The following is a 57,671-nucleotide window of genomic DNA, read 5'->3' as shown; positions in this document are numbered from 1 at the left end:
CAAGCTGCAAACAGCCTGCTTAAATTTCTGGAAGAGCCTCCCGTTCCAGCGGTGGCCATACTCCTCACGGAGAATGGACAGGCCCTTTTGCCGACCATACAATCCAGGGCACAGATGATTCCCTTCTTCCCGCTCAAGCCGGCGCTTATGCTGCAGCAGCTGGTCGATGAGGGCTTTCCTCCGGTGCTTGCCCGCTGTGCGGTTCAGCTATCCTCAGGTTTGGATGGATGCCGGGAATTACTTGCGCAGAATTGGTTTGCAGAAATTAGAAACGTAATGTTACAATTAGGGAAGGAATCGCTGGGACGAGGCAGCTCCGCTCTGGTGACCGCAGGGCAGAAGGTGTTTAAGTCCGGTCTTTCCGATCATCTGGATTACCTGTTAAGCTTGTTTCATTTGTGGTTCAAAGATATGCTTCACGTCCAATACGGAAGGCACGAAAGTATCGTTTTTATAGATCAGTTGGAGTTCTTATCCACACATGCTTCATCCCGCAGCACGGCACAATGGGTCTCCTATATGGATTTGGCCGCAGAGTGCAGGAAGAAATTGCGCTACAATGTGAACGGCCAACTTTGTCTTGAACAATTTTTGATCGGTTTGGAAGGATAGCTTCAAGGCCAGCCATTTTTCTCTGGCATACAAGGGGGTTAGTTTTTGTACAGTGTAGTGGGTGTCCGTTTTAAAAAGGCGGGCAAAATTTATTACTTCGACCCGCTCGATTTCCCGATTGAGAAGGATAACAGCGTTATCGTCGAAACGGCGCGCGGTATCGAATACGGTAAAGTTGTCGTTGGAAAAAAAGAGGTGCAGGAAGCTGATGTGGTGCTGCCTTTGAAAAAGGTCATCCGCATAGCCGGCGACTCTGACGCACGTGTTGTGGAAGAGAACAAGCAGGCTGCAAAGGATGCTTTTACCACCTGTTTAAATAAAATCCGTGACCATGGTCTCAAAATGAAGCTCGTGGACGTGGAATTTACGTTTGACCGTAACAAGATCATTTTCTACTTTACGGCTGAAGGAAGAGTGGATTTCCGGGAGCTTGTCAAAGATCTGGCCGGTATTTTCCGGACACGGATCGAGCTCAGACAAATCGGGGTTCGGGACGAAGCGAAGATGTTGGGCGGAATTGGCCCATGCGGTCGCATCCTTTGCTGCTCGTCGTGGCTCGGCGATTTTGAACCGGTATCGATCAAGATGGCCAAGGATCAAAGCTTGTCGCTCAATCCGACCAAAATATCCGGATTATGCGGAAGACTCATGTGCTGCCTGAAGTTTGAGCATGATAATTATGAAAGTGTGAAGGAAGAACTGCCATCGGTAGGCAAAATCGTCATCACGTCCTTGGGCGAAGGCAAAGTCGTCGGAATTAATGCCGACACACGTTCTGTCCATGTCCAGCTGTTTGAAGTCGGCAAGGTCAAGGAACTGCAAATGGATGACGTTGTCATTAAGTAGACCATAGGGTTACTTTCGAGGTGGAAACTTGGAAAAGAAAAGTATTTTTGCACACATTCAAGAAATGGAAACACAAATGGGACAGATCCACAGTGATCTGGGTGAAATGAAGCTGATCATGAAGGAATTGTTGGAGGAGAATCATCGTCTGACATTAGAAAATGAACACCTCCGCAAAATCTTGAAGGAAGCTCTGCCAGCGGAAGAAGGGATTCCTTTGCCCACTCCGCCTCATGTTTCGATGAAACCTGAGCACCCGAATGACGTGGTAGGTGAAGGCTATGACAACTTGGCAAGACTCTATCATGAGGGCTTTCACATTTGCAACGTCTATTATGGACATTTGCGCACGGAAGGCGATTGCCTTTTCTGCCTGTCTTTTTTGAATAAATGAGGCCGTAGGAGCGACTCCTACGGTTTTTTTTAAAGGATTCAGAGTGAGACCATCCTGATATCGTAAGAGAACAAGAAAACATCTTAGTTCGGTCTGTCTCCTTTAAAGCATATCGATAAACGTTTTCTGAAGAATTTATCGAGGTCTGTTGTTTGCATGACATGGGCGGCAGGCCTTTTTATACGGGTTGTGGGGTTTCCTCAAGCGTATTTGGATAAGCGTCACAGCGAATGCTCCACTTTGTGGGGTTATTTTACATTGATTACTGGTGAAAACTAGATTATACGGATAAAGGATAAGATAAACGATGAACATGGACAACGGACTTTTGGAGCCTTCGGAACGACTGGATGATCTGCTGACTCATCAATTGCGCATTATCCAGAGCGACGAGGTATTCAGCTTCTCAATGGATGCCGTTCTGTTGGCGCGGTTTGCGGGCGTGCCACCGAGAGGAAAGGTGCTCGATCTATGCACAGGCAATGGCGTGATTCCGCTACTGCTGACGACCCGTACCAAGGCGCAGATTGAAGCCATTGAAATACAACCAAGGCTTGCGGGAATGGCAAGACGAAGTGTGGCACTAAACGGACTGGAGGATCGGATTATGATCCGGGAGGGGGACTTGCGCGAGCTCCATCAAGAAACGGGACATGGAACGTATGATGCAATTACGGTGAACCCGCCCTACATGCCGCTGAATGGCAGCGATATCAAGCTTAATCCGCATCAGGCGATCGCCCGCCACGAAGTCAGCTGTACGCTGGAAGAGGTCATTCAGGCTTGTTTTCGATTAGTTAAGCCCGGCGGTAAGGTGAGCATGGTACATAAACCGCAGCGTATGGCCGACATTATGGCACTGATGCGTCAGTATCGGCTGGAGCCCAAGCGTGTGCGTTTTGTCCATCCGCGTGCGCATTTGGAGGCGAACATGGTGCTCATCGAAGCCATGAGGGACGGCAAGCCCGAGGTGCGCCTGCTTCCCCCGCTGATCGTTTATGATGACCACAATCAATATTGTCCGGAGATCATGGATATTTACTACGGTTCCAAAGAGGGAGAAGTATGACATTAACTCGTCAAAGCAGTTTTCAAGAGTCATCAAACCACGGCATGGGATCACTCTATCTTGTCGGTACGCCGATCGGAAATCTCGAGGATATGACGTTCCGCGCCATTCGGACTTTAAAAGAGTGTGATATTATAGCAGCGGAGGATACACGTCAGACCCGGAAGCTGCTGACGCATTTCGAGATTAGTCCGCAGATGCTGTTCAGTTACCACGAACATAATAAGGCAGCCAGCGGCCCCGAACTGATACGGTATATAATAGAAGGAAAAAATTTGGCACTGGTCAGCGATGCCGGTCTGCCGGCGATTTCCGATCCCGGGGCGGACCTGGTTAAATTGGCGGTGGAACAGGGCATCAGCGTGGTTCCGATTCCTGGGGCGAACGCCGCGTTATCATCCTTGATCGCATCAGGTCTGCCGACAGAGCGTTTCACCTTTATTGGCTTTCTTCCCCGGGAACGTAAAGAGATTGAAGCCGTTCTGCAGTCTTGTCGCGCTTCCCAGGGAACGCTGTTGTTTTATGAATCTCCACACCGGGTAATCAAAACCCTGAATGTCCTGCTGCAAGTGTACGGAAATCGGCAGGTGGCACTGGCCAGGGAACTGACGAAGCGTTATGAAGAATTTGTACGCGGCAGCATTGAGCAATGCTTAGAGTATCTTCAGGAGCATCCGCCACTTGGCGAATACTGCATCGTCGTGCAGGGGACAAGCGTAGAAGAGGAGCAGGAGCAGCTGGCGGCGTGGTGGCAGAGCATGACCCTCGAGGAGCATGTCGCTCATTACGAGGCGGAAGGGCATCCACGTAAAGAGGCGATGAAAAAGACGGCCGGGGACCGCGGAGTTTCGAAGCGGGACGTTTATAACGCATTGATATGACGGTCAAGTTAATCATTGAAAGTAAAAAGGGGAAGAATATCGCTCATCCGCGGGGGATTACCGCATCAACGCACCCCCTTTGATGTGAGCGGACGAAAAAACGGCAAAAAAATGTCTCCCAAGGCCGGGTTCATAGCCTAGGAGACACCAAGGAGATATGAAAAAGGTTAGAATTAACAAATAGAATAATACTATTATATACTATAAAACTTAATTTGTCACAGGTGTTGGGATTTCTGAGATACATTCGTGGCAAACAATTTTACCTTTAAAGTAAGTCACGTTCTCAGCGTTTCCACAGAAGATGCAGGCTGGCTCGTATTTCTTGAGCATGATGCGCTCTCCGTCTACGTAAATTTCCAATGCGTCTTTTTCCCCGATGCCCAATGTGCGGCGCAATTCAATTGGAATAACGACCCGGCCCAGTTCATCTACTTTTCTTACAATACCAGTTGATTTCATCATAACTGATCATTGCTCCTCTCGCCATAGTTTAAAAGTGTCATAATTCGACAACGTTCTCTCTTTTATGATATTAATAATACCAACGATTCCCAAAACAGTCAACCTGGAAATTTGTCACCAAAATCAGTACAGATCGCGTAGTTGCTGGGAAATCACTCATATCAGGATTCTTTTCCCATTATATAACGTTGGTAGGATAATGTCGATTTGGAAATCGCTTTTTCTACCTATATCGACATTGTTCGACAAACATTGTCGAAAAAAATTCAAAATTATTTTAATTTTTAGAGAATGAGTAGAGAGGAGCAGCAAATCATGCATACCCTGAATGAAGAAAAGGTTTTTAAGGATCCGGTACATAATTATATTCATGTGCAGCACTCCACCATTTGGCGACTCATCAATACGACGGAATTTCAACGGCTGCGCCGAATCCGGCAGCTGGGTACTTCCTACTTGACCTTTCACGGGGCAGAGCACAGCCGGTTCTCCCATTCCCTTGGCGTATACGAGATTACCCGCCGCATTATTTCGCAGTTCGAACGGAGCGGCTATACGGATTGGCCGAACGGCGAGAGACTGCTCGCATTATGTGCGGCTTTGCTGCATGATTTGGGGCATGGCCCCTTTTCCCATTCTATAGAAGAAGCATTTCATATGGACCATGAGGATTGGACCCGCCGGATTATTCTGGGGGATACCGAAGTGAATGCAATTCTGACCGAGGTGGCAGCGGATTTTCCAGCTAAAGTCGCATCGGTGATTGCCAAGGACTATGCCAACCCCATCGTCGTGAATCTGGTATCCAGCCCGCTTGATGCGGACCGGATGGACTATTTGCTTCGGGATGCTTATTACACGGGCGTCAACTATGGAACGATCGACATCGACCGGATTCTCCGGATGCTCCGTCCTTATCAAGGCAGAGTTGTGGTGAAAGAATCGGGGATGCATGCGGTGGAAGACTACCTGATGTCCAGATATCAAATGTACTGGCAGGTGTACTTCCATCCCGTAACCCGCAGCTCGGAAATTATATTGCGGCAAATTTTCCGGCGGGCCAAGGAGCTGTACAAGGAAGGATATGCTTTCGGCTTTATGGTGGAGCCGCTGCCGGGACTTTTTGAGGACAGGCTCTCCGTGCAGGACTACCTCAAGCTGGATGAGGCGCTGATTCAAACCGCATTTTTGCAGTGGACCAGTGAAAAGGATGAAGTGCTAAGTGAATTATGCTGCCGATTTATGCATCGGAGGTTGTATAAATATGTAGAGGTTGAATCGGTAGACCTAGAAATGATCGATGAGATCCGCAGGGAATTTAAGCGGGTAGGACTCCATCCGGAATATGACCTGGAGATTGATTTTCCCACCGATCTTCCGTACGATGTATTTCGTCCCGGCGACGAGGCCAGCCAGAAACAGATCCTGCTCCTCGATCGCGAGGAACGACTGCGGGAAATTTCGGAGGTGTCGGATATTGTCCGCTCGATCAGCGGCATCCACCGCGGCAAATATCACTTATATTACCCGGGCTCCAAAGTGAGGGGCGTTATTTCCTTACTACCCGACTCCATATCCCATATTTTCAAACGATAACGACAAATAACTGCGAAACCAAGCATTGGCTTCACGACAGGAAGGGAGATTTACACATGAATCTATTCGACACACATACCCATCTCGACGCGCCGCAGTTCGACGAGGACCGCGAGGAGACGATACAGCGGGCGCTGGATGCCGGCGTCAGCCGGATGATTAACGTGGGCTTTAACCGGGAGACGATACCCTCCACGATGAAGCTTGCCGAGACGTATGATTTTATTTATGCTGCCGTCGGGTGGCATCCGCAGGACGCGATTACGATGCAGGATGGCGATCTGGAGTGGATTGCATCCTTATGCAGTCACGAGAAGGTCGTTGCCATTGGCGAGATCGGTCTCGATTATTACTGGGATACGTCACCGAAGGAGGTCCAGCATCACGTTCTTCGTCAGCAAATCGGACTTGCCCGGGAACTGAACATGCCGATCGTAATTCATAATCGGGATGCACATGAGGATATCGTCAAAATTTTGCGAGAAGAGAAGGCGAGCGAGGTCGGCGGGGTCATGCACTCCTATTCCGGCAGCTGGGAAACCGCAAAACTATGCCTCCATATGGGCTTTCACCTTTCCTTCGGAGGGCCGATTACGTTCAAAAATGCAAGACAGCCAAAAGAGGTGCTCGCACAGGTGCCGATGGACCGGTTATTGATCGAAACGGACTCCCCTTACCTCACTCCGCACCCCTTCCGGGGGAAGCGAAATGAGTCTGCTAACGTGAGGTTGGTCGCCGAGGCGGCAGCCCAAATTAAGGGGCTGGAAGTGGAAGAAATTGCAAAAATAACGTATGCGAACGCGCTGGAACGATTTGGTATTGTGTGAAAACGTGAGAAAAACAACTGAAAAAACGAGCATGAACGATGGATTAAAGAATTTTAACCAATAAATCGAAGAATATTACATTTTTTTAACCATATATTCAAATAAACGTGGTTGATTACCGCTTTACAACATGCATCGAAACAGGATATTATCTTGTCAGTAAGCTTGAGCTGCTGTTAAAGGTTTCCTTTCCGGCAGTTTCTGTGAACCAGTCTCGCTGAGTCTTTCGTACTTCGAAGGAACGGGGGAACCGATACATAGAGTGTCTGGCGTTTTCGCAAGCCGTTATGTATTTGATTTCTTTTCAGGGTCTCTGGGGTGAATTCTGGCATCGTCCGCCATGAGCGGGCTGGTGAAGATAGGGCGTTCTCTTTCGTCCGAACCCGACAGCTAACCCCGTAGGCGCAAATAAGAGAGGTATTCGTGCATATCCTTTTCGGTCGTTCCGACATCTGAGAAGCCACGAAAGAGTCCTCAACAGCTCTTTACCAGGCTTTTTTTGTTTTGAATAAAGAAAAGGGGGTCGTCATACTGTTGTATAACAGGAGGTGACAAAATCATGAAAAAAAGACGGGTTCATGGTGCAAGAGCGCATGATCCTTGTGTGTTCTTGTAAAAAATTGAGTATAGCCCGCGTCAAAGTCATTCATGCATAACTCTAAAATGGCGAGGCTATGAAGGAGGATCGAGAAAGTGGGATTTTTCCAACCAGAAGAGACCCATGATTCCAAAATCTCCAGCATGTCTTACGCATTGCGATGGAAGCATGAGAATTTGCGCCACATCTCTACTGCAGCTATCGTTTCAATCGCGGTTACCATCATGATTCTGCTGCTCGTCAACACACAATCGCGCAAGCAGGTATATCTGGTGGTAGACGGTCAGGTCAAATCGATACAGACCCATAAATCATTGTTAACAGAAATGCTGGAGGAGCAGTCTATCAGTCTTAGACCGGAAGATCAGATTTCCATGCCGCTGAGCGGTTCGCTTCAGGATGGGGATAAAGTGGTCATCGATCGTGCGGTTTCTGTTTCACTGACAGCTGATGGAGCAACAAAGCATTGGAATACAACGGGGAATACCGTCAGCGACGTCCTGAAGGAAATGGGCGTATCGCTGAAAGAAAGCGATAAAGTAACGCCGGCTCTGACCGAGACGGTATCGGGTCAAACCCATATTAAAGTGGTGCGCATCAACAAGCAGGTCGTGGACCGTCACGAAAGTCTGCCGTTCCGCGTCATCAAAACCGCCGATCCCAGCTTGACCGCAGGCGAGGTCAGGATCGTTCAGAAGGGCACGCCGGGTGTCATGGTGCAGCACATCGAGAAGGTGTACCATGATGGTAAAATGGTTTCGATGCGCATGGTAGGCAAAGAAGTACAGGCGAAAACGCTGGATAAAGTCATTGCTGTCGGCACCAAAAAGAAGCCGGTCGAAGTCAAGGCCGCCGTCCAAACGGCTTCCGTGAAATCGGCCAAGAAGGTTCAAACCAAGAAGGCCGTCACCAGCAATAACCGGGTAAGCAAAGCCGGCGTTGATTTCTCATACAAAAAAATGATTCATGTCTCCATGACGGCCTATTCCTCAGGCGAGCCGGGCATCGGCACCCGTACTGCTACAGGAACGCGCGTCACTGAGGGCCGCACCATTGCCGTCGATCCAAGCGTGATTCCGCTCGGCTGGTGGGTGTACATCGAAGGCATAGGCTTCCGCCGTGCAGAAGATACGGGCGGAGCCATCAAGGGCAATAAGATCGACATCTATTACGACTCCGTGAAGCGCGCCAACACCTTTGGCCGCAAGTCCGGTCTCAAGGTATATGTCATCGGTCCGGTCAAGCCGGAGCTGAATTAATTTGGTTTTACTTTGCCATTCTAATGTTATAGTATTATGATCATGAAAATGTCATGCTAAAGAAGAGGAGCATTCCTCTTCTTTTTGTTGTTTGGATGTCCGAAAAACGCTTGGCAAACGGACGGATGAGCTTTTGGGAAAGGAAGATTCAGGTCATGATAAAAGAAGTGATCGTTGTGGAGGGCCGAGACGACACCGTGGCCATTAAGCGGGCGGTCGAGGCTGATACGATCGAAACCGGGGGTTCGGCCATCAACAGCCGGATCCTGCAGCGGATCGCGCTGGCGCAGGAGCGCCGGGGCGTCATCGTGCTGACGGACCCCGACCATGCGGGCGAGCGGATCCGCAAAATCATAGCGAACAAGGTACCGGGATGCAAGCATGCCTTCATCCCTGAAGAGGATGCAACACGCAAAGGCGATATCGGCGTGGAGAACGCCTCGCCGGAGGCTATCCAAAAGGCGCTGTCCCGCGTGCACACGTCTTATGAAGGCGCAGAGAGCCAAATCGATATGGAGGACCTGATGGCCGCCGGTCTGCTGGTGCATCCCGACGCGGCCCACAGACGCATGACGATGGGGAACCTCCTTGGCATCGGATACTGCAACGGCAAGCAGTTTTACAAGCGTCTTGCCGTTTTTCAGATTACGCGGGAGGAATTTGCGGAGGCGCTGGCCCGATTGGAACAGGAAGGGGACAAATAAACCATGAACAAAGATGATATCGCCACACCGAGGCGAACGAAGGAAATTATTCAGCGCCACGGTTTTTCATTCAAGAAGAGCCTGGGGCAGAACTTTCTGATCGACCAAAACATTCTAAATAACATTGTTGAGGCCGCCGGCCTGGATTCGACTAAAGGGGCGCTTGAGATTGGCCCGGGCATCGGTGCTTTGACCGAAAAGCTGGCCCAGCAGGCCGCCACCGTGACGGCAGTAGAGATTGACCAAAGGCTCGTCCCGATCCTTCAGGAAGTACTGGAGGAGTATCCGCATGTTCGCATCCATCATGGAGATGTTCTCAAGACGGATCTTGCGGCTCTCTTTCAGAAGGATTTTGCCGACGTTTCCAAGGTTAGCGTCGTAGCTAATCTGCCCTACTACGTGACGACGCCGATCCTGATGAAGCTGCTGGAAGAGAAGCTTCCGCTTGAGAATATCGTGGTCATGATCCAGAAAGAGGTCGCGGAGCGCATGGCCGCCTCTCCGGGAACGAAGGACTACGGCAGCCTCAGCATCGCCGTGCAGTACTACAGTGTTCCGGAATTGGTCTGCATCGTGCCCAAAACTGTATTCATTCCGCAGCCGAACGTGGAATCGGCGGTAATCCGGTTGACGGTGCGCGAGCAGCCGCCAGTGGATGTCGATGACGAGAGTTTCTTCTTCGAGGTCGTACAAGCCTCCTTCGCGCAGCGTCGCAAAACGATCGCAAACAACCTGAAATCGCGCTTTTTCTCCAAGGAGGGCAGGGAGCGCCTCGAGAGTCTGCTTGCCGAGGCGGGCATTGAGCCTTCTAGACGCGGAGAAACCCTCAGCCTGCAGGAGTTTGCGACGCTCAGCAACGTACTCCTGAGAGCGGGGATCGGACAGTAGAAGGATGCGATTCTCCAGTCGAGGTGTAATCCTGTAACCAGCATCGCAGCTTATTTTGCCAAAAGTGATGAACCAATAGGGGGATTTGCCCATACCATGGGGTAGGGGTGATGTTGTGATGAATGTAGGAGACCTGGTCGTCCGCAAATCATATGGCGGTGATATCGCTTTTCGTGTGGAGGATATGCGGAGCAATCTGGCTGTAATCAAGGGGACCGAGTTTCGGCTGCTGGCTGATTCGCCCCTGGATGACCTTGTGCGGGTGCCATACGCGCCGCTGAACGAAAGGTCCCAGAAGGCCAATATTAAGGCAAACGAGTCATTAAGCAGGCTGAAGCGTCATCGTGAGGAACAGACACAGCGCAACCAGGTGAATCTCAGCGGGAATTGGCCCATGGTGGAGCAGCCGGCTTATTTTGAGGTTCCGGGTAAGGTGCTCCATCTCGATGGAGATTTAAATTACTTAAAGAAAAGCCTCAGCCTGTATCAGCAGCTTCGGGTGCCTGCAGAAGGCCATTACGTGAGCGAGTCAGGCATGGCGGATGCCCTGTATCGCCTGCTGCCGCGGGTACGGCCGGATATTGTGGTCATCACCGGTCATGACGGCGTGCTGAAGCAGCGGCCCAATAATGATCTATACAGCTTGAACAGCTATAAAAACTCACAAAATTTCGTGTCGGCTATTCAGGTTGCAAGGCAGTATGAACGGCACTACGACACCCTGACCGTCGTCGCGGGTGCCTGCCAGTCGCATTTTGAGGCGCTGCTGCAAGCGGGAGCGAATTTCGCCAGCTCGCCGGGGCGCATCCTCATCCATGCGCTGGATCCGGTCTATGTCGCTGCCAAGGCTTCCTTTACCTCGGTAAAGGATACCATCGACATGACGGATGTGCTCCATAATACGATCAGCGGCACTCAAGGCGTCGGTGGGATCGAGACCCGCGGAAGCTACCGTATCGGATTGCCGCGCCTGAATGACCTCTCGCAGCTGAAGGTTACGCCTTCGGTCATGTAATCATCGTTTTGTAAACCTTAATCATGCTTTATGGATTAAGGTTTTTTGTCGTTTACGGCGTGTATGCGGAAAGATTACAAAAATCCGCAAAAAAATCCGTTGACAACTCATTTTTGTTGCTGATATAATTAAAATTTTATTTGACAAAAACCACTAACCGAGTTATAATGGACAAGGAAAGAGGTGGTCGTCGACAATGGCTAAAAATGCGCTGTTGGAAATCAAACGCAATCTCGAAGCCCATGTGGGTCAAAAAATATCGCTTCGGGCAAATGGTGGTCGCCGAAAGACCATCGAACGAACTGGTGTCTTGGAAGAAACGTACCCATCTGTTTTTATCGTAAAGCTGGACCAAGAACAGCAAACCTTTAAACGTGTTTCATACAGCTATGCAGATATTCTGACGGAATCCGTGGAGGTCACGATTTGCGACGATAACACAGACACCCGGATTGAGTTGGAAAAAGCGTAACTTTATCATTCGAAGCAGCCCTCCTTCGCGGAAGGCTGTTTTTTGTTGGCAGAGGCTTTCTCGAATGAGGTTCATTTTCTTGAGTCATAATACATAAAGCATGGCCTTTGTTGATTGCAATGGCAGCATGCGGATCGTTTTGCAGACAAGTACAATGCAAGAGCGCTGAATCATTCTTTCAAAGCTTCATCATGATAAGGAGGACTTCTAATGAGCCGCAGACGTCGCAGTGTCATGTCGGAAGAGCTGAAGAACGAGCTTGCCAAGGATCTGGGCTTTTACGAGACCGTACAGCAGGAAGGCTGGGGCGGAATCAAGGCCAAGGATGCGGGTAATATGGTGAAGCGTGCGATCCAGCTTGCCGAAGAGGCAGCCGCGCGCAAGTCGTAAACGAATACCGGAATTGCGGCGGAGACCTCCCATGCTTTCATGGGGATCTCCGTTTTTCATAACTAAATTCAGGTTCGAAATGACTTGCATGTTCCAGTTTGATATAATGATTTGAAGCTGATAAGAGGGAAACTTGAGGGTGGGTGAACGCCTTGAAAATTTACGAAAAAGCGCCGGCCAAAATTAATTTGATGCTGGACGTATTACATAAACGGCCCGACGGGTTTCACGAGGTCGAAATGGTCATGACCATGGTGGACCTGGCGGATCGATTGGAAATGTCTGAACTGCCGCGCGACACCATTATTATTACGAGCCAGGCGGGGTATATTCCGCTTGATGAGAAGAATCTGGCCTTCCAGGCCGCAAGATTGATTAAAGACCGCTATGATGTCAAAAGCGGCGTGCACATCCATTTGGATAAAAAGATACCGGTAGCCGCCGGGCTGGCCGGAGGAAGCAGCGATGCAGCCGCGGCGCTGCGCGGATTAAACCGGCTTTGGAATTTGAACATACCGGCAGCGGAGCTGCAGGAGCTTGGCGCCGAACTCGGTTCAGATGTTCCGTTCTGCGTAACGGGGGGAACCGCTCTAGCGACGGGGCGGGGCGAGAAGCTGACGCATGTCAGCAATCCGCTTCAGTGCTGGGTTATTTTGGCCAAGCCGCCGATCAATGTATCCACTGCCGAGGTATACGGCAAGTTCAGAGCGGCAGAGGTGAAGCGGCATCCATCCGCGAGCGGAATGATCCAGGCGATTGAAGCGGGCGACTTTGGAGCCGTGTGCGCGGGTCTTGGCAATGTGCTGGAGGATGTGACGCTCAGGCTTCATCCGCAGGTAGGGCAGCTGAAGGAAGCCATGCTGAAGCTTGGCGCCGACGGGGCACTCATGTCGGGCAGCGGGCCAACCGTATTCGGTCTGGTGTATAAGGAATCAAAGGTCGCACGGATCTATAACGGTCTCAGGGGCTTTTGCAAAGAAGTGTATGCGGTGCGCCTGTTGACCTAATACATCCTTCGATTGTACAAATACGTACAAAAATGCTATATTTATACTATAATATTCGGATTTTACACATAGATAGGGATTGAATTGGAAAATGTCTTGGAACGTATCGCTGAATTTCGATTTCAAGGCTGGAATTTAATGAATAATGCGATAGCGAGGAGTCTTTCGTGAAAAAATTAAAGCGAAGCGCGCGTCTGGTTGAGATGACCCAGTATCTGCTGTCCAGACCCCATACATTAATCCCGCTTACCACGTTCGCAGACCGGTACGGGGCGGCCAAGTCCTCCATTAGCGAGGATCTGGTCATTATCAAGGAAGTGTTCGAGGACGAGGGCATCGGAGAACTGCTGACGCTGGCCGGAGCCGCAGGGGGAGTCAAATTCACCCCCAAAATTCCGAAAGAACAGGCTCTGATTTTCGCCGAGGAGCTGTGCAGCCAGCTGCAGCAGAAGGACCGGATTCTCCCGGGAGGATACCTGTACATGTCCGATCTGCTCGGCCAGCCGTCTCTTATGAACGAAGCGGGCAAAATTTTTGCCACCGCCTTTGCCGATCAGGACATCGATGTGGTCATGACGGTGGAAACGAAAGGCATTCCGCTGGCGTATGCGACCGGAGCCCAGCTGAACCTGCCGGTAGTGCTGGTGCGGCGCGATCATCAGGTGACGGAAGGATCCGCGGTAAGCATCAACTACGTATCCGGGTCTCATAAGAGCATCCATACGATGTCGCTGTCCCGGCGGGCACTGAAGGAAAAGTCCAAAGTACTGATCGTGGACGACTTCATGAAGGCGGGGGGAACGATTCAGGGTATGGTCGACCTGTTGGCCGAATTTGATGCCGAAGTCGCAGGCGTAGGCGTTTTGGTCGAGTCCGGATCCGTGGAATCGGAGGAGCGTCTCTTGCATGATTACGTTTCGCTCGCCATTTTAACGGGAGTCGATTCCAAATCCAAGGAGATTGACGTCAGTCCCGGCAACTATTTTAACAAATGATAAGGGTTGATAAAGACTGCAGAATTTGTCGATTAAAATCTTTTATCGGCGAATAGTTCCGAAGTCTGTCGACATTATCAATCTGATAAAAAAATTCCTGAATTTAGGACATTTTGTTAGCCCAAAAAAGAGGATTTCGCTTTGCTGTGTGGAATTATACTACCCAAGTCTCTGATGGAAAAAGGTGGTGAACACACATGCAAATTACGGATGTCAGACTCCGCCGAGTCAACTCTGAGGGGAGAATGAAAGCAATCGCATCCATTACCATTGATAACGAATTTGTGGTTCATGATATTCGGGTCATCGATGGCAACAATGGAATGTTCGTTGCTATGCCGAGCAAGCGCACTCCTGATGGAGAATTCCGCGACATCGCCCATCCGATCTCTTCCGGTACTCGGGAGAAGATCCAAACGGCTGTTCTGGCGGAATATGAACGCGCTGCCAACGAAGAAGAAGTGATTGAGGAAGGCGCTTAAGCTTTACAATTGGGGTTCAAGGAAAAGAGAGCCAGGACTATGGCTCTCTTTTCTTTTTGCGTAGAATACGATATATTCAGTAGTGAGTTCAAGAGTAGGAGGTCAAGACCCTTGAAAAGAATGGCGATTGTTCTTGCCGCAGGGCAGGGTAAACGAATGAAATCGAAACTGTACAAAGTGCTGCACCCCGTCTGTGGAAAGCCTATGGTAGGGCATGTGCTGGATACGGTGAAACAAGTCAACTGTGAGCGCAGCATTGTTATCGTAGGACATGGTGCGGAGGCTGTCCAATCTTATCTGGGTGAGACCGCTGAATATGTACTGCAGGAGCAGCAGCTCGGAACAGGTCATGCCGTGAAGATGGCTAAGGATCTGCTCGGATCTGAACAAGGCTCCACCATTGTCATTTGCGGAGATACACCGCTCGTGACCCCAGAAACGCTCGAGGCTCTGACCGAGCTTCATGAGAGCAACCACGCGGCAGCAACAGTGCTGACAGCGTACACGGAGAATCCTAAGGGCTACGGACGCGTGATCCGCAGCGAGGACGGCAGCGTCCTGCGTATCGTGGAGCAGAAGGACTGCTCACCGGAAGAGGATGCGGTTCGTGAATTTAATACAGGCACATACTGTTTTGATAATGCGAAGCTGTTCGCAGCACTCGATAAGGTTACCAACGAGAACGTACAGCAGGAGTATTACTTGACCGATGTCATCGGTATTCTGGTCAGCCAAGGAGAAACCGTTCTTGGTCATATGACGGAAGACTACGCGGAATCGATCGGCGTGAACGACCGGTTGGCTCTCTCAGAGGCGGAAGGCCTGATGCGTGAGCGCATTAACAAGCGCCACATGCTGAATGGCGTGACGATTATCGATCCGGCCTCCACCTATATCGGCGCTGATGTAACCATTGGCTCGGACACCGTTCTATATCCGGGCACCGTGCTTAAAGGCAGCACCGCAATCGGAGAGGATTGCCATATCGGCCCGCAAAGCGACATTTCGGATTCCATGATTGGCGATGGCGCTGCCATCAAACATTCCGTGCTCGATCAGGCCGAAGTCGGTAGCCGTACCACTGTCGGTCCTTTTGCATATCTGCGCCCGAAAGCAAAGCTTGGTGCAGACGTGAAAATTGGTGACTTTGTGGAAATTAAAAACGCCAAGATCGATGATGGTTCCAAAGTATCGCATCTCAGCTATATCGGTGATGCGAACGTAGGGAAGAACGTCAATGTCGGCTGCGGTGCGATAACAGTCAACTACGATGGGTATAATAAGTTTATAACCGATATCGAAGACGATGCGTTTATCGGCAGCAACGTCAATTTGGTTGCCCCTGTGAAGGTTGGAAAAGGTGCTTACGTGGTCGCTGGTTCGACCATTACGCATTCCGTGCCTGAGAATGATCTGGCTATCGCCAGACAGCGCCAGGAGAACAAGCCGGGCTACGCTGAGAAAATCCGCGCCCGCGCAAAGGCAAAAAAAGACAAGAAGTAGCTTTAACGTCCAAAGGATGATTAAATAGTAATAGGAAATGAACATTGTTCAAACGGCAATGGAGACAGGCATGAATTTCAATGAACCAGCACGGAGGGTTTTTATTCTATGACTTATTGTGATTCGAAATTAAAGATTTTTACTTGTAACTCCAATCCGAAGCTCGCGCAGCAAATTGCCGATTACATCGGAATTCCTATGGGCGATTCCCACACGACCAGCTTCAGCGACGGCGAGATTCAGGTGAAACTGAACGAGAGCGTTCGCGGCTGTCACGTCTACGTGGTGCAGTCGACCTGCGGACCGGTCAACGACAATTTGATGGAGCTGCTCATCATGGTCGATGCCCTGAAGCGCGCTTCAGCGAAAAGCATTAACGTAGTTATTCCTTACTACGGTTATGCGCGTCAGGATCGTAAGGCCCGCTCCCGTGATCCTATTACGGCTAAGCTGGTGGCGAACCTGATTGAAAAAGCCGGTGCGCATCGCGTCATTACGATGGATCTGCATGCGATGCAGATTCAGGGATTCTTCGATATTCCGGTAGACCATTTGCTCGGCGTACCGATTCTGGCGCAATATTTCCGTTCCAAGCAGATTGAGAATCCGGTCGTCGTATCTCCTGACCATGGCGGCGTGGTACGTGCCAGAAAGCTGGCAGACTTCCTGAATGCGCCGCTGGCGATTATCGACAAGCGCCGTCCGGAGCCGAACGTGAGCGAAGTCATGAATATCATCGGTAACATCGAAGGCAAAACCGCGATTCTTATCGACGATATCATCGATACGGCCGGAACGATTGTCCTTGGCGCCAATGCACTGATGGAAGGCGGCGTGAAGGAAGTATACGCCTGCTGTACGCATCCGGTATTCTCCGGCCCTGCGATGGAGCGTCTCGAAAATTCTCCGCTGAGTGAAGTGATTGTGACGGACACGATTCCAATCATGCATCCAGACCCTAGCAACAAAATCAAAGTGCTTTCGGTAGCTCCGCTTATGGGCGAAGCGATTATCCGGGTTCATGAAGAACTGTCGATCAGCAAGCTGTTTGAAATCGAATAGATATATCGCATGAACGAGTCATACTGCTGGTTCATTCGATATAGGAGAGCGCAGAAAGGGTTATGTTTCCCGCCCGGGGAAATATAACCCTTCTCGCCATATCATGGTGCCTGGAGGAATAGAATCAACATGAAATGGATTGTCGGACTCGGGAACCCCGGTTCAAATTATGAAAAAACGCGTCATAACGTTGGTTTTATGATGCTGGATGCCTTGGCCAAGCGCCATGGAATCACCTTTGGTCCCAGCAAGTGCAAAGCGCTGATTGGTGAGGGGTTTATCGGAACGGATAAGGTGGTACTCATCAAACCGATGACCTATATGAATTTGTCAGGCGAAGCCGTGCGCGCGTATATGGATTATTACAAGGTAAAACTGGAAGATATGATTGTCGTCTATGACGACCTGGATACGGAAATCGGGAAAATCCGGCTGCGGTATCAGGGAAGTGCAGGCGGCCATAATGGTATCAAATCGATTATCCAGCATACCGGAACGCAGGTCTTCGACCGCATCCGTATGGGCATCTCCCGTCCGGAGCCGGGTTTTGCGGTAGTCGATTATGTACTGTCCGCTTTCCCCAAAAAGGAGAAGGAGCTGCTGGAGGATATGATTGAGCATGCATGCGATGCCGCAGAATTCAGTCTTAACCATACCTATGAGCAGACCATGGCGAAGTTTAACGGATAGATAGGGTCTGCTGCTTCGGAAAACAGGGCTAAATCAAGTGAATAGCGGGCATAATGAGGGTATAAATCACCTTCAGGAGGCATATAGATGGCTATAAATTATATCTGCCGGCACTGCCGCACGCCGCTAGGAAGCATTGATTCCGCCCAGGTGACCGATATGCAGCTGGGGCTCCATTCCTTGACCCCTGCGGAACGTAGAGATATAATAGCGTATGATTTAAGCGGGGACATGACTGTTAAAGTGATCTGCGATTACTGCAGAGAGGCGCTGGAGCAGAATCCGGAGCTAAGCTTGATCACAAGTCCGCTGCAATGAACATGATGCGATTGGGATACCCTTCTTTGGGGGCCTTGGCAGTTTGCTGAGGCTTCTTTTCGGTATTCCCTGACGGGGCCTAGGATGCGGCAACCGGAAAGCATCGCAACACAAACCATTTTATGGTAAAATCTTTCGGGAAACCCGGCAAGGGTCCAAGAACGAACGGAAGATCAATGAATAAAGATAAGAAAGTCCTTATTAAAAGAGGAACAATCCTAAAAGTAAGCATGAGAGAGGTGCCCCTTTTGTTACAAGCACTAATAGAAGCGTTTTCCAAAGATCCGGATTTGCAATCCGTTGTGGCCGGGGTGAAGGCCGGAATGAAGGAGCAGCTGGTATCCGGTTTGTCGGGATCGTCGCGGCAGATGGTACTGGCAGCGTTGTTTGATGAAATCAAACGGCCGATGCTGATTGTGACCCATAATATGTTCTCAGCCCAAAAAATTGCAGAGGATTTGCAGGAAGCGCTTACACCGGATCAGGTTTTATTATATCCAGCCAATGAGTTGGTAGCCGCGGAATCTGCCGTTTCCAGTCCAGAAACCCTCGCCCAGCGCATCGATGTGCTGATGCGGTGCGCACAGGGATTTTCGGGAGTCGTCGTTGCGCCATTTTCCGGTGTTCGCCGGTTTCTGCCTGCTCCGGAAGTGATGGCAGAGGCCCGGATTCGGATCGAAGACGGGGGAACGCTGGCGGTAGACGAGTTCATGCTGCGCATGATCGAGATGGGCTACGAGCGCGTGGAACGCGTAGAAAACAAAGGCGAGATGAGCCTGCGCGGCGGCATTATCGATTTCTATCCGATGACCTCGCAGCTCGCTTTCCGGGTTGAGCTGTTTGACGATGAGGTGGATTCCATCCGGACCTTCGATCCGGCGGACCAGCGCTCGATCGACAAAGTCAAGGAAGTGACCATTACGCCATGCAAGGAGATTATCGCCGATCAGCACCGGCTGGTACAGGCGGCGGAGGCTGCCGGACATTTGCTGGAGGAGCAGCTTGGCAAAATGACGGACCGCCAGGCCAAGCTGCGCTTAACGGAGGAAATGAACCGGGAAATGGAGCTTTTGCGTGAGCATGTCTATTTTCCTGAAATCTATAAATATATTGCTCTGCTCTATCCGGAGCGCAAAACATTGTATGATTACATGCCGAAGGATACGGTACTCATTCTGGATGAGCCGGCCCGTCTCTTAGAGACGGCGAGACAGCTGGAACGCGACGAGTCGGAGTGGAACCTGCATCTGCTTCAGAACGGTAAAACGTTGCCACAGCTGCATTTGTCGGTGGAGAATGAAACCGTGCTGTATCACCGTCCATTCCAGACGATCTTCATGTCTATTTTTCTGCGCCAGGTGCCGCACACGCAGCCGCAGAATATCCTTAACTTCATCAGTCGCGGATGCAGGATTTCCATGGTCAGATGAACGTGCTGAAATCGGAAATGGAACGCTGGCATAAGTCGGGCGTCAAGGTCATTATGCTGGCGAGCGGCGAGGAGCGGCTTGACCGGATGCGGCGCGTCCTGCAGGACTATAATATCGACGAGCCAGTGATGCTGCAGGGCAATCTGCAGACCGGCTTCGAAATGCCCTCTATTCATCTGGCAGTCATTACGGAGGGCGAGATGTTCTCGCAAAAGCAGCGTAAAATCCGTAAATTGGGCAAAAACATCGACAACGCCGAACGCATTAAAAGCTACACCGAGCTGAAGGTTGGAGACTATGTGGTTCATCAGAATCACGGCATCGGTAAATATATGGGCATCGGTACGCTTGAGATCAACGGCATCCATAAGGATTACATGCATATTTTGTACGCAGGCGGCGATAAGCTGTCCGTACCGATCGAGCAGATTGATCTGATCCAGAAATATGTCGGTTCCGAAGAGAAGGAGCCTAAAGTATACAAGCTGGGCGGCAACGAATGGAACAAGGTGAAGAGCAAGGTCCGCTCGTCCGTGCAGGACATCGCCGACGACCTGATCAAGCTTTATGCAGAGCGGCAGTCGACTCCAGGCTTCGGTTTTGAAAAGGATACGGCCGAGCAGCGCGAGTTCGAGGAAATGTTCCCGTACGACGAAACGCGGGATCAGCTTCGGGCCATTGAAGAAATCAAAAAGGACATGGAGCAGAACCGTCCGATGGACCGACTGCTCTGCGGCGACGTAGGCTATGGCAAAACAGAGGTTGCTATCCGTGCGGCCTTTAAAGCGGCCATGGAAGGCAAGCAGGTCGCGGTGCTCGTTCCAACGACCATTTTGGCGCAGCAGCATTATGAGACGTTCCGCGAGCGTTTCTCCGGTTATCCGATCAACATTCAGGTGCTCAGCCGTTTCCGCTCCCGCAAGGAGCAGAATGAAACGACCAAAGGCATCCGCCAGGGAACCGTGGATATCGTCATCGGCACCCACCGCCTCCTGTCCCAGGACCTGATCTTCAAGGATTTGGGCCTGCTTATTGTGGACGAGGAGCAGCGCTTTGGCGTTACCCATAAGGAAAAGCTCAAGAAGCTGAAGACGAATGTCGATGTGCTGACGCTGACGGCGACGCCGATACCGCGTACGCTGCATATGTCGATGCTGGGCGTGCGCGATTTGTCGGTCATCGAGACGCCGCCGGAGAATCGATTCCCCGTTCAGACGTATGTTGTGGAATACAGCCAGACCCTGGTCCGGGAAGCGATCGAGCGGGAGCTTGCCCGCGGCGGACAGGTGTATTATCTATACAATCGGGTGCAGGGCATCCAGGAGATGGCCAGCCAGATCACGGCGCTTGTACCGGAGGCTAAGGTAGGCGTGGGCCATGGTCAAATGTCGGAATCGGAGCTTGAGAAGACGATTCTTGATTTCCTCGACGGTGAATACGATGTGCTGGTCAGCACGAGCATTATCGAGACCGGCGTGGACATTCCGAACGTCAATACGCTGATCGTGCATGATGCCGACAAGATGGGCTTGTCCCAGCTTTACCAGCTGCGGGGACGCGTAGGCCGGTCCAACCGGATTGCATACGCGTATTTCACCTACCAGCGGGACAAGGTGCTTACCGAGGTGGCGGAAAAGCGGCTGCAGTCGATCAAGGAATTTACGGAACTCGGTTCCGGTTTCAAAATCGCGATGCGCGACTTGTCCATCCGCGGTGCAGGGAATCTGCTCGGGGCGGAGCAGCATGGTTTTATCGCTTCCGTCGGCTTTGACCTGTACTCGCAGATGCTGGCCGAAGAGATCAAGAAGCGGAAGGTGTCCATGCTGGGCGAGAAGGAAGAGCCGTCGAAGGCATGGAATACGATGATCGATATCGGCATCGATGCGTATCTGCCTGCCGATTACATCTATGACAGCATCCAAAAGATTGAAATTTACAAAAAAGTGGCCGCCGTGGGCACGTTTAACGATGAGCGGGAACTCGAGGATGAGCTGCTGGACCGGTTCGGAGAGCTGCCGGAGGCTGTGGTGAACCTGCTTACGGTCGCGCGTTTGAAAATATACGGCAAAATGTATGGCATCGACTCCATTACCAAGCGCGGGGACGATCTCTTGCTGAAGTTCTATGAAGGTCAAGAGAAGAAAATCAGCACGCCTAAGCTGGCCCAGATTGGCAATAAGTTCGAAAGACGTGTACAATTTGAGCAGGAGTCCCAGATGTCGATCCGTATCAAGGGTAAGGGGCTCGATGACGGGCAGCTGCTGAGTTTGCTGGAGCAATTTCTGAAGGCAATCCGAGAGCTGTTTAAATCGAAGGAGGAGCTTCAGGATGTTGTTCAATAAAAAGAGAGCCTGGAAGGGAATCGTCCTCACGCTGATCGCTGCCATGGCCGTGTCCATGCTGGCTGCCTGCGAAAAGGGCGAGTCTGCGGACAAGGAGGACTCAAGCAAGGTCATTGCGACCTACAAAGGCGGGGAAATAACCGAGCAGGAGCTGGAGAAGCAGAAGAAGATCATTTCCTTCATGTCTCCGGAATATTCCCAGTTCATTAACCTAAGCGATTTTCAGGATTATGTCGTGAAGCAGAAGATTGCTTTTGAATATTTGAGCAATAAAGCCGACGAGACCGCGAAAAAAGACGGCGATAAACAAGCAACCCAGGTCATGGACCAGAATAAAAAATCCATGGGCGACGAGCAGTTCAAGAAGCTGCTGGAAGAGCAGAATTTGAAGGAGGAAGACCTCAAGGCCTACCTCGTACAAGCCATGACGTCTCTGGCGGACATGACAGGCAAGGTCACCGATGCCGATATTAAAAACAAATATGAGTCTTCGAAGCAGGATTATACGGTCGCGAAGCTTCATCATGTGCTGATCGGCCTGCAATACGGTGACAAAAAGGAACGTACGAAGGAAGAAGCGCTCAAGATTGCCAAAGAGGTCAAGTCGAAGCTGGATCAAGGCGGAGATTTCGCCGAGCTTGCGAAGAAGTACTCGGACGATACCGCAACGAAGGATGACGGCGGATTATACGAGAACTTCACGCTGGGCCAAACAAGCGTGAACGAATTCAAGGAGCAGGTGCTGACCCTGCCGCTGGGTAAAGTGAGCGAACCGTTCGAGTCCACGCTCGGCTACCATATCGTAAAGGTCGATTCCCGGCAGGAAACGCCTTTCGACAAGCTGACCGCCGAGCAAAAGGATATTATTAAACAAAACTTGGGTGCGGCCAAAATCGACAACTTCATGCAGAATGAGCTGAAGGATATTATCACGAAGATCGATTTGCCGAAGACCGAAGACCAACCGTCCAACACGGACAAGGCAGGAACAGACAAACAGGACTCTACAGGTAGTTACAAGGAAGACGTAAAGACCGGCGAGACAAGCGGCAAGTAAGCAGCAATGGGCTTTAACAGACCGTGATTCAAATGGAAAACGCGGAGCGATCCGCGTTTTTTTTGTGGGGTTTTCCCGGGGTGCTTTTGAACAAAATGCGCTTTTTGACCGCAACTATTCATTCCAAGTTCATGTATAAGGATTTGGGAAAGGATGAATACTATGGTCAGATATCACACTTATATTTCCTGGGACACTCCTCTTCCCATCCGAACAGTAGTTGAAAAATCTTCTCGAGAAAGCGGGGCAACATGTCAAATGAAAGCTACTGGAATAGTCCGTCGTATTGATGACCTGGGCAGAGTGGTCATCCCTAAAGAAATTCGAAGAACACTGCGAATCCGTGAAGGAGATCCGCTTGAAATTTTCGTTGACCGTGATGGTGAAGTTATTCTAAAAAAATATTCGCCAATCGGAGAGCTTGGCGATTTCGCCAAAGAATATGCCGAATCGCTGTACGAGGGTACGGGGCATACCACGATCATTTCCGATCGCGATACGTTCATTGCCGTGGCCGGAGGCTCCAAGAAGGAGTATCTGGAGAAGCAAATCGGCGCACCGATAGAGAGCTGCATGGATAACCGCAAGACGCTGCTGGAAACAAACGGCGGCAATTATGAAATCAGCAAGGACCATCAGGAAACGCTGTCGTCCTTCGTGGTTGCGCCTATCATCTCTGGCGGTGACCCGATCGGTACAGTCATCCTGCTTAGTAAGGACGATTCCGTTAAGATGGCGCAGCTTGAAATCAAAATGTCCGAAACGGCTGCGGCTTTTCTGGGCAAACAAATGGAGCAGTAAGCAAGGCAAACTCCCGCTTCGAACGCTGCGTGCAGCATTCATGAGAAGAAGCGGGAGTTTTTTGTGCCTGGAATCCCAGGTATAATAGAAACTGCGGCTTATCCACTTGCTGCAATACACATTTGTTTCTTGTCCATTCGGGAGAAAAAAGTAGGGGAACGAAAATGAAGGAAGCGGGGACATCCTCGAAAATACTGCAGGGCGCGTTCGTGCTGAGCATCGCGATGGTGCTCTCGAAGCTGATCGGGACGCTGCAAAAAATACCGTTGCAAAATATGGGCGGCGATGTCGTTTTCGGCATTTATAATACGGTTTATCCTTTTTACACCCTCATGATTACGCTTGCGCTTGCCGGATTTCCGGCGGCGATTTCCAAGTTTGTGGCCGAGGATGCCGCGCAGGGCGGCCAAATCCGCAGCCGGCAGGTCATCCGGGTGGCATCAACAGCGCTGGCTTGCTCGGGGCTTGCGCTCGGAGCGGCGATCTATTTCGGAGCGCCGCTGATCAGCCGGATGATCGGCAATGCAAGCGTCGTGCCGGCGCTCAGGGCTTCTGCGGCTGCGATGCTGTTTGTGCCTTTGATGTCCGGTCTGCGCGCTTTCTTTCAGGGATATCAAAATATGATGCCGACAGCAGTATCACAAATCGCTGAACAGTGCTTCAGGGTTGCGGTGATGATCATTTTGCTGATATATCTCACCTCTGCTGGAGCATCAGCGGAACGCATAGCGGCAGGCGCCCTGCTCGGCTCGGCTGCAGGGGGAGCGGCAGGGCTGCTCGTCATGGGTGGATACTGGCGCGGCTATCGCAAGGGACGCCATACAGGCGGGGAGGAAAAAGCTCCGTCAGAACATAGCTTTAAAGCGCGGCAGGAGGGGGGGGACCTGCGTCTGCTGTGGAGCATGCTGAAGTATGCCCTTCCCGTATGTCTGGGGGCGCTGGCCATTTCGCTGGTGAGTCTGGCAGACACCTTTACCGTGCCGCGCCTTCTGAAGGCGAGTGGGGCCGGAGAAGCGGGAGCCATGGTCCAGTTCGGTATTTATAACCGGGGCATGCCTGTGGTGCAGCTGGTCACGATGATGGCCACATCGCTGTCGGTGCTGTTCATCCCTGCGCTGGCTGAAGCGAAGGCAAAGGCAGACAGGCCATTGGTCGAGGGACGCTGCCGCCTGTCTTTGCGCTGGTTTTGGCTGGTAGGCATGGCCGCATCCATCGGGATCGCGGTGCTCGCCATGCCGATCAATACCGCGCTCTACGAAGACGGGACGGGTACCGGCGTCATTCGCTGGATTGCCTTTACGGCTGCAGGCAGCGCGCTCAGCATCATCTCTGCCGCCCTGCTGCAGGGCATCGGCATCGTGAAGGCGCCGGCACTGCACCTGCTGGCCGCGGCAGCGGCGAAGACGCTGCTGAACCTGCTGCTCGTGCCGGGCCTCGGCATCACGGGCGCGGCCGTCGCCAGCGTCGCCGCGCATTTCCTGGCGGCAGCGCTCAATATCGCGCTGCTAGCGCGCCATACCGGCCTGCGCATCCGCGCCGGTATGATGATCGGGCGGCCGGCGGTTGTCCTCGCCGGCATGGCCCTGGCGGCGGGCGCCGCCATGCTCGCCGCGGACGCTTTGCTGTCCGCGCTCGGGCTGCACGCCCGCATCACGGCCGCTGCGGCCAGCCTGGCCGGGGCCGCAGCCGGTGGCGCCGCCTTTCTGGCCGGCGCCGCCAAGACGCGCCTGCTCAGCTTGCAGGAGCTGCGCATGCTGCCGAAGATCGGCGCTCCGCTTGCCGGACTGCTTCGCAGGCTGCGGCTGATCGCATAGCCGCGAACGGAAAGATTTTGGTGAGGGAAGCAGCCGTGGTATAGTATAGCTGCTGCCAATAACCGGAAGAATGATGATAGAGCGGAGGAATGAAGAATGAGTGCATCCATTACCATTGTCGGTCTGGGCTCGGGCAATCCCGACCGCCTGACGATGGGAATCGTCAAGACGCTCCAGCAGGCAACGGAAGTATACATTAGGACCAAAGACCATCCGATGATGTCAGTGCTGGATGAATTGAAGGTTTCCATGCAGTCTTTTGACCATATTTACGAAGCACGGGACTCGTTTCCCGAGGTTTATGCATCCATTGCAGATACGCTATTGGAGAAAGCATCTGCCGGAGCACAAGGGTCGAGTATCGTCTATGCCGTTCCTGGCCATCCGATGGTCGCCGAATCGACCGTGCAGATTTTGCGTGAGCGCTGCGCAAGCGAAGGCGTGGAGCTGAGCATCCTCGGCGGGGAGTCCTTCCTGGATGAAGCCTTTGTGCGACTCGGATTCGATCCGATTGAAGGTTTCCAGCTTCTTGACGCCAGCGGGCTGAATGCAAGCTTTTTGCAGCCGCAGCTGCATACCCTCATCGGCCAAGTGTACGACGCGTTCACGGCTTCTGACGTCAAGCTGGCCTTGATGGAGCTTTATCCAGACGATTACCTGGTGACTGTGGGACACGCCCTCGGCGTTGAGGGGCAGGAACAGATCGTTCAGGTACCGGTGTATGAACTCGATCGAGTAGAGGGCTACGGAAATCTGTCACTGATTTATGTGCCTCGAAGCGAGGATGACATGCTGCGCCAGCGAACCTTTGCGCGGCTGCACGAAATCGTCGGAATTCTGCGCAGCCCTGGTGGCTGCCCTTGGGATCAGGAGCAGACACATGAATCCATCCGCAAGAATCTGATTGAAGAAACCTATGAGGTCATCGAGACGATTGACGAGGATGATCCGGAGCATATGCAGGAGGAGCTCGGTGATCTGCTGCTGCAGGTGATGCTGCATTCGCAGATGGAGGAGGAAGTCGGCACCTTCAATGTCTTTGATGTGATTCAGGGGTTGAATGACAAGCTGATTTTCCGGCACCCGCATGTGTTCGGGCAGAACAAGGCGGAGGATGCGGAAGCGGCGCTTGCAAACTGGGAGCAGATGAAGGCCGAGGAAAAGCGGCGCAAGGGACAGAAGCCGGAGCAGGCATCGGCCTTGGACGGAATCCCGCGTGATCTGCCTGCGCTCATGAAAGCCTATAAGCTGCAGAAGAAGGCGTCCAAAGTAGGATTTGATTGGGATCAGATCAATGACGTATTTCTCAAGATCGAGGAAGAGCTGTCCGAGCTGCGTGAAGCCGTCGAGCAGGGCCTGGATCCGGAGGAGCAGGTGGCGGAGCTCGGAGACCTGCTGTTCGCCGCAACCAATGCGGCGCGTTTCCTGCATGCCGATCCGGAAGAGGCGCTGTCGAGGACCAACCGGAAATTCGTCAAACGGTTCCGTTTTATCGAAGAACAGCTGAAAGCCAAGGGAAAGACCGTGGAAGATAGCAGCCTGGAGGAAATGGACGCGATTTGGCAACAGGCCAAAAATCAGGTATGATAAGGACTCCATCTGCGTGGGGGATGAAGGCTGCCAACTGCTAGGCAGTACATGAAGGAAATGTAAAACATTGCTGCACTCGTCGCGATTCTTCGTCGATCAGCCGAATTTTTACAAGAATTCCCTCATAAATGATAAAATTTTGGCATATTCAAGCAGGAATTCGAGTAAGGCATCCAGAATAACCATACTCATGAAAACTGCGGGAGTGACTGCAGGTTCATGCATCCCGAACCGCGGAACGGCGGACAAAGGGCCGCGTGCCATGCTATCATGACGCACCTATACTTATTTCTTTGTATATTGGGAGGATAATAATTTATGAACAAGACAGATCTGATCAACAACATTTCGACTAAAAGCGGCTTGACCAAAAAAGACGTGGAATCCGTTCTGAACGGTTTCCTTGGTGAAATCACCGATGCCCTCGCAAGCGGCGATAAAGTGCAATTGATCGGCTTCGGCACATTCGAAACCCGCAAACGTTCCGGACGTACCGGCCGCAACCCTCAAACCGGCAAAACCATCGACATTCCAGAAGCTAACGTACCTGCGTTCAAAGCGGGCAACAAGCTGAAAGAAGCCGTAAAATAAGATGCGTGTCGACAAATTCCTAAAGGTATCCAGGCTGATCAAACGGCGTACCGTAGCCAAGGATGTCTCAGATCAAGGCCGTGTGCTCATTAACGGCAGAGAGGCCAAGCCCAGCAGCACCGTGAAGGTTGGCGACGAAATCACGGTTCAGTTTGGACAGAAGCTCGTCACCGTGAAGGTGGAGCGTCTCGCTGAAAGCACGCGTAAGGATGAGGCCGCGAGCCTGTACTCCTTGGTCAAGGAAGAGCCGATCATAAAAGATAACGGTTTGAACTGGTAACAAGCACTTTTATAGTCAGCACATACAGGCACCTCCCGGGTTCGGGGGGTGCCATGCTATTTTATAGAAGTCCTTTGCACCACCTGCAGGTCGGCCGCCCGGGTTCTTCCGTTGTAGTTCTAAACCGCGTGTCCCCTCCATAAGCTATTGGTAAGAAGGAGGGGTACATGCCATGAACGAGCCAGCCAAAAGCAAACAGCATGAGCTGCACATGCTGAACCGCAAGCAGCTGCACCTGACGGGAGTCCATAACGTGGAGAGCTTTGACAGTGAAGAATTCCTGCTCCATACCGAGCTTGGACACCTGACCATCAAAGGACAGAATTTACATATCAAGAACCTAAGCCTGGAGGAAGGCCTGCTTTCCATCGAAGGCTTGGTTCATTCCCTGGTTTACCTGGATCCCGGTTCACACGGCAAAAACAAGGGAATGCTCGGCAAGCTGTTTAAATGAGTCCGCATATTCAGTGGATTACCCTGCTTTGGATGCTGTTCTCGGGAGCAGCGATGGGACTGGCCTATGACAGCTACCGGGTGCTGTCGGGCCAGCTGCATTTTCCGAGATGGACCCTCCATGTTATGGACCTCCTCTATTGGTGCGGGGCAGCTCTTTTTGTGTTCAGGGTGCTGTATGTCAGCAATTACGGGCAGCTTCGCTTCTATGTCTTTGTGGGACTCTTTCTGGGAGTATGGTTATATTTTTTATTCTTAAGTGTTACAACTCAGCGTTTTGTGGTAATGTTAATAAAGGTAGTGCGTTATATGATCGATATGCTCAAGCGACTTTTCAGGCTTATGGTTTGGTCGCCCATCCGGCTGCTGCTAAGGCTGCTGAAGGGACTAGCCGTCATGCTGGGAAGCCTGCTGATGTTCATTTTGCATGTCGTACTGAAAATTCTGCTGCCTTTCTGGAAGCTGACGAAGTGGATGTTCAGACCGATCACCTCGCGTCTTCGGATGCCGAAGTGGCTTGACAAGCTGGTAGAAGCCGCAGCGGTTCTTTGGAACAAGTGGTTTCCAAAGAACAAGGAATAGAGGAAAAAGGCAGGCCCGTCTGGAATAAAGGTAACGATACCCTGTTTTGAAGGAGGAGACCCATGGGAAAATACGCTGCCAAGGAACGAGCACGCACCCAAACGGCCAGAACCAATCAGGAAAGCAAAACCGTCAAAAGTGCCGGTGCCCGCAGACGGATCATGATCTGGGTTTCTTTTATGGTCATCTTTATGGGCTGGGCAGGCTATACCTATATTTCTCAGCAATCGCAAATTGCGGACAAGAGTGCCGAGCTTGCCAAGAAGAAGGTGGAGCAGCAGGCGACGGACAATTCCAAGAATGAGCTGACGACCGAAGTGAAACGGCTCAATGATCCGGAGTACATCGGACAGCTCGCACGCAAGAATTTCGGAATGTATTTACCCGGGGAAACCCCGATCTATACGGAGGAAACAAACCCCTAATATAGGCGCTGAAACTGGGCCTAACTCAGTTGACCTCAGTTTCTGCTTTATGTATAATCAAATCACCACAGCCAAGGTTTGACTCAAATCTTGTTGTATATTTTTAAGGGAGGATCATTTTATTCTATGGCAATCGAAGTGGGCACCAAGTTAGAAGGCAAGGTGACAGGCATAACGCATTTTGGAGCATTTGTGGATCTGTCAGGAGGTGTCACGGGTCTCGTTCACATCTCGGAAATCGCCGATAATTACGTCAAGGATGTCAACGATCACCTGAAGATCAATGATGTTGTAACCGTGAAGGTGATCAATGTCGACAAGGACGGCAAGATCGGACTTTCCATCAAACAAGCTGTTGATAAGCCAGCATCCGAAGCTCGGCCTCCAAGAGGACCAAGACCGGAACGTTCCGGTGGCGGAAGTGGAGAGCGGTTCGGCGGCGGTGGTGGTGGAGGCTACAACCGTGAACGTGGCGGGCGCCCATTCAAGCCTGCAGCCAACAAAACTTCGTTTGAGGATAAAATGTCACGTTTCCTGAAGGACAGTGAAGAACGTATTTCTTCCATCAAGAAACAGACGGAATCCAAACGCGGTGGACGCGGCGCTAAACGCATGTAATTTAGCTTCCCCGCGCATGTGCCGAAGACTTGAATAAGAAAAATCGTCTATTGACGTAATATCATAGATGAAAAACCGCGTTATAGCGGAAGTTTTTCTTGCGCTCATTGCATTGTTCAGCTTCGCTGAAAACTTCTGAATTCTATGATCTTAAGATAAACCGCAGCAGGTTCGAGCCTGCTGCGGTTTTTTTGTCGTCCGGAAAAAAATTACCGACAGCATCCAACGGTTTTCCGGTTCTGTCTTTCGCAATCGCTAGCAGATTGTTGGAGGCTACCGGGAAAGCCTTTACGCCAGAGCTAAGTTCCGATGCCGTTCAAACGGCTATGGTGCAAGGGTGCCACGGCCGATTCCCGACATTTCGCGAGGCGGGCTTTTTTGTCGGAAACTTTTTTGGGGCCTGTCCGCTGTTATGACAAACTTTCATGTTTCATGGCCTCTATAATGGGTACCATCAAATCTACGAAATGGTGGTGCCGAACACATGGAGAAGTTGAACGTAAACATTCCCGGATTTAATACGCTGCAAAAAGAAGCGGTGATGGAGGATAACGGCTGGACGGCTCGGCTGCGCAATATGCCCATGCTCCAGCGCCCGCTTCAGCTGTTTGCAGCCAAGAAGTGGATGCTGCTGCTGACGCTGATGGCGTTTTTACTGGGAAAGGCCATGATATTGGACGAGCTATCGCCATTTGCGATCGCCTACTTTGCCGTCATCGCGTTCATGCGCCGCGATTATCTGCTCCCTGTGACGGTTGCGCTCATTGCCGGCAGCCTCTTTGCTCCCTTTCCTGCACCGCTGATCATTGCGGCTGAGCTTCTTATTTTCTACTTGATCCACCGGGGGCTGAACGCTTTCGAGCATGCCGAGCTGTCATATGCGCCTCTAATGGTTTTCGTCTCCGCTTTCGCCGTTAAGCTGTTTACGATTATGACCGGACCGCCATTTACCTGGTATGCGCTCATGATGAGCTCGCTGGATGCCGTTCTCAGCTTCGTACTCACCCTGGTGTTTATCCAAGCCATTCCCGTGTTTACCTATCGCAAGAAAAATTATCAGCTGCGCAGCGAGGAAATTCTCTGCTTGATCATATTGCTAGCCTCCGTGATGACGGGCGCTGTGGGCTGGACGGTATATTCCCTTTCCGTGGAGCATGTGCTTTCCCGTTATCTCATCTTGATCTTCGCCTTGGTCGGCGGGGCGCCACTTGGGGCCTCGGTCGGGGTCGTGACGGGCCTCATCCTCAGTCTTGCGGATATTTCGGCCATCTATCAGATGAGCCTCCTTGCCTTTTCCGGCATGCTGGCCGGGATGCTGCGTGAGGGCAAAAAGGGGGCAGTGATGATCGGAATGCTGCTGGGCTCCTCGATTCTATCCATTTATTTCAGCGGGCCTGCAGACGTGATGACCTCCACCTGGGAATCGTGCGCGGCAATTGTGCTCTTTTTATTAACGCCGAAATCGATCATTACAATGATCTCCAAATATGTGCCAGGCACGAATGACCACAGCAAATCCCAGCATGAGTATGCCAAAAGGGTGCGCGATCTGACCGCGGAGAGGGTAACGCAGTTCTCCCAGGTCTTCCGGCAGCTGTCGCAAAGCTTCGGCCAGGTGGCCGGTACTGAGGAGGTGAGCAAACGAAACGGCGAAATGGACCATTTCATGAATGCCGTAGCAGAAGGGTCATGCTCCAGCTGTTTCAAAAAGAGCCATTGCTGGGATGCGAAATTCTATCAAACCTATAAATATATGACGGATGTGATGACCGCCGTTGAGGACAATCCGGAAATAACCGATCAGCAGATTCCGAAGGAGTGGACGCGGATTTGCGGTAAAACAGGCGAAGTGCTTCAGGAATTGAAGCAGCAGTACAACCTCTATCAGCATGATATGCAGTGGAAACGCCAAATATACGACAGCCGCCATCTGGTCGCGGAACAATTGTCGGGCGTATCCCAGGTCATGGAGGATCTGGCACGGGAAATTCAGCGCGAGGGACAGGCGATGTACCGGCAGGAGGAGCAAATCCGCGAGGCGCTGGAGCAGCTGGGCCTCTCTATTCAGGGCATTGAAATTATCAGCCTGGATTCCGGCCACGTGGAAATTGAGATCATCCATGCGTTTACCCGCGGCTACGACGAATGCCGCAAAATCATCGCGCCTTTGTTGTCCGATATATTGGACGAGCATATTGCCGTCCTTCACGAGTCCTCCGTTTCTTCCAAAGACGGACTGGCCACGGTCATGTTCGGATCGGCCAAAACCTTCGAAATTACGACCGGCATTGCCGGCGCGGCCAAAGGCGGAGATTTGCTATCGGGAGACAGCTTCAGCATGGTGGAGCTCGGCAATGGGACCTTTGCGGTCGCGCTCAGTGACGGCATGGGCAACGGGGAGCGGGCGAAGCAGGAGAGCAGCACGGCCTTGTCGATCCTGGAGCAGCTGCTGCAGAGCGGCATGGACGAGAAGCTGGCGATTAAATCGGTGAATTCCATTCTGATGCTCCGGTCGCCGGATGAGGTATATGCGACGGTCGATATGGCGCTGATCGATCAGTATACGGCGGAGACTACCTTTATGAAAATTGCCTCCACGCCAAGCTTTATCAAGCGCGGCCTGGAAGTGATTCCAGTATCCGCGAGCAACCTGCCGATCGGTATCATTCAGGATATCGAGGTGGATCTCGTCACCTTGAAGCTTCAGGCCGGGGATATCGTCATCATGATGACGGACGGTATTTACGATGCGCCGGGGCATGCCGTGAATAAGGAGCTGTGGATGAAGCGTCTCATTCAGGAAATCGACAGTGACGATCCTCAGCACATCGCCGATATACTCTTGGAAAAGGTGATCCGTTACCAGCAAAATATTATTCATGACGACATGACGGTCGTCGTTGGCAAAGTCGAGCACTTCCGTCCGGAATGGACGACACTGCATGTGCCCGGACTTACGCGAATGGAGCGCCCGCGCACGGTAAGCTGATGCCGTTCGTTACATTGCCCGGGAAATGCGAAATGCAGGGGAAGGAGGATGGAAAAGCGTTTGGAATCTCTCAAAAGTGGAAATGATAGGAGGAAAGAGAGTTATGCCACTTTTGGGAGGATGATAGATCGTGAAACAAATACTTTTGATTACGGATGGATGCTCGAACGTGGGGACCAGCCCGGTGCTGGCGGCAGCCCATGCTTTTCAGGAGGGGATTACGGTCAATGTGGCGGGGGTGGTGGATTACGGAACCATCGGTGAGCTGGGCAGTCTGGAAATTGCCGAGATCGCCAAGGCGGGGGGCGGCGTCAGCCGAGTCGTAGGCACGAGGCAGCTCGCCCAAACGATGCAGATGATGACGCGGAAAACGGTGGTTCAGACCATCCAGCAGGCGGTTAATAAAGAGCTAAAGCAAATATTGGGCGGAGCAGCCTTGGAAGATCTACCGCCATCACAGCGCTCGCAGGTGGTGCAGGTCGTCGATGAAATGACGGAAACCACGCCACTGCAAGTTGCTCTTCTGATTGACGCCAGCGCAAGTATGAAACCGAAGCTAGACGCTGTTGAGAACGCGATTCGCGATCTGATGCTCAGCCTCCAGGCTCGGGAAGGCGCAAGTGAACTTGCCGTATTCCACTTTCCGGGCCGGCGGAGCGGCGAGGATGCCGTTCTGGACAGCGACTGGACGCGGGATGCCGGTGCGCTTAGATCCCTTTTCCAGCGGCTGCAGATGAAAGGCGCGACGCCGACGGGTCCTGCCATCATGAGGGTGATTGATTTCTTCCGTTATGGTACACTAGATGAACATCAAACATGGCGGGGAAATGCCGATGAAGGAGAAGGGATGCTCGGTGATTACGTCGTCTAATCCGGCATATCCGGCCGGAACGGTCATTACGGGGAAATGGCGCAAAGGCCGCTTTGTCATTCGGCGTGTACTGGGGCAAGGCGCCAACGGAATCGTTTACCTTGTCCAAAAGGAAGGGTCGCGCAATCCTTATGCCCTCAAAATGGGATATGACACGCTTGATCTTCAATCGGAGATTAATGTGCTCATGTCGCTGCAGTCCAAACGCAGGATGTCGGAATCGTCCGAAAACGGCCCGCGCATGTCCTATCTGCTTGAGGTAGATGATTTCAGAGGCCAGGACGGGGATATTCCGTTTTATGTGATGCGTTATATTCGGGGGAGCTCGCTCAGCCATTTCATACGCAATCGAGGCCGGGAGTGGGTAGGCCTTACCGGGCTGCGTCTGCTTGAGAAGCTGAACGGACTGCATCGGGCGGGATTCATTTTCGGGGATCTGAAGCCTGAGAATGTGATGGTGTCCGACGTGGGCCATGTGGAGCTGATCGACTACGGCGGCGTAAGCTCCATCGGCCGGAGTGTCAAACAGTTTACGGAGTGGTATGATCGCGGGTACTGGAACGCCGGCTCGCGCACGAGTGACGAAGGGTACGATCTGTTTGCCTTTGCGGTGCTGATCATACAGCTGATGTGCGAGGAAGAGTTAAAAAGGGCTTCGGCTCAGCATCTGCCGCAGACCCGGAGTCCTGGGCAGCTGATTGCTATCGTGCAGGGCAGCCCCAAGTTGAAGCCGTATTCGGCATGGCTTCGGCGGGCGATCCGCGGGGAATTCGCCGGTTCCCAGGAGGCGCTAAAGCTGTGGAAGGAAGCGATTTACACGCCGGCTCTGGTCGGCAAGCTGCCCGGCAAGACGCCTCGGTGGCTGATCAATGCGTTTGCCCTATCGATTATGATTGTGTGCTTGGCGTGCATTTGGGCCTTTTTCTTATAATTTTGAGCGTGCGTTTACGCTAGCGAACCGGAGGTAAACGTGCCTTGAGCAGCTGCAACAGAGGATTGATACATAGGGTACCGTAGAAAAGGGGACATACGGATGGAGAGCAGGACGAACTTGAATATGCTGATAGAACATGTCCTCCGTATGGCCGGGGAGCATGAATTATGGCAGCCTCACGACACGATTGTAGTCGCAGTATCCGGCGGACCGGATTCTGTGGCTCTTTTGCATGTTCTGCGCCAGATCTCCGAACATTACGTTCCGCTGCGGCTTGTTTGCGCACATGTCCATCACGGCCTGCGGGCAGAGTCGGATCAGGAAGAAGAGCTTGTCCGGGGCCTGGCGCGCGACATGAACCTGCCGTTTGCGTCGGCGCGAATCGACGTCCCTTCTTATATGAAGGAAAGCGGGAAAGGGTTTGAGGAGGCCGCGCGGGACAAACGCTATGCTTTTTTGCATGAAACCGCGCGTCAATACGGAGCGGCGTCGATCGCGCTGGCCCATCATGCCGACGATCAGGCGGAGACGGTTCTGCTGCATCTGCTCCGGGGCACCGGCCTCGGAGGAATCAAAGGCATGAAAATAAAAAGACGCGAAAAAAATGTGGAACTCATTCGTCCCTTTTTACGTATATACAAAACGGACCTTTTAAGCATATGTAAACAAAACGGTTTTGCTTACGCCGTGGACAGCTCCAATCTCTCCAGCCAGTACCGCAGAAATGCAATCCGGCTGGATGTACTCCCGTTTTTGGGGCAATATAATGGTCAGATTCGGCATTCGCTGGTTCAACTGGCCGATATTGCGGGTATGGAAGATGATTACATGGAGCACGCTGCGAATCATGCATATCATGATATGGTGCAGCAGAAGGATGGGAGGCTCTACTTTCGGGTGCCTTCCTTTTTGGCCTTACATGTCGCTTTACAACGAAGGTTGATTAAACTAATATTAAATTATCTGTCGGCAGGCATTGAAATCACCGATTTTCACAAGATTGAACTGATCCGCCAAGGTATTATTCAGAACCAAAGCACGACCTGGAGCCTTGATATTGGAGGAGGCTTGGCCTGCATACGCGAATACGATATGATATTGTTTATGCAAAAGCCGCCAGAGCAGTCCAAGAGCTATACATATGAGCTTCAAACTGCTGTTCCGGAACTGTGTATCCCTGAGATTGGTAAAAAGTTGAAAATGAAGGTGCAGTCGCCGCATGACCGTTATTTTTCTGACATGGCCGGAGCCTGCGCCGAAGCAGTGTTTGATGCAGGCCAGCTGAAGTTTCCATTAACACTCCGTTCAAGGCTGCCTGGAGATACCATGAAAGTCATGGGATTAAACGGAAGCAAAAAGGTAAAAGATATTTTCATTGACGCGAAGATACCTCCATCCGTGCGCTCCCGCATTCCTGTGTTAGTTGATGGTTCAGGCAACATGATCTGGATACCGGGGGTCCGGCGCTCCATGCATGCAGCAGTCGGGACACAAACGACATCCGTTCTCCACATGTGTCTGGAGGATACAGAAGCAGTGGAGCAACTGTAATGGTCATTGTAAGACTTTCATAGTATAAACGTAGGAGGTTCGCTCAGTTGCAAAACGATATTCAAGAAGTTCTCATCAGCGAAGAAGAAATCCAGAAGAAGATCAAGGAACTTGGAGCACAGCTCAGCAAGGTTTATGAAGGACGCAACCCTTTGGTTATTTGTGTACTCAAAGGCGCGTTTATTTTCATGGCTGATTTGGTTAAAAATATGACAGTACCCATGGAACTTGATTTCATGGCGGTGTCGAGCTACGGCGCGTCAACCAAATCATCAGGCGTCGTCAAAATCATCAAGGATTTAGATGTGCCGGTTGAAGGACGCGACGTGCTGATTGTCGAGGACATCATCGATAGCGGGCTCACGCTCAGCCATCTGATTGAACTTCTGAAAAGCCGCAACGCCAAATCGACGTGCGTGGTCACCCTGTTTGACAAACCGGCTCGCCGCACCGTGAGTCTGGAAGCGGATTACACAGGCTTTACCCTGCCTGACGCGTTTGTTGTCGGATACGGTTTGGATTACGCCGAACATTACCGGAACCTGCCCTACATCGGGATCTTGAAACCGGAAATCTATTCCCACTAATGGTGATTCTCCAGCCCATGGACTTTTCCTTGGTTCATGCTCATACCACCTCTGTTGAGATGGTCAGACAGGCTATGGTAAAATAATTAAAGTGTTTTGAGAGGAGGTAGGGGATGAATCGGTTCATCCGGAATTCTGGTTTTTATTTGATTCTTTTTTTAGTTGTGGTGGGCATTGTCCAGTTTGTAAGCAACAGCGGTGAATCTGCTCACAATCCTAGATACGATGAATTTCGGCAAGAGATCAAGGCTGGCAATGTGAAGGATATCACGGTTCAATTTGACGGTTACGCCTATCTCGTAACCGGTAAATATAATCAAAAACCGGACGGGGTTAAATCCGACAGCTTCTCAACCTACATTCCGGCTACAGATGCCGCGATTCAGGAACTGGTGAATGCCAGTGACAAAAACGGCATGACATATACCCAGAAGAAAATGGAAGGCGAAAGCATCTGGCTGACGCTGCTTTCTTCCATGATTCCTTTGGTCATTATGTTCATTCTCTTCTTCTTCCTGTTTAATCAGGCGCAGGGCGGCGGAGGCAAAGTCATGAACTTCGGCAAAAGCCGTGCCCGTCTATATAATGAAGAGAAGAAGAGGGTCACATTTGAGGATGTGGCTGGAGCCGATGAAGAGAAGCAGGAACTCGTCGAGGTCGTGGAATTCCTGAAGGATCCACGTAAGTTTGCCGCGGTAGGCGCGCGTATCCCTAAAGGGGTACTGCTCGTAGGTCCTCCGGGAACCGGTAAAACGCTCCTCGCCCGTGCGGTCGCAGGTGAAGCCGGCGTTCCTTTCTTCAGCATTTCCGGTTCTGACTTTGTGGAAATGTTCGTGGGTGTCGGTGCATCCCGTGTGCGTGACTTGTTCGAAAACGCCAAGAAAAACGCACCATGTATTATCTTTATTGATGAGATTGACGCAGTTGGCCGCCAGCGTGGCGCCGGTCTTGGCGGTGGCCATGACGAACGCGAACAAACGCTGAACCAATTGCTCGTCGAAATGGACGGCTTCGGCGGCAACGAAGGCATCATTATCGTTGCGGCAACGAACCGTGCCGATATTCTTGACCCTGCGCTCCTGCGTCCGGGACGTTTTGACCGTCAAATCACGGTAGACCGTCCTGACGTGAGGGGCCGCGAAGCAGTATTGAAAGTTCATGCGCGCAATAAGCCGCTGACCAAGGATGTTAAGCTGGACATTGTGGCTAAACGTACGACCGGATTTACGGGTGCGGAACTCGAGAACCTGATGAACGAGGCAGCTTTGCTTGCGGCACGCCGCAACCGGAAGGATATCTCCATGCGTGAGGTTGACGAAGCGATTGACCGCGTTATCGTCGGTACGGAGAAACGCAGCCGCGTGATCAGCGACCGCGAGAAGCGGATCGTGGCTTATCACGAAGCTGGCCATACCATTGTTGGTTACTTCCTCGAGAATGCCGATATGGTGCACAAGGTGACGATTATTCCTCGCGGCCGTGCTGGCGGATACGTCATTATGATGCCGAAGGAAGATCGCATGCTCGTAACCAAGCAGGAACTGCTGGATAAGGTGACAGGCCTCCTGGGCGGCCGTGTATCCGAGGAGATTTTCATCGGAGAAATCGGCACTGGTGCATACAGTGACTTCCAGCAAGCAACGGGCATCGTCCGCAGCATGATCATGGAATACGGTATGAGCGAGAAGCTTGGACCGCTGCAGTTCGGTTCGTCCCAAGGCCAAGTGTTCTTGGGCCGTGATCTCGGACATGAACAGAACTACAGTGATTCCATCGCATACGAGATCGATCAGGAAATGCAGCGCCTGACGAACGAATGTTATCAGCGTTGTAAAGATTTGCTCATCAAGCACTCCAAAGAGGTTCACCTCATTGCGAATACGCTGCTTGAGAAAGAAACGCTGGAGCTGGATCAAATCAGAGAACTGATCGAACAAGGATACCTGTCGGAAGACGGACCGCGTGATGGCGAAGACGGAGGTTCTTCCGAAGGCGGCGCACCTGTCATCGATAACATCGGCGATGTACGCGTCCGCATTCAAGGCAAGGATGATGCATCCGATCTGCCAACGAATGAGCTTCCGAACGACGTACCTGAGAATATCACGAATGACACACCGGAAAGTCCGGCGGACCTTCCAGGAGACATTCCGAATGACGTTCCGAACCAAGGTCCCGCAGATGACCGGAATCCAGGCAACGGAGGCACGCCTCCGGAGTCCAGATCCTAAAGGAACAGCTTCACCCATAGCATGATGAATCAGCCCGGAAGATGACGGCAATCGTCTTCCGGGCTTTTTGCTGCCTATGGTTCGGAATAACAATATATAAAATTTTTATTTTTCTGAAAGACTGTATGTATACGGCGCGGGAATGCGCCAAAGTGGCGCTGTAATGGGACTTTTAATGCATTAGACCGATTTTGAAGCAGCAGGGGAGCCAATTGACAGCCTGAAAAACCTTGTGTACATTAGTTGGTAACTGAAAAGCACTCGAAGCTTGGACACCCAACTTTGAGAGAAAATTCACAAACCTTCATTTGTTATATTATGACTTCATAAAAGGAGATGGGTCGCTGGTGGAAGCTCTTGCGCTGCAGCATAAAGAGGAACAAAAACGGGAATTGACCGAAAGGCTAATGCAGCTGAAAAAGGAAAGAAATGCAATCATTCTCGCTCATTATTATCAGAGGGATGAAATTCAGGAGGTTGCCGATTTCCGTGGCGATTCCTTTTTGCTTGCTCAAAAAGCGGCGCAAACGGATGCGGATACAATCGTGTTTTGCGGCGTGCACTTCATGGGAGAGAGCGCGAAAATCCTCGCACCAAACAAAACCGTCCTTATTCCCGACGAGCGTGCGGGTTGTCCGATGGCGGATATGGTCAACGTGGACGGACTTCGCAAGCTGAAGGCGCAGCATCCGAATGCCAAAGTCGTTACATACATTAACTCTTCCGCCGATGTGAAAGCGGAAACCGATATTTGCTGTACATCGGCCAATGCCGTCAAAGTCATTCAGTCGCTGGACTGCGACGAAATTATCTGGGTACCGGATAAAAACCTTGGGCATTATGTACAGCAGCATACCGACAAGAAGATGATCATCTGGGAAGGGTATTGCAACACCCATGATATGCTGACGGTGAAAGACGTGGTGGAAATGAGGGCAAAGCATCCGAATGCCCAGTTCGTCGTTCATCCGGAATGCCGTCCCGAAGTGGTGGCGATGGGCGACTTTGTCGGCAGTACGACCGCCATTATCGACTACTGCAAGAAATCGGACTGTCAGGAATTTATCGTAGGTACGGAGGACGGAACGGGATATCAGCTTCGCCTGGACAGCCCGAACAAGACCTTTCATTTCGCGACGAAATACCTGGTATGCCCCAACATGAAGGTCAACAACCTTAAAAAATTGGTGAAATGTCTGGAAACGATGAAGCCGCAGATTTATGTGCCGCCGGTCGTTGCAGATCAGGCCCGCATTTCCTTAGAGCGCATGCTGCAGGTTTAATTGGGGCGCGATCAGGAAAATTAGAGTTGTCTTTCTTGATCGCGCTGCATGTGCTACTCTCTCTCTTAAGACAGGTGAACGGAAGATGATTCCACAGTACTTGGTTGACTTTGACCTGCAAGCGCTCCCTTCCATTAAAACGGATATCATCGTCATCGGATCGGGGATTGCAGGTTTATATACGGCTATTGAAGCTGCGCGAGACCATCGCGTTATCATGATTACCAAAAATGCGCTTCTCGAGAGCAATACCCGTTACGCCCAAGGGGGCATTGCTGCCGTGACCTCCGAGGATGACTCCCCTGCTTACCATCGCGAGGATACGTTGATGGCGGGCGCCGGATTATGCTCTTCCGCCGCCGTGGACGTACTTGTGAACGAAGGGCCGGCAGGCGTGCAGGAACTGATTCGCCTCGGAACGGCTTTTGACCTGGAGAACGGGGAACTGGCCTTGACGCAGGAGGGGGCACACAGCCGCCGCCGCATTCTGCACGCCAATGGGGATGCAACAGGCTTTGAGATTGTAAGGGCTCTTGCAGCGCAGGTCCGGATGCATGAGCGGGTTGAGTTATGGGAGCATCATTTTGTGATCGATGTGATTACGTCTAAGAACGAGTGCATCGGAGCTCTCGTGCAGCGGCCGGATGGACAAAGGGTGTACGTCAAGGCTAACGCGACGATACTGTGCACCGGAGGCGCCGGTCAGCTCTACCGCTACACAACGAATCCCGATGTGGCAACCGCAGACGGCATTGCCATCGCATACCGTGCCGGGGCGCAAATCCGTGATATGGAATTCATTCAGTTCCATCCTACGGCTCTGTGCTATCCCGGCGCGCCGCGTTTCCTGATCTCGGAAGCCGTGCGGGGCGAGGGGGCCGTGCTGCGGAACATCAAGGGCGAACGTTTTATGGATAAGTATCATGAGCTGCTTGAGCTGGCACCCCGCGACATCGTTGCCCGGGCGATCGTCAGCGAGATGGAAGAGACGAAATCCACTTTCGTGTATTTGGATATTACGCATGAACCCGAGGACATGATTAAGCACCGTTTTCCAACGATATACGAGACCTGCATGAATTACGGGCTGGACCTGTCCGCGGATTGGATTCCCGTCGCCCCGGCTGCGCATTATATGATGGGTGGGGTCAAAACGGATCTCAACGGGGAGAGCAGCGTGCCGCGCCTGTTCGCCTGCGGAGAGGTTTCCTCGACCGGCGTGCATGGCGCGAACCGCCTGGCGAGCAATTCACTGTCCGAGGCCATCGTATTCGGCAAACGGATCGTTAATCGCGTCCGGGAGCTGGCTCCCTTGGCAGTGACCGAAGCGATAGTATACCAAGAAGGACGGACGGGAGCCCCCAAGCAGGCCATGATCGAACGAAGATTGAAGCTGCAGAAGGTGATGGTCCGCTATGCCGGACTGCGCCGGAACGAGCTGCTTTTGCATAAAGGACTCGAAGAGCTGGGACGCCAGCTGCCGATCTTCCATTCCGAGCTTTCCAAGAAGGAAGAATTTGAATTCGCGAATATGCTGACGAGCTGCCTGCTCGTCACCCGTGCCGCATTGGAGAGAACCGAGAGCCGCGGCGCGCATTACAGGGAGGATTACCCTCAGAAGGACGACGCGGTGTGGCGCAAGCATTTGCTTTTACGTCGTCAAAATGAAATCATGGAGGAATTCAGCGATGATGTTTAACGGATATAACGAAGGCCTGGTGGAGTCGATCCGCTTGTGGCTGAAAGAGGACGTGGGCTCGGGGGATGTGACGACCATGGCTACCATCCCGGCGGGGCACGAATCGAAGGGGATTATTCATGCCAAGGAAGACGGAATCGTGGCAGGCATTCCCGTTGCGGAGCTCGTATTCCAGGTGGTGGACCCTTCCCTATCCTTCACACCACACGTAAAAGATGGAGAGCATGTAGCGAAAGGCACCGTGCTGGCCGTCGTGGAGGGGAGCACGCATCATATTTTGACCGGGGAGCGGATTGCGCTTAATTTGCTCCAGAGGCTGTCGGGCATCGCCACCCGGACCCGCATGTTCGTGGATGCGCTGGAAGGGATTCCTGCCCGGCTGGTGGATACGCGCAAAACGACGCCGGGTCACCGCATGCTCGAGAAATATGCGGTGCGGATCGGCGGCGGAGCTAATCACCGCTTTGGACTTTATGATGCGGTCATGATCAAGGACAATCATATCAAAGGGGCAGGCGGGATTCGCCGGGCAGTCGAGCGTGCCCGTGCACACATTCCGCATACGATGACGATTGAAGTCGAGACGGAATCCCTTCAGCAGGTCGAGGAGGCACTGGAGGCCGGGGCGGATATCATCATGCTGGACAATATGGACCATGATTTGATGAGAGAGGCTGTCAGACGCATTAAAACCAAGGCCCCCCATGTTTGCGTGGAGGCTTCAGGCAACGTGTCGCTGCAGACGATCAAAAAAATCGCAGAGTGCGGGGTTGACGTGATATCCGTAGGGCGGTTAACCTATTCTTTTGAGAGCTTGGACATCAGCCTGGATCTCAACGCTGTAAAATAAAGGAGGGATCCTCCGTGATCCTGGTCATCGACATTGGCAACACCAACATTGTGCTGGGTATATACCAAGGGCGCGAGCTTCTTCACCATTTCCGCCTGAGTACGCTGCGGCAGTCCACCTCGGATGAATACGGCATTTGGTTCCATAACCTGTTCCACATGTCAGGGATTCAGGTTTCGGATATCCGCGGGGTCATTATGTCATCCGTGGTTCCGCCCATGGTGCATATCATCGAGGAGATGTGCCGCAAATATATTCGCAAACAGCCGCTCATGGTAGGGCCCGGTATCAAAACTGGGCTGAACTTACGCTACGAGAATCCGCGCGAAGTCGGTGCGGACCGGATCGTCAATGCTGTGGCAGCGGTGGATTTGTACAAAGGACCTCTGGTCGTCGTTGATTTCGGAACTGCGACCACGTTTGACTGCATCGATGAAAAAGGGGCCTATCTCGGCGGCGCCATCGTGCCGGGAATCGGAATCGCAACCGAGGCTTTGTTTGAGCGGGCGTCCAAGCTTCCGCGAATTGAGCTGGAAAAGCCTAAAAAGGTTATCGGGCGCAACACGGTTCATGCCATGCAGGCCGGAATCATTTTTGGATATGCCGGGCAGGTGGACGGCATCGTGAAGCGCATGAAACAGGAGATGAATGCGCCTTTGCTGAAGGTGGTTGCCACCGGTGGACTGGCGGAGCTCATCGCGGGCGAGTCGGAAGCGATCGATGAAGTGAATCCGTTGTTAACGCTCGAGGGATTGCGGCTTATTTATGAGCGCAACAGCTGATTGAAGAAGGATTCACGGCTTGCGGCGTAAGGAGAAGCCCGAGTAAGAATGTTTTCTTTTGGATGTTGGAAACAATAGGACGAGGAGCGGCGGAAGTCAGCCGCGATTTCGGTTAAATAGAGAGTGAGGAGGCTGGATACGACATGGGAAATAAACAAGATCGCCTCATTCGAGGCACTGCAATGGGCGGGCGCATCCGTGCCTTTGCCGTAAGAACGACGGGACTTGTGGAGGAGCTTCGCCAAAGACACGACACTTGGCCGACCGCTACGGCGGCGATGGGACGGACGCTTACGGCAGCAGCCATGATGGGCGCCATGCTCAAAGGCGAAGAAAAGCTGACCGTACAGGTACAGGGCAACGGCCCTATCGGGCAGATCGTAGCGGACGCGAACGCCAAAGGCGAAGTGAGAGGTTACGTGGATGAGCCGCATGTCCATCTGCCGAGCAACAGCAAGGGGAAGCTGGACGTTGCTGGCGCTGTGGGCCGTGAAGGTTTCTTACATGTCACGAAGGACCTTGGCTTAAAAGATCCTTACCGCGGTAGCGTACCGATTGTATCCGGCGAGCTAGGCGAGGACTTTACGTACTATTTTGCCGTTTCGGAGCAAACGCCTTCGGCGGTGGGACTTGGCGTTCTCGTAGATTCCGACAATTCGGTTATCGTGGCGGGCGGGTTCATCGTGCAGATTCTGCCGGGACTCAGCGATGAGGAGATTACGGTGATCGAGCAAGCTGTCGGGGCGATGCCGCCGGTAACGTCGCTGCTGGATCAAGGGCTGGAACTGGAAGAAATGCTGCGCTGGCTGCTGCCGGATGTCGAAATTCTCGACGAGATGGATATCAGCTTCAAGTGCCAATGCTCGCGTGATCGTGTGGAACAGACCTTGGTCAGCATCGGGAAGGACGAACTGGAGCAAATGATCGAGGAAGATGGACAAGCCGAGGTCGTATGTCATTTTTGCAACGAGAAATATGCGTTCAATAAAGACGATCTGCAGCAGATCTTAGACCAAGCACTCCACTAAGGCGCGAAAGCAGAGATGATGATGACCAGACAAGAAAAGGCGCTATGGGCTGCAGTCATCATTTTGACGGCAGGCGTGCTGCTGATGGGAAGCCTGATCGTCATCCGCGGCCTCAAGCCGGCGGGAACCGTGCATGAGCCGGACGATGAGCAAGGCGGATTGGACGCGGTGGCATCCTTTGACGGACAAATGATCACGGAAGACGAATGGGTCAAGGAACTGAAGCGGGCGCGCGGGCATGAGATGCTTCTGCAAATGCTGAATCAGAAGGCTGTGTACGCCGAAGCGCAGGCGCTTAAGATCCGTGTGAGCCCGGATGAAATTGCGGGAAGAATTCAATCTGAAGCCAAAGGGTACGAATCGGAGGATGCCTATTACGGGGAGATGTCCGCGCAGCTTGGACTGACGCCCGAGGAAGTTCGGGCGGAGGCTGCTTATCAGCTTACCCTCGAGAAAATAGCCATCGTCAACATTCATATCAGCGATGATGCCATTGACCGGTATATCGAAGAGCACAAAGAAGAATTCGAACCCAAAAGGCAGTACGATCTGGCCTGGATCAAGCTGAAAAGCCGCAGGGAAGCAAACAAGGCCTTGGATCGCCTGGAGGATGGCGAGGACTTCGGTAAACTGGCCGAAGAACTCTCTCTTGACGAATATACTCGAATGCAGGGCGGAAGACTGGGACTCATCGAGGAAGATGATCCGTTTGTTCCGGAGGAGCTTCTGGAGGCTGCAAAAGACCTGGAAGCCGGGGATATTGCCGGCCCGATTGGTCTGAAGGATGACGGATATGCGGTCATGCAGATCCGGGATATCGTAAAAACCGGAGAACTGAGCGATGCGGAGATCCGCGTACGCGTGAACAAGCAGCTTGCCCTGAATGAGGCGGTCCCGCTGACGGAGCTGGAAGCGAAGCTGAGGGACAAATACGGTGCCGAATTGATCACCCAATCTTCTTCCGAACGGCAGAGCTATATAAAATGAACTACAGCTTAACCCTGCTTCTCCTTGATTCCATACGGATACTGGAGAAGTGCTTTCCCTTTCTTTCGTTCAATTTATATAATACACATGCATTTCTAAACCTTTGCTTAAGGACGGCCGTCCGGATAGCAAGGTTTGTTTTTTTTGCCGCAATTTCCTGGGGAATAGGCTCGAATCCCTATGGGCCATATTGACATTCGTATGGAACGTTGATAAGATAAAGGTACTAAATACCTACTTAATTACTCGGATATAAATCAATAAGACAGCCAGATACACGATCTGAATCCGTATAGATGTAAACTCGAATGATTACAGTTAAATAAGGGAGGATTTTTACTATGGCTAAAGTCGTCAACAATGTTACTGAACTTATCGGCAGTACTCCGCTTGTTCGTTTGAACCGTCTCGTTTCCGAAGACAGTGCGGAAATTTATCTCAAACTGGAATACCAAAACCCGGGCTCCAGCGTGAAAGACCGGATTGCCATCAGCATCGTTGAAGAAGCGGAAAAGGACGGCACTTTGAAGCCGGGCGGTACGATCGTCGAAGCGACGAGCGGGAATACAGGCATCGGCCTGGCTATGGTTGCCGCAGCGAAAGGTTATAAATCGGTCATCGTAATGCCTGAGACTATGAGCTTGGAACGCCGCAATCTGCTTCGTGCTTATGGAGCGGAGCTGGTCCTGACGCCGGGAGCGGAAGGCATGAACGGAGCAGTGAAGAAAGCTGAGGAGATCGTCAGCGAAAATCCCGGATATTTTATGGCAGAACAGTTCAAAAATCCGGCTAACCTGAAAATTCACCGCGAAACGACGGGTCCGGAAATTGTCGAAGCCATTGAATCCATCGGCGGCACACTGGATGCATTCGTTGCAGGCATCGGTACCGGCGGTACGATCTCCGGCGCGGGCGAAGTGCTGAAGAAGAGCTTCCCGGATATCAAGATCGTAGCGGTTGAGCCTGCGGCTTCACCGATTCTTGCCGGCGGCAAGCCGGGACCTCATAAAATTCAGGGTCTTGGAGCCAACTTCATTCCTGATATTTTGAACCGTGAAATTTATGACGAAATCATTCATGTGGAGAACGATGAAGCATTCGAAACCGCTCGCCGCGTTGCGAAAGAAGAAGGCGTTCTGGCCGGTATCTCCTCCGGCGCTGCCGTATCTGCAGCCATTAAGGTAGCCAAAGAGCTTGGAAAAGGAAAACGCGTTGTTGTAATCATCCCAAGTAACGGGGAGCGTTACCTGAGCACGCCGCTGTACAATTTTGAAGGATAAAAATGACAGAACATGCCGTTCTGCATTTTAAATAACGCTTCTCGCCCCTGCTGCTGTTTCGACGGTAGCAGGTTTTTTTATTTGTTTTTCAATGTTTTGCGAAAACCTTGGCAAAAGGCCTTTTCAAAAGGGCGGCGGGCGAAGTATACTGACAACCAATAGAAGGCTCTTGCGGCAAAGGGGATGGGGAAAATGAATGGGGACGGCATCATTACGCTCGAACATTGGCAGAAGTGGATGGAACAAGGGAGCACGACGCTGCCGTACATCCTTGAAATGAAGCTGCGGCAGGATGAATTGGGTTTGCCCGTATCCTGGTCGCATGCCTGGGAGCAGGCATCTCCGCATTCCTTTGTCCTCGAGAGCGGCAAGGATGGACGGTATACGTATTTGGGTCTTGAGCCTGTCTCGGTTTTAAAAGGTAAAGGAGAGCAGGCTGAAATCACCGGGATCGGAATGGGCGGAGCTACAACAACATCCGGATCGCCGCTGGAGGTCATTGAGCACTGGATGAAGCCCTTTAAGGCTCCATCGGCACAGGAGCTTAGTGAAGCGTCGGCTGCGCTTCCTCCCTTTCTCGGTGGCTGCGTAGGTTTTTTAGGATATGATGTGGTTCGTTTTCTGGAATCGCTGCCCGAAAGTGCAGAAGACAATCCGGACATTCCCGACTACCTGTGGCTGCGGTTCGAAGAAGTATGGATTTATGATCATGCAGAGCACAAGCTTGTCTGTGCGGTGCATACGCAAGCAAACGGCGCGAATGGACTAGAGGATGAATATGGCGCGGCTCAGGTAAGGGCAGAGCGTATGCTGGCAAGATGGCGCGGATTTACCGAACAGGTGCAAGCAGATCTAGCCGAGGAACGTCGCCTGCGTGTGCAAGAGGTGGCAAGGTCCCGAACCAAGCAAGATGAGGGGCAGTGGCCCGGTATGGCAAGTGCCTTTTCCCGGCAGGCCTTTGAGCAGGCAGTAGGGCAAATCCAGGAATATATCCGGCAGGGTGATGTGTTCCAGGTCAATTTATCGCTCAGACAGGAGCGGGAGCTTCGTTCCGAACCGGAACGGATCTATGAGTGGCTGCGCATCCTCAATCCATCCCCTTATATGGGGCTGCTTCGTTCGCCGGGCTTCAGTCTGGCGAGCGCCTCTCCGGAGCTGCTGGTGAAGCGGCAGGGAGATAAAATCAGCGCCCGTCCAATTGCCGGAACCCGCCGCCGCGGAGTAAACCGCGAAGAGGACCAGGCCATGGCCGAGGAGCTGCTCGGCAGCGAGAAGGAGCGGGCAGAGCATGTCATGCTCGTCGATCTCGAGCGTAATGACATTGGCAAAGTGGCCGCCTATGGTACCGTGAAGGTGCCTGAACTGATGACCATTGAGCACTATTCGCACGTCATGCACCTGGTTTCTCAGGTCGAAGGGCAGCTCGCGGAGCATAAAGACGCTTTTGATGTAATAGCCGCTCTTTTCCCCGGTGGAACGATTACGGGGGCGCCGAAGGTGCGGACCATGGAGATCATCGAAGAGCTGGAGCCGGTAAGGCGCGGACCTTATACGGGTGCCATGGGCTGGATTGACTATAATGGAAATTTGGAATTAAATATTATTATAAGAACACTGGTCGTGACAGGCGAAACCGGTATGATCCAGACCGGGGCGGGGGTTGTTATTGACTCCGATCCGTACCGGGAATACCGGGAATGCCACAATAAAGCCAAGGCGATCGTCAAGGCGGTTCTGTTGAGCGAAGAGGAAGCTGCAGCCGGCATGATCCGGCGGGAAAAGGAGATGAGAGTATGATTTTGGTGATTGATAATTACGATTCTTTTACGTATAACCTGGTTCAATACCTCGGAGAGCTGGGGGAAGAAGTGAAGGTATTCCGCAATGACGAGATTGATATCCAGGGCATTGAAGAGCTCGCTCCTGATCATATCTTGATCTCGCCAGGGCCTTGCACGCCGAATGAAGCAGGCATCAGCCTGGAGACGATTGCACATTTTAAAGGCAAGATCCCGATTTTCGGCGTGTGCCTGGGCCATCAGGCCATTGGACAGGCATTTGGCGGCGAAGTCGTTCGGGCGGAGCGCTTAATGCACGGCAAAACCTCGCCGATCCTGCATCGGGGAACCTCCGTATTTGAAGGGCTGCCGTCTCCGTTCACGGCGACGCGGTATCATTCCCTGCTGGTGGAACGCAGCAGCCTGCCGGAGTGCCTGGAGATTACGGCCGAGACGGAAGAGGGCGAAATTATGGGGCTGCGTCATAAAGAATATCTCATTGAAGGAGTGCAGTTCCACCCCGAGTCAATCATTACCGATTACGGTCACCAGATGCTGCGCAACTTTCTGAAGCGGACTGAAGCCTCGAACGTATGAAATGGATTGCCCTGAACGGTCAATGTATGGATGCTGATGCTGCCGTGGTTTCCGTTATGGATCACGGCTTTTTATACGGCATGGGTTTGTTTGAAACCTTTCGTACGTATGAGGGCAGGCCGTTTCTGCTTGAAAGGCATTTGGAGCGGCTGCTTGTAGGCTGCAGGCAGCTCGGGATCGGGACGGAATCGCTTCCTGATGCAGCTGCGCTGCGCAGGACGATTGCGGATTTGATGAAGGCGAATGAGCTGGAGGAAGCTTATATCCGCTATACCGTCAGCGCCGGCGAGGATATACTGGGACTGCCAGCGGGGGAATACACCCGCCCGAATCAAATTTTGATGGCCAAGCCCCTGCCGCAAACTTCAGGCCAACTGTATACGCATGGCAAAGCACTGCAGCTGCTCGCTACCCGGCGCAATTCCCCAGAGGGCCCGGTGAGGCTGAAGTCGCTGCATTACATGAATAATATTTTGGCAAAAAGAGAACTTTCCTCCTATGAGGAGGCAGCTCGCCTTTACGCCGAAGGGCTGATGCTGAATGCGGACGGATATTTATCGGAAGGAATCGTAAGCAATCTGTTCTTCGTGAGAAACAAGCGGCTGTACACGCCGGATACGGCCTGCGGCTTGCTCCCCGGTATTACGCGCGGTGTGGTCATGGAACTGGCTGCCGCCGCTGGCCTAAGCTGTGAGGAAGGCTTTTACACGTGGGACGACCTGCTTCGTGCAGATGAAATATGGCTGACGACGTCTATTCAGGAGCTCGTCCCTGTGACAACATTAATGGATGCATCCGGACGGGCAGCGGAAATCAGCGGAGGGCGCATTGGTCCGGTGACGGACAAGCTGCTGCGGATGTACCGACGGCAAACAGGAGGATATCATGCAAACGACGATTTATGAACGAACCTATACCATGGGTGAAGCCGTGCTCGAACTTGGAACATCCACCAAAATCATGGGGATTTTGAATGTGACGCCGGATTCGTTCTCCGACGGCGGTCGGTACGTCGACCCGGAACAAGCCGTGCGGCATGCGCTGCAGATGGTGGAAGACGGGGCGGATTTGATCGATGTTGGAGGCGAATCCACGCGTCCGGGTTATCAGCCTGTCACGGTGGATGAGGAGCTGCGCAGGGTTATTCCCGTGATTGAGGCCCTTCACCGCGCGGCTCCTCATATTCCGATTTCGGTGGATACGTATAAAGCGGAGGTCGCTCGTCAGGCCATTCGGGCCGGCGCCCACATCATGAACGATATCTGGGGAGGCAAGAAGGATCCGGAGATGCTGAAGGCCGCGGCAGAGCTTGGCTGCCCGATTATTATAATGCACAACCGGGAAGACATGAATTATGGCGACTTTACGGCAGACGTCGTGCGGGATTTGGAGGAGAGCGTCTCGCTTGCGCTGAAAGCAGGTGTGTACGAGAAGCAGATTATTTTGGATCCGGGTGTCGGATTCGCCAAGAATAGTCCCGAGAATCTGCAAATTATGACACAGCTGGACCGTTTGGTCGATATCGGCTATCCCGTCCTGCTGGCAACTTCCCGCAAGAAATTCATCCGGACGGTGCTCGATCTGCCTGTGGATGACATTGTGGAAGGTACGGCAGCGACCGTCGCTTTCGGAATCGCACAGGGCTGCCAGTTGGTACGCGTGCATGATGTGAAGCAAATCAAACGAACCGTCACAATGTGCGATGCGATGCTCTATGCATCCACAGATTTGAGACGGGTACGCTTATAATATGAACTTGGGGTACGGAATATAAACTTTTGCGGAGGGGATGGCCGATCATGGATAAAATGAAAATGCATCGCATGGAGTATTACGGGTATCATGGCGTTTTTGAAGAGGAGCGTAAGCTGGGCCAACGCTTTTACATCGATCTGGAACTGGAGCTGGATTTGCGGGCCGCCGGGGAAAATGACGATCTGACGGAAACGGTAAATTATGCCGAAGTGCATGAAACGGTGAAAAAGGTCGTTGAAACCGAGTCTTTCCGCCTGATCGAAGCATTGGCCGAACGTATTGCATCCTCTGTACTGGACACTTATACTAGTATCGATGCATTGACGGTCAAAGTGACCAAACCGCACCCTCCCTTTGACATCCATTTTCAGGGGGTCACCGTGGAGCTTCACAGAACAAGAAAGTGAGAATCCAACATGAATGCACATTCCACCTCTGAGTCATCAGAGGCTTATATTGCTTTAGGGGCCAATTTGGGCGACCGTGAGGATACGTTGATGGAGGCGCTGAGACGCCTGGACGAATCGGCGGGGATCACCGTGGTGAACTGCTCCAATATCTACGAAACTGAGCCTGTCGGCTATGTCGATCAGCCGCTGTTTCTGAATATGGCCGTAAGAGTACGCACGGGGCTGGATCCCTATGGACTGCTCCATGTGATGCAGCAAATCGAGAAGGAGCTCGGAAGAGTTCGCCATGTCCGCTGGGGCCCAAGAACCGTCGATTTGGATTTGCTCTGGATGGAAGGGCAGACTGAAAACACAGAAGAACTGATTCTGCCTCACCCCCGCATGGAGGAGCGCTTGTTTGTGCTTGTCCCATTAAAGGACATTGTACCTGGCGATGAGTCCTCTGGACTGCGGACTGCAGTACTGGCAGCCATGGAGAGACTGGATGGAAAGGAAGGTTTACAGCTTTGGAAAACTTGCAGCTGGCACAGCGCATCCGCGCCTTCCGGAAACTAAAAGGGTTCACGCAGCAGGAGCTGGCATCCGGATGCGGCATTTCGCTGGCGGTGCTTGGAGCCATTGAACGGGGGAATCGGCGCGCAGACGAACAGACGTTGAGTAAAATAGCAGAGGTTCTGGACGTATCGGTCCAGGAGCTTACCAATCAATAGACCCTGTAGATACAGGGAGAATTATATATAAATTGAACTAAATAAGGGGAAACACTTCGCCCGTATTCCGGATGGAATCAAGGAGAAGCAAGATTAAGCTTTAGTTCATTTTATTAGGTACTAACTAAAACTGAAGGAGCGAACAGATCGAATGCTGAAGATTGGCAATATTGAAATGAAGAATCAGGTCGTTTTGGCTCCGATGGCCGGCGTCTGCAATCCGGCATTCCGGCTGATCGCGAAGGAATTCGGAACCGGGCTCGTTTGCGCCGAAATGGTCAGCGGCAAGGCAATTGTGCACGGCAACAAGCGCACGCAGGAAATGCTGTTTGTGGATGAACGGGAGAAGCCGCTAAGTTTGCAAATTTTCGGAGGAGACCGTGATGCACTGGTCGAAGCCGCGAAAGTCGTCGATACGCAAACGAATGCGGATATCATCGACATCAACATGGGCTGCCCCGCCCCTAAAGTGACCAAAATCGACGCCGGTGCCCGCTGGCTGCTCGATTCGAATAAAATTTATGAGATGGTGGCCGCGGTGGTGGATGCTGTCGATAAGCCGGTAACAGTCAAAATGCGTACGGGCTGGGACAGTGATCACATTTATGCCATTGAAAATGCGCGCGCCGTTGAGCGTGCGGGAGGTCAGGCTGTCAGCGTGCATGGTCGTACCCGCGAGCAGCTGTATACAGGCCACGCCGATTGGGACATTATAAAGCAGGTTAAAGAGTCCGTATCGATCCCCGTCATCGGTAATGGGGACGTGGTGACGCCCGAGGATGCGCGCCGGATGCTGGATCAGACAGGCGTTGATGGCGTCATGATCGGTCGCGGAGCCCTGGGTAATCCGTGGATGCTGTACCGTACAATCGAATATCTGAAGACCGGCAAGCTTTTGCCTGATCCATCCGGCGAAGAAAAGATCCGCATCGCCATCCTGCATATGGACCGCCTGATTGCCTTGAGAGGGGAAGCCGTAGCCGTGCGTGAAATGCGCAAGCATTTGGCTTGGTATTTGAAGGGCCTGAGAGGATCCGCCCGGATCAAGGATGAGATTATGGAAGGGACGAAGCGGGACGAAATGGTCAAACTTCTGGAAAACTTCGTGTCCGGGTTGAAGGAACGGGAAGAGCGGGAAGCAGAGCAGACGGAGCAGGAAGCAGTCTCCCAATAATGTCCAGGTGTATCCTCCCCAGGGCGCGATTGACATTTTGAAATGCTTACCATATAATTTTTCAGTATAAATTCGACTTTATCCTTAAAACAGCAGAGGGATGTTCTGATCCTTCAAACTTTGCATAAACATAGATTGATCTAAAGCTACATGATAGTTCACTCTATAAGGGTTACGGTAGTTTTAAATTTATTTACATGACAGGAGAATCGGTTAAGATGAGCGATAAAGAAGTCATTCTGACACAGGACGGACTCAAAAAGCTGGAAGACGAACTCGAGAACCTGAAATCAGTCAAACGGCGCGAGGTTGCGGAACGGATCAAAGTAGCCATCGGCTACGGGGATATCAGCGAAAACTCGGAATATGAAGATGCCAAGAATGAACAGGCTTTTATTGAAGGGCGCATCATTACCCTTGAGAAAATGCTTCGCAATGCGCGGATCATCAACAACGACGAGATCAATACGGATGTTGTCGGCGTTGGCGCTACGGTTATCGTGAAGGACCTTGAATTCGGCGATACTATGGAATACACCATTGTGGGTACGGCTGAATCCGACCCCCTTAACAATAAGATTTCGAACGAAAGCCCGGTCGGCAAAGCGATTTTGGGCAAGCAAAAGGGCACAACGGTGGATGTTAACGTTCCCGCTGGCGTCATCCAGTACACCATCATCGATATCAAAAAGTAAGATCCGTCTTTAGGATTGTTAGAAAGCTTCCTTTAGGAAGCTTTTTTTTCAGATATATGGGTGGGCAAAGCGGAAGGCTTGCGTCTTTCTTTGGTTCATCCGATGCTAGACCCCTGTAACGTGATCGGCGGCAGGCAGTGAGATAGAAGGAGTGACGATTTAAAATGTCGGAAGAAACAAACAACCACGAACAAGAAATTGAACTTAGCGAGATGCTGCAGATTCGCCGCGGCAAATTGGACGAGCTTCGCAGCCTGGGGATCGACCCTTTCGGTAAAAAGTATGACCGGACGCATCATGCAGGCGACTTGATCGCGAAGTATGACGGAATGACCAAAGAGGAGCTGGATGAGCAGCATGCGGAAGTGCGCGTTGCAGGCAGAATTATGGCCAAGCGCGGTATGGGCAAGGCGATTTTCGCCCACATTCAGGACCTCAGCGGCAAGATTCAAATCTATGTACGTCAGGATTCGGTTCCTGAAGCGGCGTTTGAAGCCTTCCGTCTGCTGGATCTCGGGGATATCGTCGGCATCGCCGGTACCATGTTCAAAACCAAGACAGGGGAGACCACGATCAAAGCAAGTGAGGTCGAGGTTCTTTCCAAGTCGCTCTATCCGCTGCCTGACAAATATCATGGACTGAAAGACGTGGAGCTTCGCTACCGTCAGCGTTATGTCGATCTGATCATTAACCCTGAAGTGCAGCAAACCTTCATTACCCGTTCCCGGATCATCCAGTCGATGCGCCGTTATTTGGATTCGCAAGGCTATTTGGAAGTGGAAACGCCAACCCTGCACGCCATCGCGGGCGGTGCGGCAGCCAAGCCGTTCATCACGCACCACAATGCGCTCGACATGCAGCTGTACATGCGTATCGCGATTGAGCTGCATTTGAAACGCCTGATCGTAGGCGGATTGGAGAAGGTATATGAAATCGGACGCGTATACCGTAACGAAGGCATTTCCACCCGCCACAATCCGGAATTCACAATGATCGAGCTGTATGAAGCCTATGCGGATTACAAAGATATTATGAACCTGACCGAAAGCATGATCGCGCATATCGCGCAGGAAGTGCTGGGAACCCAGGTCATCAACTATCAAGGCAATGAAGTGAACCTGGCTCCAGGATGGCGCCGCGTGTCCATGGTGGATGCGGTTAAGGAAGTGAAGGGCGTAGACTTTGGCGTGCACATGACGGATGAGGAAGCACATCGCCTGGCCAAAGAACATCACGTTAAAGTGGAGCCGCACATGACCTTCGGTCATATCCTGAACGCATTCTTCGAGGAGTTTGTAGAAGAAACGCTGATTCAGCCAACCTTCGTAACCGGCCATCCGGTTGAAATTTCGCCGCTTGCGAAAAAGAACGAGCATGACCCGCGCTTCACGGACCGCTTCGAGCTCTTCATTGTGGCGCGTGAGCATGCGAACGCATTTAGCGAGCTGAATGATCCGATCGATCAACGCCAGCGCTTCGAGGCGCAGCTCAAAGAACGCGAACAGGGCAACGACGAGGCGCATGAAATGGACGAGGACTTCCTCAATGCGCTGGAGTACGGCATGCCGCCTACCGGCGGTCTGGGTATCGGCGTCGACCGTTTGGTTATGCTGCTGACCAACGCCCCATCCATTCGCGACGTGCTGCTCTTCCCGCATATGCGGAACCGTACGCAGGAATAGATCTGGAAAACAAACTCGGAGGATATATCCTCCTATAGAAAAAGGAACAGCGTGAGTGCTCACGGCTGTTCCTTTTTTGTTATAGGTTAAGTTGTCCTGGGAATGAGCGAAGCTTTTCTCTACCCTCTTTTCCGAATCCTTATGAATTTCAGGGGAGAGAATTGGACTGTTTATTATATATAGGGAACGCACATTAATCCCTTGTCATCGGTTCATTTCCGCTTATGACAGGATGCGGACGGCATAGCGTCATGAGATGCCTGTGCGCCGCCGTGCGTATCATTTGTGTTGTCACCATTTCCGGTCTCAAAATGGCATGAACCGCCAAACCGTCAATCAGGGCGTAGAAGCGCTCGATTTCCAGAGGAACGTCCAGATCTGGCAGGGCAAGGCCCGAAGAAGTCAATTCATCCATAATATGAATGAAAACCTTACGGAGCTCGTTATCAACCTCACAGCGGAGCTGTGCAAGCGCAGGATCAGACAAGGATTTGACGACAAAAGCAAACCATACCTCCATTTCATGCCGTTTCTCTTCGTCAGTGGGGAGAAACTCGTCCACCAGGAGAGGAATGTCCTTGAGCAAATCTCCACTGAAGGTGATTCCTGTGATTCGCTCCGTGACGCGATCGGATACCCTTTTCATGGCATAGGACATCAGATCAGATTGTGTAGCAAAGTAATGTCTCATGGAGCCGACAGACAGACCAGCTTCATCGGCAACATTGCGAACAGAAGCTTGGTCAAGGCCCATTTTGCGAATAACGCGCCAGGCGGCTTCGGCTACTTTTTCCTTTTGTTTTACGTGATCCACTATTTTAGGCATGGTTCCAGTATAACATTGTTGTTGTTTTTTTAATACAGTCGTGATAAATTGTTTTTAACACGAATGTATTAAAAAGATGGGGTGAGGAAAACCATCATAGCCGCAATGATTATAGGTTGTGAAATTGCCTTCTGGGTGTTTGTACTGGCGGGGCTGAGCGCCAGATACCTCGCGGGATGGAACCGTACCGGAGCTCTTCTGCTGTTAGCCACACCAGTGGTGGATGTGCTGCTCATGGTATTTACGGTAATGGATCTTAAAAATGGGGCGGAAGCCGAGTTTATGCATGGTCTATCAGCAATCTATATCGGCGTAACCGTGGCATTCGGACATCGGATGATCGAGTGGGCGGATGAAAGGTTTGCTTACCGGTTTGCTGGCGGGGAAAAGCCAGAACCAGCGCCAAAACGGGGGAAGGCGCATGCCCGGCGCGAAAGGGAAGGCTGGTACAGGCATCTCCTCGCATGGTTTGTGGGAGCAATACTGCTCATAATCATGATCCTGCTCGTAAACGATCCTGCCCGCACGGAAGCTCTTAAAATGGTACCCATATGGTGGGGCGGAATTGTAGCCATCGATTTTCTGATTAGCTTCAGTTACACGTTGTGGCCCAAGCGGTAAGGATGAGTATATGAGGAACAAAGGTAAGGATCTTATAAGATTAATTGTACTGTTCATAAAATAATTCAAAAAAGCTTGCGCTGTTTCTGAATACATGATATATTATTATTCCGGCCAAGAAATGCAGGTTAAACTGCTAGCCAGCAAGCGATTGAATTTGAAAGCTCTGAAAAAGAACTTCAAAAAAAGCTTGCAAAACTGGGCCGAACATGATATATTATAAGAGTTGCTGCTGAGCTAACTGAGCGGCTTCGAAAATGAAAGAATTTGATCTTTGAAAACTGAACAACGAGTG

General features: G+C 51.9%; 56 protein-coding genes, 1 pseudogene and 1 riboswitch (1 of these 58 running past the window's edge). Of the genes and pseudogenes, 55 read left to right on the top strand and 2 right to left on the bottom strand.

Going from position 1 to position 57,671, the window contains the following annotated elements; all coding sequences use genetic code 11:
- The 5 genes from holB to rsmI form a co-directional block, all read left to right on the top strand.
- A protein-coding gene (gene holB, locus ACTHPM_RS27000; RefSeq protein WP_440398359.1) for a DNA polymerase III subunit delta' crosses the window boundary here: on the top strand, window positions 1–612 show its 3' portion. The gene continues 363 nt to the left of window position 1, outside the view; the window shows 612 of its 975 coding nt (coding positions 364–975); its start codon lies beyond the left edge, outside the window; the stop codon is at window positions 610–612.
- Between the two features lie 45 nt (window positions 613–657).
- Entirely contained in the window at window positions 658–1,458 is an 801-nt protein-coding gene (locus ACTHPM_RS26995) for a PSP1 domain-containing protein (RefSeq protein ID WP_160501163.1), read from the top strand.
- A 28-nt stretch (window positions 1,459–1,486) separates the two neighbouring features.
- The gene (gene yabA, locus ACTHPM_RS26990; protein WP_440398358.1) at window positions 1,487–1,852 is read left to right on the top strand and encodes a DNA replication initiation control protein YabA; all 366 of its coding nucleotides are present in this window, start codon (window positions 1,487–1,489) and stop codon (window positions 1,850–1,852) included.
- Between the two features lie 307 nt (window positions 1,853–2,159).
- The gene (locus ACTHPM_RS26985; RefSeq protein WP_440398357.1) at window positions 2,160–2,921 is read left to right on the top strand and encodes a tRNA1(Val) (adenine(37)-N6)-methyltransferase; all 762 of its coding nucleotides are present in this window, start codon (window positions 2,160–2,162) and stop codon (window positions 2,919–2,921) included.
- Window positions 2,918–3,802 (top strand): 16S rRNA (cytidine(1402)-2'-O)-methyltransferase, encoded by an 885-nt coding sequence (gene rsmI / locus ACTHPM_RS26980; protein ID WP_440398356.1) that lies wholly within the window; start codon window positions 2,918–2,920, stop codon window positions 3,800–3,802. The genes ACTHPM_RS26985 and rsmI overlap by 4 nt, the downstream gene beginning before the upstream one ends.
- A 210-nt stretch (window positions 3,803–4,012) precedes the next feature.
- Here the strand turns inward: rsmI and ACTHPM_RS26975 are convergent, their stop codons facing one another.
- Window positions 4,013–4,267 carry an AbrB/MazE/SpoVT family DNA-binding domain-containing protein gene (locus ACTHPM_RS26975; RefSeq protein ID WP_006207408.1) on the bottom strand — a complete coding sequence of 85 codons (255 nt, stop codon included), beginning with the start codon at window positions 4,265–4,267 and terminating at the stop codon, window positions 4,013–4,015.
- Between the two features lie 315 nt (window positions 4,268–4,582).
- Between ACTHPM_RS26975 and ACTHPM_RS26970 the strand changes: the two genes are divergently transcribed.
- The 49 genes and pseudogenes from ACTHPM_RS26970 (at window position 4,583) to lysS (ending at window position 55,929) form a co-directional block, all read left to right on the top strand.
- Entirely contained in the window at window positions 4,583–5,863 is a 1,281-nt protein-coding gene (locus tag ACTHPM_RS26970; protein ID WP_440398370.1) for an HD domain-containing protein, read from the top strand.
- Window positions 5,864–5,919: 56 nt separating this feature from the next.
- Complete coding sequence (locus tag ACTHPM_RS26965; protein ID WP_440398355.1) at window positions 5,920–6,690, top strand: TatD family hydrolase; 771 nt, start codon at window positions 5,920–5,922, stop codon at window positions 6,688–6,690.
- Window positions 6,691–6,895: 205 nt separating this feature from the next.
- A riboswitch (cyclic di-AMP (ydaO/yuaA leader) is annotated at window positions 6,896–7,110 on the top strand.
- Between the two features lie 273 nt (window positions 7,111–7,383).
- Window positions 7,384–8,547 (top strand): ubiquitin-like domain-containing protein, encoded by a 1,164-nt coding sequence (locus tag ACTHPM_RS26960; protein WP_440398354.1) that lies wholly within the window; start codon window positions 7,384–7,386, stop codon window positions 8,545–8,547.
- Between the two features lie 155 nt (window positions 8,548–8,702).
- The gene (gene rnmV / locus ACTHPM_RS26955; protein WP_440398369.1) at window positions 8,703–9,251 is read left to right on the top strand and encodes a ribonuclease M5; all 549 of its coding nucleotides are present in this window, start codon (window positions 8,703–8,705) and stop codon (window positions 9,249–9,251) included.
- 3 nt (window positions 9,252–9,254) lie between these two features.
- Window positions 9,255–10,139, top strand: a complete 885-nt coding sequence (rsmA, locus tag ACTHPM_RS26950; RefSeq protein ID WP_440398353.1) for a 16S rRNA (adenine(1518)-N(6)/adenine(1519)-N(6))-dimethyltransferase RsmA — start codon at window positions 9,255–9,257, stop codon at window positions 10,137–10,139.
- Between the two features lie 118 nt (window positions 10,140–10,257).
- On the top strand, window positions 10,258–11,154 hold the full coding sequence (gene yabG / locus ACTHPM_RS26945) for a sporulation peptidase YabG (RefSeq protein WP_440398352.1): 897 nt from the start codon (window positions 10,258–10,260) through the stop codon (window positions 11,152–11,154).
- Between the two features lie 196 nt (window positions 11,155–11,350).
- On the top strand, window positions 11,351–11,626 hold the full coding sequence (gene veg / locus ACTHPM_RS26940; RefSeq protein ID WP_440398351.1) for a biofilm formation stimulator Veg: 276 nt from the start codon (window positions 11,351–11,353) through the stop codon (window positions 11,624–11,626).
- A 210-nt stretch (window positions 11,627–11,836) separates the two neighbouring features.
- A complete protein-coding gene (locus tag ACTHPM_RS26935; protein WP_127606677.1) occupies window positions 11,837–12,016 on the top strand; it encodes a small, acid-soluble spore protein, alpha/beta type in 180 nt (59 codons plus the stop codon).
- Window positions 12,017–12,168: 152 nt separating this feature from the next.
- Window positions 12,169–13,023, top strand: coding sequence for a 4-(cytidine 5'-diphospho)-2-C-methyl-D-erythritol kinase (gene ispE / locus ACTHPM_RS26930; protein WP_440398350.1), 855 nt, complete (start codon window positions 12,169–12,171; stop codon window positions 13,021–13,023).
- Window positions 13,024–13,190: 167 nt separating this feature from the next.
- Window positions 13,191–14,018, top strand: a complete 828-nt coding sequence (gene purR / locus ACTHPM_RS26925; protein WP_440398349.1) for a pur operon repressor — start codon at window positions 13,191–13,193, stop codon at window positions 14,016–14,018.
- A 197-nt stretch (window positions 14,019–14,215) separates the two neighbouring features.
- Window positions 14,216–14,500 carry a septation regulator SpoVG gene (gene spoVG / locus ACTHPM_RS26920; RefSeq protein ID WP_036712730.1) on the top strand — a complete coding sequence of 95 codons (285 nt, stop codon included), beginning with the start codon at window positions 14,216–14,218 and terminating at the stop codon, window positions 14,498–14,500.
- Window positions 14,501–14,620: 120 nt separating this feature from the next.
- Window positions 14,621–16,003, top strand: a complete 1,383-nt coding sequence (gene glmU, locus ACTHPM_RS26915; RefSeq protein ID WP_440398368.1) for a bifunctional UDP-N-acetylglucosamine diphosphorylase/glucosamine-1-phosphate N-acetyltransferase GlmU — start codon at window positions 14,621–14,623, stop codon at window positions 16,001–16,003.
- A 108-nt stretch (window positions 16,004–16,111) separates the two neighbouring features.
- Window positions 16,112–17,065, top strand: a complete 954-nt coding sequence (locus tag ACTHPM_RS26910) for a ribose-phosphate diphosphokinase (protein ID WP_127606669.1) — start codon at window positions 16,112–16,114, stop codon at window positions 17,063–17,065.
- A 129-nt stretch (window positions 17,066–17,194) separates the two neighbouring features.
- A complete protein-coding gene (pth, locus tag ACTHPM_RS26905) occupies window positions 17,195–17,755 on the top strand; it encodes an aminoacyl-tRNA hydrolase (protein WP_440398348.1) in 561 nt (186 codons plus the stop codon).
- Between the two features lie 87 nt (window positions 17,756–17,842).
- Window positions 17,843–18,073 (top strand): anti-sigma-F factor Fin, encoded by a 231-nt coding sequence (locus ACTHPM_RS26900; RefSeq protein ID WP_440398347.1) that lies wholly within the window; start codon window positions 17,843–17,845, stop codon window positions 18,071–18,073.
- Between the two features lie 248 nt (window positions 18,074–18,321).
- A pseudogene (gene mfd / locus ACTHPM_RS26895) lies at window positions 18,322–21,845 on the top strand (transcription-repair coupling factor).
- On the top strand, window positions 21,832–22,902 hold the full coding sequence (locus tag ACTHPM_RS26890) for a foldase protein PrsA (RefSeq protein ID WP_440398345.1): 1,071 nt from the start codon (window positions 21,832–21,834) through the stop codon (window positions 22,900–22,902). The pseudogene mfd and the gene ACTHPM_RS26890 overlap by 14 nt, the downstream one beginning before the upstream one ends.
- A gap of 258 nt (window positions 22,903–23,160) precedes the next feature.
- Entirely contained in the window at window positions 23,161–23,703 is a 543-nt protein-coding gene (spoVT, locus tag ACTHPM_RS26885; protein ID WP_440398344.1) for a stage V sporulation protein T, read from the top strand.
- A 164-nt stretch (window positions 23,704–23,867) separates the two neighbouring features.
- Entirely contained in the window at window positions 23,868–25,517 is a 1,650-nt protein-coding gene (locus ACTHPM_RS26880; protein WP_440398343.1) for a putative polysaccharide biosynthesis protein, read from the top strand.
- Window positions 25,518–25,613: 96 nt separating this feature from the next.
- Window positions 25,614–27,104: a nucleoside triphosphate pyrophosphohydrolase gene (gene mazG, locus ACTHPM_RS26875; RefSeq protein ID WP_440398342.1), complete on the top strand. Its 1,491-nt coding sequence runs from the start codon at window positions 25,614–25,616 to the stop codon at window positions 27,102–27,104.
- Between the two features lie 321 nt (window positions 27,105–27,425).
- Window positions 27,426–27,698: an HU family DNA-binding protein gene (locus tag ACTHPM_RS26870; protein WP_160501143.1), complete on the top strand. Its 273-nt coding sequence runs from the start codon at window positions 27,426–27,428 to the stop codon at window positions 27,696–27,698.
- A gap of 1 nt (window position 27,699) precedes the next feature.
- Window positions 27,700–27,978 (top strand): RNA-binding S4 domain-containing protein, encoded by a 279-nt coding sequence (locus tag ACTHPM_RS26865; protein ID WP_440398341.1) that lies wholly within the window; start codon window positions 27,700–27,702, stop codon window positions 27,976–27,978.
- A gap of 172 nt (window positions 27,979–28,150) precedes the next feature.
- On the top strand, window positions 28,151–28,432 hold the full coding sequence (gene yabP / locus ACTHPM_RS26860) for a sporulation protein YabP (protein ID WP_440398340.1): 282 nt from the start codon (window positions 28,151–28,153) through the stop codon (window positions 28,430–28,432).
- Window positions 28,429–29,013 carry a spore cortex biosynthesis protein YabQ gene (yabQ, locus tag ACTHPM_RS26855; RefSeq protein WP_440398339.1) on the top strand — a complete coding sequence of 195 codons (585 nt, stop codon included), beginning with the start codon at window positions 28,429–28,431 and terminating at the stop codon, window positions 29,011–29,013. The genes yabP and yabQ overlap by 4 nt, the downstream gene beginning before the upstream one ends.
- A gap of 62 nt (window positions 29,014–29,075) precedes the next feature.
- On the top strand, window positions 29,076–29,438 hold the full coding sequence (locus ACTHPM_RS26850) for an FtsB family cell division protein (RefSeq protein WP_440398338.1): 363 nt from the start codon (window positions 29,076–29,078) through the stop codon (window positions 29,436–29,438).
- A 126-nt stretch (window positions 29,439–29,564) separates the two neighbouring features.
- Complete coding sequence (locus tag ACTHPM_RS26845) at window positions 29,565–30,056, top strand: S1 domain-containing RNA-binding protein (RefSeq protein ID WP_440398337.1); 492 nt, start codon at window positions 29,565–29,567, stop codon at window positions 30,054–30,056.
- A 484-nt stretch (window positions 30,057–30,540) separates the two neighbouring features.
- Window positions 30,541–33,045, top strand: coding sequence for a stage II sporulation protein E (gene spoIIE / locus ACTHPM_RS26840; RefSeq protein ID WP_440398336.1), 2,505 nt, complete (start codon window positions 30,541–30,543; stop codon window positions 33,043–33,045).
- Window positions 33,046–33,175: 130 nt separating this feature from the next.
- On the top strand, window positions 33,176–33,916 hold the full coding sequence (locus ACTHPM_RS26835; protein WP_440398335.1) for a hypothetical protein: 741 nt from the start codon (window positions 33,176–33,178) through the stop codon (window positions 33,914–33,916).
- Entirely contained in the window at window positions 33,900–34,847 is a 948-nt protein-coding gene (locus tag ACTHPM_RS26830) for a serine/threonine protein kinase (RefSeq protein ID WP_440398367.1), read from the top strand. The genes ACTHPM_RS26835 and ACTHPM_RS26830 overlap by 17 nt, the downstream gene beginning before the upstream one ends.
- A gap of 126 nt (window positions 34,848–34,973) precedes the next feature.
- Window positions 34,974–36,401 (top strand): tRNA lysidine(34) synthetase TilS, encoded by a 1,428-nt coding sequence (gene tilS, locus ACTHPM_RS26825; RefSeq protein WP_440398334.1) that lies wholly within the window; start codon window positions 34,974–34,976, stop codon window positions 36,399–36,401.
- A gap of 47 nt (window positions 36,402–36,448) precedes the next feature.
- Entirely contained in the window at window positions 36,449–36,988 is a 540-nt protein-coding gene (gene hpt / locus ACTHPM_RS26820) for a hypoxanthine phosphoribosyltransferase (RefSeq protein WP_440398333.1), read from the top strand.
- 113 nt (window positions 36,989–37,101) lie between these two features.
- A complete protein-coding gene (ftsH, locus tag ACTHPM_RS26815; RefSeq protein ID WP_440398332.1) occupies window positions 37,102–39,219 on the top strand; it encodes an ATP-dependent zinc metalloprotease FtsH in 2,118 nt (705 codons plus the stop codon).
- A gap of 347 nt (window positions 39,220–39,566) precedes the next feature.
- Window positions 39,567–40,502 (top strand): quinolinate synthase NadA, encoded by a 936-nt coding sequence (nadA, locus tag ACTHPM_RS26810; RefSeq protein WP_440398331.1) that lies wholly within the window; start codon window positions 39,567–39,569, stop codon window positions 40,500–40,502.
- A gap of 85 nt (window positions 40,503–40,587) precedes the next feature.
- Window positions 40,588–42,201, top strand: coding sequence for an L-aspartate oxidase (gene nadB / locus ACTHPM_RS26805; protein WP_440398330.1), 1,614 nt, complete (start codon window positions 40,588–40,590; stop codon window positions 42,199–42,201).
- The gene (gene nadC, locus ACTHPM_RS26800; protein ID WP_440398329.1) at window positions 42,191–43,051 is read left to right on the top strand and encodes a carboxylating nicotinate-nucleotide diphosphorylase; all 861 of its coding nucleotides are present in this window, start codon (window positions 42,191–42,193) and stop codon (window positions 43,049–43,051) included. Before nadB ends, nadC begins: the two co-directional genes overlap by 11 nt.
- 14 nt (window positions 43,052–43,065) lie before the next feature.
- Window positions 43,066–43,833 (top strand): type III pantothenate kinase, encoded by a 768-nt coding sequence (locus ACTHPM_RS26795; protein ID WP_440398328.1) that lies wholly within the window; start codon window positions 43,066–43,068, stop codon window positions 43,831–43,833.
- Window positions 43,834–43,976: 143 nt separating this feature from the next.
- Entirely contained in the window at window positions 43,977–44,861 is an 885-nt protein-coding gene (gene hslO / locus ACTHPM_RS26790) for an Hsp33 family molecular chaperone HslO (protein ID WP_440398327.1), read from the top strand.
- 18 nt (window positions 44,862–44,879) lie between these two features.
- A complete protein-coding gene (locus ACTHPM_RS26785; protein ID WP_440421739.1) occupies window positions 44,880–45,848 on the top strand; it encodes a peptidyl-prolyl cis-trans isomerase in 969 nt (322 codons plus the stop codon).
- Between the two features lie 341 nt (window positions 45,849–46,189).
- Window positions 46,190–47,128, top strand: coding sequence for a cysteine synthase A (cysK, locus tag ACTHPM_RS26780; RefSeq protein ID WP_440398325.1), 939 nt, complete (start codon window positions 46,190–46,192; stop codon window positions 47,126–47,128).
- A gap of 192 nt (window positions 47,129–47,320) precedes the next feature.
- On the top strand, window positions 47,321–48,925 hold the full coding sequence (locus ACTHPM_RS26775; RefSeq protein ID WP_440398366.1) for an anthranilate synthase component I family protein: 1,605 nt from the start codon (window positions 47,321–47,323) through the stop codon (window positions 48,923–48,925).
- Window positions 48,922–49,503 (top strand): aminodeoxychorismate/anthranilate synthase component II, encoded by a 582-nt coding sequence (gene pabA / locus ACTHPM_RS26770; RefSeq protein ID WP_440398324.1) that lies wholly within the window; start codon window positions 48,922–48,924, stop codon window positions 49,501–49,503. The genes ACTHPM_RS26775 and pabA overlap by 4 nt, the downstream gene beginning before the upstream one ends.
- Window positions 49,500–50,408, top strand: a complete 909-nt coding sequence (locus ACTHPM_RS26765) for an aminotransferase class IV (RefSeq protein ID WP_440398323.1) — start codon at window positions 49,500–49,502, stop codon at window positions 50,406–50,408. The genes pabA and ACTHPM_RS26765 overlap by 4 nt, the downstream gene beginning before the upstream one ends.
- Window positions 50,389–51,252, top strand: a complete 864-nt coding sequence (folP, locus tag ACTHPM_RS26760) for a dihydropteroate synthase (RefSeq protein ID WP_440398322.1) — start codon at window positions 50,389–50,391, stop codon at window positions 51,250–51,252. Before ACTHPM_RS26765 ends, folP begins: the two co-directional genes overlap by 20 nt.
- A 50-nt stretch (window positions 51,253–51,302) precedes the next feature.
- Entirely contained in the window at window positions 51,303–51,665 is a 363-nt protein-coding gene (gene folB, locus ACTHPM_RS26755; RefSeq protein WP_440398321.1) for a dihydroneopterin aldolase, read from the top strand.
- Between the two features lie 9 nt (window positions 51,666–51,674).
- Window positions 51,675–52,223, top strand: a complete 549-nt coding sequence (gene folK, locus ACTHPM_RS26750) for a 2-amino-4-hydroxy-6-hydroxymethyldihydropteridine diphosphokinase (protein WP_440398320.1) — start codon at window positions 51,675–51,677, stop codon at window positions 52,221–52,223.
- Entirely contained in the window at window positions 52,175–52,378 is a 204-nt protein-coding gene (locus ACTHPM_RS26745; RefSeq protein WP_440398319.1) for a helix-turn-helix domain-containing protein, read from the top strand. The genes folK and ACTHPM_RS26745 overlap by 49 nt, the downstream gene beginning before the upstream one ends.
- A 151-nt stretch (window positions 52,379–52,529) precedes the next feature.
- Window positions 52,530–53,552, top strand: a complete 1,023-nt coding sequence (dusB, locus tag ACTHPM_RS26740) for a tRNA dihydrouridine synthase DusB (protein WP_440398318.1) — start codon at window positions 52,530–52,532, stop codon at window positions 53,550–53,552.
- Window positions 53,553–53,770: 218 nt separating this feature from the next.
- Window positions 53,771–54,247: a transcription elongation factor GreA gene (greA, locus tag ACTHPM_RS26735; RefSeq protein WP_160501118.1), complete on the top strand. Its 477-nt coding sequence runs from the start codon at window positions 53,771–53,773 to the stop codon at window positions 54,245–54,247.
- Between the two features lie 164 nt (window positions 54,248–54,411).
- Window positions 54,412–55,929, top strand: a complete 1,518-nt coding sequence (lysS, locus tag ACTHPM_RS26730) for a lysine--tRNA ligase (RefSeq protein ID WP_440398317.1) — start codon at window positions 54,412–54,414, stop codon at window positions 55,927–55,929.
- A 193-nt stretch (window positions 55,930–56,122) separates the two neighbouring features.
- Here lysS and ACTHPM_RS26725 read toward each other — a convergent pair whose 3' ends face one another.
- A complete protein-coding gene (locus ACTHPM_RS26725) occupies window positions 56,123–56,755 on the bottom strand; it encodes a TetR/AcrR family transcriptional regulator (RefSeq protein WP_440398316.1) in 633 nt (210 codons plus the stop codon).
- Between the two features lie 105 nt (window positions 56,756–56,860).
- On the opposite strand from ACTHPM_RS26725, the gene ACTHPM_RS26720 reads away from it, so the two are divergent.
- Window positions 56,861–57,376 carry a hypothetical protein gene (locus ACTHPM_RS26720; RefSeq protein WP_440398315.1) on the top strand — a complete coding sequence of 172 codons (516 nt, stop codon included), beginning with the start codon at window positions 56,861–56,863 and terminating at the stop codon, window positions 57,374–57,376.
- Window positions 57,377–57,671 lie beyond the last annotated feature (295 nt).

It is taken from the genome of Paenibacillus sp. SAFN-054 (genome assembly GCF_051966755.1).
In the GTDB taxonomy this organism is placed as follows: Bacteria; Bacillota; Bacilli; order Paenibacillales; family Paenibacillaceae; genus Paenibacillus_AQ.
The sequence above is the reverse complement of the archived record's forward strand: the minus strand, read 5'-3'. Positions and strand labels throughout refer to the sequence as shown.

What these genes read in the sequence shown, in the direction of transcription:
- ACTHPM_RS26985 (WP_440398357.1), top strand. Translation starts at nt 2,160, where the DNA reads ATGAACATGGACAACGGACTTTTGGAGCCTTCGGAACGACTGGATGAT.
- rsmI (WP_440398356.1), top strand. Translation starts at nt 2,918, where the DNA reads ATGACATTAACTCGTCAAAGCAGTTTTCAAGAGTCATCAAACCACGGC.
- ACTHPM_RS26975 (WP_006207408.1), bottom strand. Translation starts at nt 4,267, where the DNA reads ATGATGAAATCAACTGGTATTGTAAGAAAAGTAGATGAACTGGGCCGG.
- ACTHPM_RS26970 (WP_440398370.1), top strand. Translation starts at nt 4,583, where the DNA reads ATGCATACCCTGAATGAAGAAAAGGTTTTTAAGGATCCGGTACATAAT.
- ACTHPM_RS26965 (WP_440398355.1), top strand. Translation starts at nt 5,920, where the DNA reads ATGAATCTATTCGACACACATACCCATCTCGACGCGCCGCAGTTCGAC.
- rnmV (WP_440398369.1), top strand. Translation starts at nt 8,703, where the DNA reads ATGATAAAAGAAGTGATCGTTGTGGAGGGCCGAGACGACACCGTGGCC.
- rsmA (WP_440398353.1), top strand. Translation starts at nt 9,255, where the DNA reads ATGAACAAAGATGATATCGCCACACCGAGGCGAACGAAGGAAATTATT.
- yabG (WP_440398352.1), top strand. Translation starts at nt 10,258, where the DNA reads ATGAATGTAGGAGACCTGGTCGTCCGCAAATCATATGGCGGTGATATC.
- veg (WP_440398351.1), top strand. Translation starts at nt 11,351, where the DNA reads ATGGCTAAAAATGCGCTGTTGGAAATCAAACGCAATCTCGAAGCCCAT.
- ACTHPM_RS26935 (WP_127606677.1), top strand. Translation starts at nt 11,837, where the DNA reads ATGAGCCGCAGACGTCGCAGTGTCATGTCGGAAGAGCTGAAGAACGAG.
- spoVG (WP_036712730.1), top strand. Translation starts at nt 14,216, where the DNA reads ATGCAAATTACGGATGTCAGACTCCGCCGAGTCAACTCTGAGGGGAGA.
- glmU (WP_440398368.1), top strand. Translation starts at nt 14,621, where the DNA reads ATGGCGATTGTTCTTGCCGCAGGGCAGGGTAAACGAATGAAATCGAAA.
- ACTHPM_RS26910 (WP_127606669.1), top strand. Translation starts at nt 16,112, where the DNA reads ATGACTTATTGTGATTCGAAATTAAAGATTTTTACTTGTAACTCCAAT.
- pth (WP_440398348.1), top strand. Translation starts at nt 17,195, where the DNA reads ATGAAATGGATTGTCGGACTCGGGAACCCCGGTTCAAATTATGAAAAA.
- ACTHPM_RS26900 (WP_440398347.1), top strand. Translation starts at nt 17,843, where the DNA reads ATGGCTATAAATTATATCTGCCGGCACTGCCGCACGCCGCTAGGAAGC.
- ACTHPM_RS26890 (WP_440398345.1), top strand. Translation starts at nt 21,832, where the DNA reads ATGTTGTTCAATAAAAAGAGAGCCTGGAAGGGAATCGTCCTCACGCTG.
- spoVT (WP_440398344.1), top strand. Translation starts at nt 23,161, where the DNA reads ATGAAAGCTACTGGAATAGTCCGTCGTATTGATGACCTGGGCAGAGTG.
- ACTHPM_RS26880 (WP_440398343.1), top strand. Translation starts at nt 23,868, where the DNA reads ATGAAGGAAGCGGGGACATCCTCGAAAATACTGCAGGGCGCGTTCGTG.
- mazG (WP_440398342.1), top strand. Translation starts at nt 25,614, where the DNA reads ATGAGTGCATCCATTACCATTGTCGGTCTGGGCTCGGGCAATCCCGAC.
- ACTHPM_RS26870 (WP_160501143.1), top strand. Translation starts at nt 27,426, where the DNA reads ATGAACAAGACAGATCTGATCAACAACATTTCGACTAAAAGCGGCTTG.
- ACTHPM_RS26865 (WP_440398341.1), top strand. Translation starts at nt 27,700, where the DNA reads ATGCGTGTCGACAAATTCCTAAAGGTATCCAGGCTGATCAAACGGCGT.
- yabP (WP_440398340.1), top strand. Translation starts at nt 28,151, where the DNA reads ATGAACGAGCCAGCCAAAAGCAAACAGCATGAGCTGCACATGCTGAAC.
- yabQ (WP_440398339.1), top strand. Translation starts at nt 28,429, where the DNA reads ATGAGTCCGCATATTCAGTGGATTACCCTGCTTTGGATGCTGTTCTCG.
- ACTHPM_RS26850 (WP_440398338.1), top strand. Translation starts at nt 29,076, where the DNA reads ATGGGAAAATACGCTGCCAAGGAACGAGCACGCACCCAAACGGCCAGA.
- ACTHPM_RS26845 (WP_440398337.1), top strand. Translation starts at nt 29,565, where the DNA reads ATGGCAATCGAAGTGGGCACCAAGTTAGAAGGCAAGGTGACAGGCATA.
- spoIIE (WP_440398336.1), top strand. Translation starts at nt 30,541, where the DNA reads ATGGAGAAGTTGAACGTAAACATTCCCGGATTTAATACGCTGCAAAAA.
- tilS (WP_440398334.1), top strand. Translation starts at nt 34,974, where the DNA reads ATGCTGATAGAACATGTCCTCCGTATGGCCGGGGAGCATGAATTATGG.
- ftsH (WP_440398332.1), top strand. Translation starts at nt 37,102, where the DNA reads ATGAATCGGTTCATCCGGAATTCTGGTTTTTATTTGATTCTTTTTTTA.
- nadB (WP_440398330.1), top strand. Translation starts at nt 40,588, where the DNA reads ATGATTCCACAGTACTTGGTTGACTTTGACCTGCAAGCGCTCCCTTCC.
- nadC (WP_440398329.1), top strand. Translation starts at nt 42,191, where the DNA reads ATGATGTTTAACGGATATAACGAAGGCCTGGTGGAGTCGATCCGCTTG.
- hslO (WP_440398327.1), top strand. Translation starts at nt 43,977, where the DNA reads ATGGGAAATAAACAAGATCGCCTCATTCGAGGCACTGCAATGGGCGGG.
- ACTHPM_RS26785 (WP_440421739.1), top strand. Translation starts at nt 44,880, where the DNA reads ATGATGACCAGACAAGAAAAGGCGCTATGGGCTGCAGTCATCATTTTG.
- cysK (WP_440398325.1), top strand. Translation starts at nt 46,190, where the DNA reads ATGGCTAAAGTCGTCAACAATGTTACTGAACTTATCGGCAGTACTCCG.
- ACTHPM_RS26775 (WP_440398366.1), top strand. Translation starts at nt 47,321, where the DNA reads ATGAATGGGGACGGCATCATTACGCTCGAACATTGGCAGAAGTGGATG.
- pabA (WP_440398324.1), top strand. Translation starts at nt 48,922, where the DNA reads ATGATTTTGGTGATTGATAATTACGATTCTTTTACGTATAACCTGGTT.
- ACTHPM_RS26765 (WP_440398323.1), top strand. Translation starts at nt 49,500, where the DNA reads ATGAAATGGATTGCCCTGAACGGTCAATGTATGGATGCTGATGCTGCC.
- folP (WP_440398322.1), top strand. Translation starts at nt 50,389, where the DNA reads ATGCAAACGACGATTTATGAACGAACCTATACCATGGGTGAAGCCGTG.
- folB (WP_440398321.1), top strand. Translation starts at nt 51,303, where the DNA reads ATGGATAAAATGAAAATGCATCGCATGGAGTATTACGGGTATCATGGC.
- folK (WP_440398320.1), top strand. Translation starts at nt 51,675, where the DNA reads ATGAATGCACATTCCACCTCTGAGTCATCAGAGGCTTATATTGCTTTA.
- dusB (WP_440398318.1), top strand. Translation starts at nt 52,530, where the DNA reads ATGCTGAAGATTGGCAATATTGAAATGAAGAATCAGGTCGTTTTGGCT.
- greA (WP_160501118.1), top strand. Translation starts at nt 53,771, where the DNA reads ATGAGCGATAAAGAAGTCATTCTGACACAGGACGGACTCAAAAAGCTG.
- lysS (WP_440398317.1), top strand. Translation starts at nt 54,412, where the DNA reads ATGTCGGAAGAAACAAACAACCACGAACAAGAAATTGAACTTAGCGAG.
- ACTHPM_RS26725 (WP_440398316.1), bottom strand. Translation starts at nt 56,755, where the DNA reads ATGCCTAAAATAGTGGATCACGTAAAACAAAAGGAAAAAGTAGCCGAA.
- ACTHPM_RS26720 (WP_440398315.1), top strand. Translation starts at nt 56,861, where the DNA reads ATGATTATAGGTTGTGAAATTGCCTTCTGGGTGTTTGTACTGGCGGGG.